Source organism: Enterovibrio norvegicus FF-33, assembly GCF_000286835.2.
Lineage (GTDB): Bacteria > Pseudomonadota > Gammaproteobacteria > Enterobacterales > Vibrionaceae > Enterovibrio > Enterovibrio norvegicus_A.
Genome location: NZ_AJYD02000031.1, coordinates 1 through 46,759, shown reverse-complemented (window position 1 = coordinate 46,759; position 46,759 = coordinate 1). Strand labels below are relative to the sequence as shown.

At 48.3% G+C, this 46,759-nt stretch carries 42 protein-coding genes and 1 pseudogene; 16 read left to right on the top strand and 27 right to left on the bottom strand.

The window, feature by feature from the left end:
• A pseudogene (locus A1OO_RS07360) lies at window positions 1-373 on the bottom strand (signal recognition particle-docking protein FtsY); the annotation flags it as partial.
• Window positions 374-626: 253 nt separating this feature from the next.
• Here A1OO_RS07360 and rsmD point away from each other — a divergent pair.
• Both rsmD and A1OO_RS07350 read left to right on the top strand, forming a co-directional pair.
• Window positions 627-1,262, top strand: coding sequence for a 16S rRNA (guanine(966)-N(2))-methyltransferase RsmD (gene rsmD / locus A1OO_RS07355; protein ID WP_016960611.1), 636 nt, complete (start codon window positions 627-629; stop codon window positions 1,260-1,262).
• Window positions 1,259-1,528: a DUF1145 domain-containing protein gene (locus A1OO_RS07350; RefSeq protein WP_016960610.1), complete on the top strand. Its 270-nt coding sequence runs from the start codon at window positions 1,259-1,261 to the stop codon at window positions 1,526-1,528. Before rsmD ends, A1OO_RS07350 begins: the two co-directional genes overlap by 4 nt.
• Before the next feature lie 106 nt (window positions 1,529-1,634).
• On the opposite strand, the gene A1OO_RS07345 is transcribed toward A1OO_RS07350, so the two are convergent.
• From A1OO_RS07345 to A1OO_RS07330, 4 genes are all read right to left on the bottom strand, one after another.
• On the bottom strand, window positions 1,635-1,871 hold the full coding sequence (locus A1OO_RS07345) for a YecH family metal-binding protein (protein WP_016960609.1): 237 nt from the start codon (window positions 1,869-1,871) through the stop codon (window positions 1,635-1,637).
• Between the two features lie 85 nt (window positions 1,872-1,956).
• Window positions 1,957-2,268, bottom strand: coding sequence for a DUF2007 domain-containing protein (locus A1OO_RS07340; RefSeq protein WP_016960608.1), 312 nt, complete (start codon window positions 2,266-2,268; stop codon window positions 1,957-1,959).
• A gap of 16 nt (window positions 2,269-2,284) precedes the next feature.
• A complete protein-coding gene (locus A1OO_RS07335) occupies window positions 2,285-2,908 on the bottom strand; it encodes a lysoplasmalogenase (protein ID WP_017002639.1) in 624 nt (207 codons plus the stop codon).
• Window positions 2,909-3,222: 314 nt separating this feature from the next.
• Window positions 3,223-3,585 (bottom strand): hypothetical protein, encoded by a 363-nt coding sequence (locus A1OO_RS07330; protein ID WP_017002638.1) that lies wholly within the window; start codon window positions 3,583-3,585, stop codon window positions 3,223-3,225.
• A 227-nt stretch (window positions 3,586-3,812) separates the two neighbouring features.
• Between A1OO_RS07330 and A1OO_RS07325 the strand changes: the two genes are divergently transcribed.
• Entirely contained in the window at window positions 3,813-4,151 is a 339-nt protein-coding gene (locus A1OO_RS07325) for a DUF2500 domain-containing protein (RefSeq protein WP_016960605.1), read from the top strand.
• Here A1OO_RS07325 and A1OO_RS07320 read toward each other — a convergent pair whose 3' ends face one another.
• On the bottom strand, window positions 4,152-5,153 hold the full coding sequence (locus A1OO_RS07320; RefSeq protein ID WP_017002637.1) for an acyltransferase: 1,002 nt from the start codon (window positions 5,151-5,153) through the stop codon (window positions 4,152-4,154).
• Between the two features lie 237 nt (window positions 5,154-5,390).
• On the opposite strand from A1OO_RS07320, the gene A1OO_RS07315 reads away from it, so the two are divergent.
• From A1OO_RS07315 to A1OO_RS07305, 3 genes are all read left to right on the top strand, one after another.
• Window positions 5,391-6,992: an AbgT family transporter gene (locus A1OO_RS07315; RefSeq protein WP_016960603.1), complete on the top strand. Its 1,602-nt coding sequence runs from the start codon at window positions 5,391-5,393 to the stop codon at window positions 6,990-6,992.
• A 207-nt stretch (window positions 6,993-7,199) separates the two neighbouring features.
• Entirely contained in the window at window positions 7,200-8,207 is a 1,008-nt protein-coding gene (locus A1OO_RS07310; RefSeq protein WP_017002636.1) for an alpha/beta fold hydrolase, read from the top strand.
• A gap of 158 nt (window positions 8,208-8,365) precedes the next feature.
• Complete coding sequence (locus tag A1OO_RS07305; protein ID WP_017002635.1) at window positions 8,366-9,163, top strand: Cof-type HAD-IIB family hydrolase; 798 nt, start codon at window positions 8,366-8,368, stop codon at window positions 9,161-9,163.
• 144 nt (window positions 9,164-9,307) lie between these two features.
• Here the strand turns inward: A1OO_RS07305 and A1OO_RS07300 are convergent, their stop codons facing one another.
• Window positions 9,308-9,772: an EVE domain-containing protein gene (locus A1OO_RS07300; protein WP_017002634.1), complete on the bottom strand. Its 465-nt coding sequence runs from the start codon at window positions 9,770-9,772 to the stop codon at window positions 9,308-9,310.
• Between the two features lie 74 nt (window positions 9,773-9,846).
• Here A1OO_RS07300 and A1OO_RS07295 point away from each other — a divergent pair, with 74 nt between their 5' ends.
• The 3 genes from A1OO_RS07295 to A1OO_RS07285 all read left to right on the top strand — a co-directional run bounded on the left by A1OO_RS07295 (window position 9,847) and on the right by A1OO_RS07285 (window position 13,554).
• Entirely contained in the window at window positions 9,847-11,391 is a 1,545-nt protein-coding gene (locus A1OO_RS07295) for a COG3650 family protein (protein WP_017002633.1), read from the top strand.
• A 21-nt stretch (window positions 11,392-11,412) separates the two neighbouring features.
• Complete coding sequence (locus tag A1OO_RS07290) at window positions 11,413-12,036, top strand: tRNA-uridine aminocarboxypropyltransferase (RefSeq protein ID WP_026023763.1); 624 nt, start codon at window positions 11,413-11,415, stop codon at window positions 12,034-12,036.
• Between the two features lie 75 nt (window positions 12,037-12,111).
• The gene (locus tag A1OO_RS07285; RefSeq protein ID WP_017002631.1) at window positions 12,112-13,554 is read left to right on the top strand and encodes a coniferyl aldehyde dehydrogenase; all 1,443 of its coding nucleotides are present in this window, start codon (window positions 12,112-12,114) and stop codon (window positions 13,552-13,554) included.
• 307 nt (window positions 13,555-13,861) lie between these two features.
• Here the strand turns inward: A1OO_RS07285 and cspE are convergent, their stop codons facing one another.
• The 5 genes from cspE to ftnA form a co-directional block, all read right to left on the bottom strand.
• Entirely contained in the window at window positions 13,862-14,074 is a 213-nt protein-coding gene (cspE, locus tag A1OO_RS07280) for a transcription antiterminator/RNA stability regulator CspE (RefSeq protein WP_016960596.1), read from the bottom strand.
• Window positions 14,075-14,402: 328 nt separating this feature from the next.
• The gene (locus A1OO_RS07275) at window positions 14,403-15,587 is read right to left on the bottom strand and encodes an NAD(P)/FAD-dependent oxidoreductase (protein ID WP_016960595.1); all 1,185 of its coding nucleotides are present in this window, start codon (window positions 15,585-15,587) and stop codon (window positions 14,403-14,405) included.
• 90 nt (window positions 15,588-15,677) lie between these two features.
• A complete protein-coding gene (locus A1OO_RS07270) occupies window positions 15,678-16,790 on the bottom strand; it encodes a mechanosensitive ion channel family protein (RefSeq protein WP_016960594.1) in 1,113 nt (370 codons plus the stop codon).
• Window positions 16,791-16,974: 184 nt separating this feature from the next.
• Entirely contained in the window at window positions 16,975-17,313 is a 339-nt protein-coding gene (uspB, locus tag A1OO_RS07265) for a universal stress protein UspB (protein WP_016960593.1), read from the bottom strand.
• Between the two features lie 56 nt (window positions 17,314-17,369).
• Window positions 17,370-17,897: a non-heme ferritin gene (ftnA, locus tag A1OO_RS07260; protein WP_016960592.1), complete on the bottom strand. Its 528-nt coding sequence runs from the start codon at window positions 17,895-17,897 to the stop codon at window positions 17,370-17,372.
• 288 nt (window positions 17,898-18,185) lie between these two features.
• On the opposite strand from ftnA, the gene A1OO_RS07255 reads away from it, so the two are divergent.
• Window positions 18,186-18,611: a universal stress protein gene (locus A1OO_RS07255; RefSeq protein ID WP_017002630.1), complete on the top strand. Its 426-nt coding sequence runs from the start codon at window positions 18,186-18,188 to the stop codon at window positions 18,609-18,611.
• Between the two features lie 103 nt (window positions 18,612-18,714).
• Entirely contained in the window at window positions 18,715-19,596 is an 882-nt protein-coding gene (locus A1OO_RS07250; protein ID WP_016960590.1) for a carboxylate/amino acid/amine transporter, read from the top strand.
• A gap of 51 nt (window positions 19,597-19,647) precedes the next feature.
• Here the strand turns inward: A1OO_RS07250 and fre are convergent, their stop codons facing one another.
• The 6 genes from fre to trxA all read right to left on the bottom strand — a co-directional run bounded on the left by fre (window position 19,648) and on the right by trxA (window position 25,580).
• Window positions 19,648-20,367, bottom strand: coding sequence for an NAD(P)H-flavin reductase (gene fre, locus A1OO_RS07245; protein ID WP_017002629.1), 720 nt, complete (start codon window positions 20,365-20,367; stop codon window positions 19,648-19,650).
• Window positions 20,357-20,635, bottom strand: coding sequence for a 2Fe-2S iron-sulfur cluster-binding protein (locus A1OO_RS07240; RefSeq protein ID WP_016960588.1), 279 nt, complete (start codon window positions 20,633-20,635; stop codon window positions 20,357-20,359). Before A1OO_RS07240 ends, fre begins: the two co-directional genes overlap by 11 nt.
• A gap of 3 nt (window positions 20,636-20,638) precedes the next feature.
• Window positions 20,639-22,543: a 4-hydroxy-3-polyprenylbenzoate decarboxylase gene (gene ubiD / locus A1OO_RS07235; protein ID WP_017002628.1), complete on the bottom strand. Its 1,905-nt coding sequence runs from the start codon at window positions 22,541-22,543 to the stop codon at window positions 20,639-20,641.
• Window positions 22,544-22,633: 90 nt separating this feature from the next.
• Window positions 22,634-23,632, bottom strand: a complete 999-nt coding sequence (locus A1OO_RS07230; RefSeq protein WP_017002627.1) for a hypothetical protein — start codon at window positions 23,630-23,632, stop codon at window positions 22,634-22,636.
• A gap of 169 nt (window positions 23,633-23,801) precedes the next feature.
• Window positions 23,802-25,067 carry a transcription termination factor Rho gene (rho, locus tag A1OO_RS07225; protein WP_016960585.1) on the bottom strand — a complete coding sequence of 422 codons (1,266 nt, stop codon included), beginning with the start codon at window positions 25,065-25,067 and terminating at the stop codon, window positions 23,802-23,804.
• A 186-nt stretch (window positions 25,068-25,253) separates the two neighbouring features.
• Complete coding sequence (gene trxA, locus A1OO_RS07220; protein WP_016960584.1) at window positions 25,254-25,580, bottom strand: thioredoxin TrxA; 327 nt, start codon at window positions 25,578-25,580, stop codon at window positions 25,254-25,256.
• A gap of 113 nt (window positions 25,581-25,693) precedes the next feature.
• On the opposite strand from trxA, the gene rhlB reads away from it, so the two are divergent.
• Together rhlB and gppA are read left to right on the top strand one after the other, a co-directional pair.
• A complete protein-coding gene (gene rhlB / locus A1OO_RS07215) occupies window positions 25,694-26,995 on the top strand; it encodes an ATP-dependent RNA helicase RhlB (RefSeq protein WP_026023762.1) in 1,302 nt (433 codons plus the stop codon).
• Window positions 26,996-27,016: 21 nt separating this feature from the next.
• On the top strand, window positions 27,017-28,498 hold the full coding sequence (gene gppA / locus A1OO_RS07210; protein WP_017002626.1) for a guanosine-5'-triphosphate,3'-diphosphate diphosphatase: 1,482 nt from the start codon (window positions 27,017-27,019) through the stop codon (window positions 28,496-28,498).
• A 65-nt stretch (window positions 28,499-28,563) separates the two neighbouring features.
• Here gppA and traF read toward each other — a convergent pair whose 3' ends face one another.
• Window positions 28,564-29,718 (bottom strand): conjugal transfer protein TraF, encoded by a 1,155-nt coding sequence (gene traF, locus A1OO_RS07205; protein ID WP_017002625.1) that lies wholly within the window; start codon window positions 29,716-29,718, stop codon window positions 28,564-28,566.
• 313 nt (window positions 29,719-30,031) lie between these two features.
• Here traF and A1OO_RS07200 point away from each other — a divergent pair, with 313 nt between their 5' ends.
• Window positions 30,032-33,232 (top strand): hypothetical protein, encoded by a 3,201-nt coding sequence (locus tag A1OO_RS07200; RefSeq protein ID WP_017002624.1) that lies wholly within the window; start codon window positions 30,032-30,034, stop codon window positions 33,230-33,232.
• Window positions 33,233-33,298: 66 nt separating this feature from the next.
• On the opposite strand, the gene A1OO_RS07195 is transcribed toward A1OO_RS07200, so the two are convergent.
• Both A1OO_RS07195 and prlC read right to left on the bottom strand, forming a co-directional pair.
• On the bottom strand, window positions 33,299-34,159 hold the full coding sequence (locus A1OO_RS07195; protein WP_017002623.1) for a hypothetical protein: 861 nt from the start codon (window positions 34,157-34,159) through the stop codon (window positions 33,299-33,301).
• A 140-nt stretch (window positions 34,160-34,299) separates the two neighbouring features.
• On the bottom strand, window positions 34,300-36,342 hold the full coding sequence (prlC, locus tag A1OO_RS07190; RefSeq protein WP_017002622.1) for an oligopeptidase A: 2,043 nt from the start codon (window positions 36,340-36,342) through the stop codon (window positions 34,300-34,302).
• 136 nt (window positions 36,343-36,478) lie between these two features.
• On the opposite strand from prlC, the gene A1OO_RS07185 reads away from it, so the two are divergent.
• Both A1OO_RS07185 and gorA read left to right on the top strand, forming a co-directional pair.
• Window positions 36,479-37,318 carry a 23S rRNA (adenine(2030)-N(6))-methyltransferase RlmJ gene (locus A1OO_RS07185; RefSeq protein WP_026023760.1) on the top strand — a complete coding sequence of 280 codons (840 nt, stop codon included), beginning with the start codon at window positions 36,479-36,481 and terminating at the stop codon, window positions 37,316-37,318.
• A gap of 89 nt (window positions 37,319-37,407) precedes the next feature.
• Window positions 37,408-38,763 carry a glutathione-disulfide reductase gene (gorA, locus tag A1OO_RS07180; RefSeq protein ID WP_017002620.1) on the top strand — a complete coding sequence of 452 codons (1,356 nt, stop codon included), beginning with the start codon at window positions 37,408-37,410 and terminating at the stop codon, window positions 38,761-38,763.
• Between the two features lie 71 nt (window positions 38,764-38,834).
• Here gorA and A1OO_RS07175 read toward each other — a convergent pair whose 3' ends face one another.
• The 6 genes from A1OO_RS07175 to A1OO_RS07150 form a co-directional block, all read right to left on the bottom strand.
• Complete coding sequence (locus A1OO_RS07175; protein WP_017002619.1) at window positions 38,835-39,617, bottom strand: SPOR domain-containing protein; 783 nt, start codon at window positions 39,615-39,617, stop codon at window positions 38,835-38,837.
• A 220-nt stretch (window positions 39,618-39,837) separates the two neighbouring features.
• On the bottom strand, window positions 39,838-40,650 hold the full coding sequence (locus tag A1OO_RS07170) for an SPOR domain-containing protein (protein WP_017002618.1): 813 nt from the start codon (window positions 40,648-40,650) through the stop codon (window positions 39,838-39,840).
• 194 nt (window positions 40,651-40,844) lie between these two features.
• Window positions 40,845-41,786 (bottom strand): ABC transporter permease, encoded by a 942-nt coding sequence (locus tag A1OO_RS07165; protein ID WP_016960575.1) that lies wholly within the window; start codon window positions 41,784-41,786, stop codon window positions 40,845-40,847.
• 2 nt (window positions 41,787-41,788) lie between these two features.
• Complete coding sequence (locus A1OO_RS07160) at window positions 41,789-42,766, bottom strand: ABC transporter permease (RefSeq protein ID WP_016960574.1); 978 nt, start codon at window positions 42,764-42,766, stop codon at window positions 41,789-41,791.
• Between the two features lie 66 nt (window positions 42,767-42,832).
• Window positions 42,833-44,392, bottom strand: coding sequence for an ABC transporter substrate-binding protein (locus tag A1OO_RS07155; protein ID WP_016960573.1), 1,560 nt, complete (start codon window positions 44,390-44,392; stop codon window positions 42,833-42,835).
• 118 nt (window positions 44,393-44,510) lie between these two features.
• Window positions 44,511-46,235, bottom strand: a complete 1,725-nt coding sequence (locus A1OO_RS07150; RefSeq protein WP_016960572.1) for a dipeptide ABC transporter ATP-binding protein — start codon at window positions 46,233-46,235, stop codon at window positions 44,511-44,513.
• Window positions 46,236-46,759 lie beyond the last annotated feature (524 nt).

Sequence of the window (46,759 nt, the reverse complement as noted above, 5' to 3'; positions counted from 1 at the left end):
CATCCGCTTCCGCTTGCAGGCGAACTTGTTCTTCAGCCTGTGCTTTCGCATCCGCTTCTGCTTGCAGGCACGCTTGCTCTTCGGCCTGTGCTTTCGCATCGGCTTCCGATTTCAAGCGGGCTTGTTCTTCAGCCTGTGCTTTTGCATCCGTTTCCGCTTGCAGGCGAACTTGTTCTTCAGCCTGTGCTTTCGCATCGGCTTGCGCTTGCAGGCGCGCTTGCTCTTCAGCCTGTGCTTTCGCATCGGCTTCCGCTTGCAGGCGAGCTTCTTCTTCAGCTTGTAAACGGGCTTGCTCAGCCTGTTGTTCTTGTTCGTCGTTCTTTCGGCCGAAACCCAGCCAGGACATAAATCCGCGTTTCTTTTTTTCTGCCATTGGCAAATCCTAAAGCATGATTGGTACAATCAGCACGATGACATCGCGCTAATCTTAAACTGTGAGCACTGCGCCTTATAAATGCAGTGAGGTAACGGCGATGTATTACATACATTGCGGCGCAGAAAATTCGGCGAAAGAGGCCAAAACCCTTACGTCGCTGATCATTTTAAAAAGGGCAAGTTGACCTTGAAAATGCTGAGCCGTTACCGAACCGACATATACTAACACCTTCTTGGCGGTCAAAAAATCTATGGTAAGACGTAACCCTAAAAACCCTGCGAAACAACCTAACGGCAGGGGTAATCATCCTTCATCGAATGCAGGAGGCGGTTCTGGTTTTGTCCGCATTATTTCTGGAAAATGGCGAGGTCGCAAATTGCCAGTTAAGAACGTCGAAGGCCTTCGCCCTACAACAGATCGCGTGAAAGAAACGGTATTCAACTGGCTAGCGGCAGATTTATATCAAGCTAAATGCCTTGATGTGTTCGCAGGTAGTGGCGGTTTAGGGCTTGAAGCTTTGTCTCGTCAGGCTGATCACGTCACGTTACTAGAGCTTGATAAAGGTGCGGCGGCGCAAATCAATCTCAATCTAGCCACCTTGAATGCAGACAACGCGACCGTCCATAACATCGATGCCTTGCAGTACTTATCGCAAACCGGACAGCCATTTGATGTGGTCTTTATCGATCCACCGTTTCGTAAAGACTTGTTGAGTGACGTGTTGAACAAACTCGAGCACAATGGCTGGCTTAATAAGAACGCGTTGATTTACATTGAGGCAGAAAAAGAGCTTGGTGTGCCCGACGTTCCCGCGCATTGGGACATGATTAAGGAAAAGCATGCCGGACAAGTGAGCTTCCGGCTGTATCTAAGAGAGGAAAAATGAAAGCACTCATCTTTTTAGCAAAAGCGGCCATTGGCTTTGTCTGGTTGGTATTGATCACGAATATCATCTCGCCGTTTCCGGGTGTAGCCGCGATGGCACTGTATATTATGACCGCCTTTCTGTTCTGCATGCATGGCTTGCAGATGCTGATCTTTATCGGTGCATTCGGCGATAAAGTCTCCATGACTCGCTGGGAAAAATGGTCCATCCTGATATTTGGGATCTTCGCTCTGCTTGATATCCGCCGCAAGTACATGGTTGGTTGATATACCCAGCACTTAGAAGTGACATTGATACAAAAGATAAACAGCAAAAAGGCCTCTTCTGAGGCCTTTTTCGTTTCACTGTGTCTTTCTGCTCAGTAGCACTCGTTTAGTGCTGACAAATCCGCGCGTCATTCACCACTAACGAGCCTGCTTGTTCAAGAATCTTCTTCCTACGGCGCAAGAACACGAGAACTTCACTAAATGACAGCCCATTTTGGCTGCAAGTATGAAAACGTGCAGATGCACCCCATTGCCCGCTTACCCAGTCAACCAATGCTTGTTCAGACAAAGTTTGGGATTTGAGGTGGTTTAAGACTTCATGAACATGAATTGACACAGGCATAGCAACTCCACAAACGCACAACGATTAATCGGTCGTTATGGAAACACAGTCTTTGCTAGGCTGTTTTGATATGTCGCAAGATTAATCAGAATTCATCACGCGGTGTGCTGCATTGCCAGCACATCTCAAAGCTACCGCCATTTTCTTCTTGGCAGGATGGGCAGAACCACACACTTTCTGCCTGTGCTTCATACTGATGCAATGCAGATCGCGCTTTTTCTTCACGTAAGGTATCCACCCACAAAGTCACAGCAACCACATCGGCAGGAAGCTCGCCGGTGGCACTGGCGAGTGAGTCGCCTTTAAGCAGGACATCCATTCCCATGGATTCAAGCATTCCTTTCAGACTATGTGCCTCGAGTGAATTACTTGCACTATACACTTGAATCCACGACATTAATGACTCCTCGCTACTACGACATCACAGACAAAGTAATCAATCCCTGTGCGCAAAAATACGTGCTCATCACCAGCAATACTGAGGCGCGAAAAGGCCCTTTAAATCGCTCAAAGGCAAGAACGGTATCAGATACCATGAACAACAGTGCCCCACCAAACGCATATGCCGCCGTTTGCGAGTGTGCATTCATCCAAAATTCGCCTGCACCCCATGCCATCTGGGCGATCACGGCAATATAAATTCCAACAGGGATCAGCAAAGGCCCAAGATTAGGCAATAAAAGTAAGAAAACAATGACACTTGCCGCACCAATCAACGAGGGAAGCCACCATATCATGGGGCCATCAAACTGCTGCCAGAACGCAACACTATATAAAATATGCGCAATCAGAAAGCTCAATAGCCCTGGTATGAATCGGTCTTTGGGTAGCATCAAGAACACATCACCAAACAACGAAAATAACAGGCCAACTAAGATCAAATAAGTGTAAACATTCGTCTCTCCGCCCACCAAGGCGATCAGCATCATCAATAAAATAGTCAACGGTTTAAACAGATAAAACTGCCAACGCGGACCTTTGTAAGCAGCATTGATGTGCAGCAATCCTGAACAACAAACAGCAAGCCAACTCAACATGATCTCTTCCCTTAAATTGCGAGCCAACCAAGTCTAGGGATGCAAGATGGAAAGTCCACCGCACATGTCTCAGAAAGCGAAGCTCGCATCAAAAGCAGGCACCATGACGATTTATATCCGAATAACGCCAGAGCCTGTTCGGCTTTCTCGATCTAAAGCCCTAACGTTACTCCGGTCTATCCCCTTAAAAAGGGTAAGCCTTAGAATATCAGGGGGCGTCTCGATTAAGAGATCAACGATGTATCTCTGTTGACTGTCGATACAATCAAAAAAAGCACCCAAATTGGATGCTCTATTGTTGTTTAGTGCCCGTCTTAGGTACCGATGATGTGACGCCAGTTTTCGATATAAAACCAAACCGCACCGACAGTGACAGCAAAAATCAGGAAGAGGGCAACGCGCCAGATCATGCGATTGCTACGAGGCTGTAGCTCTTTTTCGCATTGCTTGCAGGCCGATACAAAACCACGCATGTCGTCGACTTCATAGCCGTCTTCATGCACGGTTTTATTTCTGATGGTAGCCACAAAGCGCAATTTGGCGATCACATCATGTGGCAACCGCTCTTGGCAACTCGTCACCAATTCGTGAAGTCCTCGCCCTTGAGCGTGATAATGCTCTTTCAGCAAACGCTCCAGACGCCGACTTTGTCTCACAACAACAGCAATGTCATCCATGTAGGCCTCCTATAGGGCGGTGTCTTAGTACCCGCGATCGATGCTTTTCATTAGCTTACGTCATATCACCAAAAATGAGAAAACTCTTTAACTTCGTTTACATTCGCACCGATGCAAATACAGATAAGTGCGATCGATCACGAATTGTTTCTGGTGGCAGTATGTCTACTCCTTCTTCTGAAGTAGACTCTCGCTCGACATTTTACGGCCGGATTAAGGAGACAACCGTGCCCATTTCTCTGATTTTGCTCATGCTCGCCCTTGCGGTGGTTGCTGGTGTCTACTTTGTATTTACCTTCCAAAAGCATTCATTGGGACACGGCGCAGAAGATCGTGCGATCGACATCCGCATTCTTGATAAACAAGCCGTTTCTCTGCCAAGCCCAGATCAACACCAAGACCCAGAAGAATATTGGATCTATGTTGAGCCAATATCAGGCGGTCCGAAACGCGAATTCCAAGTGGGTATTCATTATTATCACGCCCTACAGCCCGGTGATTGTGGCACGCTAACATACCGCGGCGCTGACTTTGTTCACTTTGCTAAATTGCAAAGAATTAACTAATTAGGGCACTAACCACGCCGTCGCGCGCCACTTCGATAATCCGGCACTGGTCCAGTAAGACAACACAAAAACGACCAATGTCACCACCGGGATGGCTAACCATGCCATCCCAAGAATCACATCACTTTCCCTCAGCGGCCAAAGAAAAATGGGATGGATCAGGTAAATGCCTAATGAGTGGCGACTAACAACCGTCACCCGCCTTTGCCATTTATCAGACACGTTGTCTGCCCATCGCTTACAAAGCACAAACACCATGGTGGCGATGAGCACAGTATTAATCGTCTTATAAGAGAACCAGCCCGCACTTGTGTATGCACCCTTTGCGACACTTTGTGAGATCGCTGTGTACTCGGTCGCCACCAACGCTAACACGCCCAAAAAGAGTAACAAGCCAAAAGGCACTTCACGCCGATGCAGCGCATAGCCCAGTAACAGATAGCCACCGAAAAGCACCAACTCTTCGACAAAACCCAGATCCACCCCCATTAATCTTGCCACACACAGTCCCAGCCAAAGCGCCAATACGGTATTGAACATATCCGGCGCTTCTCGTTTCACTAAAGGACGGAGTACTGGAATCAGTAGATATAGCGGCAGGAAATAATAGAAAAACCCCAAGTGATAGTAAGTTTCTTTCACAGGAAATTGTGTCAATCGTTGTACGGTTTCCGACCAATTTACATTTTGTAACGATATTGCCGCGAGAATGGCATAAAAAACAGACCAGACCACAAAAGGCACAAACACTTTCATCACTCGCCGTTTAACAAAATACGAGGGTGAAAATGGCCGGGTGTCTGACAGCATCAATGCACCTGTAATCATAATGAATACGGGGACAGCCCAGCGACTTGCGCCGTTAATTCCAATGGCAGAAAGCCAGTCACTTTGTGGGATCTCGCCTGCGATGTAGCGATAAGGCCCCAAAACATGAATGGCGATCACTGCAATCGCAGCAACAACACGCAACAACTCGATATAAAAGACTTTTTTTTGCATTTCGGTTCCAGAAAGTGGGCGAAAATTCAATGGCGATGCCGTGATTGTAAACCCGTCGATAATTCCACCAAACAGAACAGAAAACAAACAACATATAATACCAAATGTTAATTTTATTTTAAATTATATGGCTGTATTGATGCTATTTAATAGCACTACATATTGCAATTGACCGTTTAAATGCCCTAGCATGCTTTTCAGATTAAAGATGGATAGTTACCCAACATGGAGGAACTGATGCAGACATCAGCTTCGCAACATCAAAACGGCGGGAAGCCAAAGAAATCCTTTTTTTCCCGTTTTCTCGATACTGTAGAATTTCTCGGTAACCTTCTCCCTCACCCGGTCACCCTGTTTGCCATTTTGTGTGTGGTCATTTTCTTTGCATCGGGCATTGCGGGTTACTTTGGCATGTCGGTCACCGACCCACGCCCAGAAGGCACGGCGGGTCGTGCTGCTGATGGCATGATTTACGTTAAAAGTCTGATGAACGCGGAAGGCGTGCAGCTTATCGTGATGAATCTCGTGAAGAACTTCACCGGATTCGCCCCTCTAGGCACCGTATTGGTCGCCATGATGGGTGTCGCCGTTGCCGAGCATTCAGGTCTACTTTCCGCCACCATGCGCTCTTTAGTGATGGGGGCGTCTCAACGTATGGTGACCTTAACCGTCGTTTTCGCGGGTATCATCTCAAACACAGCATCGGAGCTGGGTTACGTGGTACTTATCCCACTCGCAGCCATGATATTCCACTCTCTGGGTCGTCACCCATTGGCGGGTCTTGCGGCAGCTTTCGCCGGTGTCTCGGGCGGTTATTCTGCCAACTTGCTGCTAGGTACGGTTGACCCACTGTTGTCTGGTATCACTGAAACCGCCGCACAAATGATTGACCCTGTGTACACGGTTGGCCCAGAAGCGAACTGGTACTTTATGTTTGCATCGACCTTCCTGATCACCATTTTGGGTGCCTTGGTTACTGAGAAAATTGTTGAGCCAAAGCTCGGCAAATACGATCAGTCCATGGCGGCAGAAGATTTCGAAGCCAAAGAAGCAGGCAAAGTCACTGACATTGAGAAGCGCGGTATGCGCAATGCAGGCATCGCGGCGCTTATCGTATCAGCCTTACTGGCGATGACCATCGTGCCGGAATGGGGCATTCTGCGTAACCCTGAAACGGGCTTAGTGGCAGGCTCTCCGTTCTTAAAAGGTATTGTTGCCTTCATTTTGGTGTTCTTTGCTATTCCAGGTTACGTTTACGGTAAAACCGTCGGCACCATGAAGACTGATCGTGACGTGATTGATGCGATGGCAAAATCCATCAGCGCCATGGGTCTTTACATCGTGCTGGTCTTCTTTGCCGCGCAGTTCGTGGCACTGTTTAAATGGACCAACTTCGGTCAGGTTATTGCCGTTGGTGGTGCAGACTTCCTGCAAAACATCGGTCTAACTGGCCCAATGTTGTTCTTCGCCTTCATCATCATGTGCGGCATCATCAACCTGACACTCGGTTCAGCGTCTGCGCAGTGGGCAGTGACCGCGCCGATATTCGTGCCAATGCTGATGCTGGTTGGCTATGCGCCGGAAACCATTCAGGCGGCATACCGTATCGGTGATTCGGTGACAAACCTTATTACCCCGATGATGAGCTACTTCGGTCTTATTTTGGCGGTAGCCTCACGCTATAAGCGAGATTTAGGCATAGGGACACTGATCGCCACCATGCTGCCATACACGCTGGTATTCTTGTTAGGTTGGAGCATCTTCTTCTACTTGTGGGTATTCGTCGTGGGTATGCCAGTGGGTCCAGGCTCCGCCACGTACTTTAACTTCAGCCAGTAATGACTGCCGTGTAATGATGAAACAGCCAGCATTTGCTGGCTGTTTTTGTTTGTGACTATTTTTCCTTCGACAATGCCTAACCATGAACATAGATGCCTTAACATAGGCGCCCTGTTTTCGCTGACAACTGGCGATATTCCTAACACATACCCGAGCACTTCTCGTGTGTCGTGATATGCTAAATAGAAACCCCGAACCGGAATGTACATGTCAATTGAACGCCCTTTTTTATTTTCTCGTGAAGACGAGTTAGCCACCACCATGGCTGAACAAGTTGCGCCATTTTGGGCAACACGTCAGCAAGGGCAGATCATTGGCCAAGAAGGCCTGCGTCTGCATTGGTGCGCCTTCACCAAGCCTGAGCACACCCGCGCTATCGTGGTGGTCAATGGCCGAATTGAAGCGACTGAAAAATATAAGGAAGTGTTTTTAGATTTGTTCCGTCAAGGCTATGACGTTTACAGTTATGACCATCGTGGACAAGGTCAGAGTCAACGTCTCGTCACAGGCAGTGACATCGGCCATGTGGTGGACTTTGAGCATTACGTTGACGACCTTGAAACCTTTGTCGATGAAATCGTCACGCAAAAGCCCCACCAGCAACGCATGATACTGGCGCATTCGATGGGCGGCGCGATCACCACCCTCTATGCCGCAAGAAAGCCGGCCGCCATTGACGCATTAGCACTCAGTGCCCCGATGTTTGGCATCAATCTTTCACCAACACTGAGAAAAGTGGCTAAGCCGCTGTGCCGTGCATTGTCAACCATCCAACATCCCGCTGGTTATGCGCCAGGCCAGGTTCCGTATTGGCTCAAACCGTTTAAGCACAACTTGCTGACTCACTCAGAAACTCGCTACCAGTGGTTTCGCAAGCTGTATGAGGATAATGAGACACTCAAAGTTGGTGGCCCGAGCAGTCAATGGATTTGGCAAAGTATGTCTGCCTGTGAACGCACGATTGAGGCGGCACGAATGATCGATATGCCGATGCTGGTGATGCAGGCGGCACGCGATGAAGTCGTGTGTAACCACACCATGTTCCATTTTCACCGTGAACGTCAGGCGCTCAATCTGCCTATCAAATTTGATATCGTGCCAAACTCTCGTCATGAATTATTGTTCGAAAAAGACGTGACACGCGACACGGCTCTTAACCTGTCCCTCTCCTTCTTCGATGCGCAATCGGCCGCACCACTTGAGCAAACCGCGTAATCGCTAAATTGCCAGTGAGAAACGAGTCAACCAGCAAATTTGTCGGTTATTTCGCCTAAACGGGAAAAAATAACCGACGATTTGATCCCTTTTCTTTCTTTCGCGCTTGGATACACTGAAGGGGTATTGAACACTCTTCTCTTCGACTTGAGGTACATATGTACAGAATCGTTGCGTCCGATCTCGACGGCACCCTGCTGACACCAGACCATAGCATCGCTCCTTATACTCGTGACGTCTTACAACGCCTGCATCAAAAGGGCGAGCATTTTGTTTTCGCAACCGGTCGTCACCACATCGATGTGGCACACATTCGCCAGAGCGTGGGCATTCCAGCATTCATGATCACCTCAAACGGTGCGCGCGTTCACGACGCGGATGACAACTTGGTTTTCAGCCGCAATGTCGAACCAGAAGTCATCACAGAACTGGTCAACATGATGAAGGACGATGAAACCGTCACGATTCATATCTATCGTGAGAACGATTGGTTACTGAACCGCGTTGACGAAGATTTGGCGAAATACCACAAAGATTCAGGTTTCAGCTTTACGCTGTTTGACCCAGAAAATCCGCCGCTTGAAGACGTAGCGAAAATCTTCTTCATTCGTCATGATCATGATTACCTGACGGCTATTGAAAAGAAATTCATCGACACCTTCGGCGATAAAGTCAGCGTGGCTTTTTCTACGCCATTTTGTCTTGAAGTTATGGCTGCTGGTGTATCGAAAGGCGAAGCATTAAAAGCGGTTGCGGAAATCAAAGGCTTTAGCCTTGATGAATGTATCGCGTTTGGCGATGGCATGAATGACGTGGAAATGTTGAGTGCTGCGAAAAAAGGCTTGGTGATGGAAACCGCGCATCCACGCGTAAAAGCCACACTGCCTAACAACGAAGTGATCGGCAGTCATGCAGACGAAGCAGTGGCTCGCTATCTTGAAACACACCTGCTGTAACGCTGTGTTGGCTTGAAAAGCAATAATGTAAAGCGTGTGCTACAACAGATACATAAGATGCAGTACGGCAGCGATTCCCCCCGCTGCCGTTTTCTTTTTCAGTCACTTGACCTAATTCGCCAATTTAACTGATGCTACCCACAGCTACCTTTTGCGTGCTTCCGACATCGCAAGGATTTCGCTCCACTGCATCTCAGTGACGGGCATAATGCTGAGACGACTGCCTTTCTTGACCAGCGGCATCTCTTCCAACGCAGGGTTCGCTTTGATCCGCGCCAGCGACAAGTACGGCAGATGCTGACGATAGACCACATCTACCATTATCCAACGTGGATTTTCCGGTGAGCTTTTGGGATCAAAATAAGGGCTTTCAGGGTCAAACTGAAAATGATCGGGATACGCGGCCTTTACCACTTCAGCGATGCCCACCACACCCACATCTTTGCACGAGGAGTGGTAGATGAACGCAAGATCGCCAACTTTCATTCCATCACGCATCATATTTCGCGCCTGATAATTGCGCACACCTTCCCAGCACGAGACCTTTTGCTGTTTTAAGGTGTCTATAGAAAAAGTATCAGGCTCGGTTTTTAATAGCCAATACGCCATAATCTCCCCATTGGTGTGAATGCCATCATCATGGTTTTACCCTTTTAGCCCATGAAAGAGAAGAGGAATCTCCGTTGCCAATTCCAAATCACCGCCTTCCAAAACTGCTGAGCCTCGCTGTTATTATTAGCCTGCTTTCTGCCTGCAGCCAATCACCATCTGGGCCCGTTGAACTGGGAAACTCTGATGATTTACAAACACAATCATCGCCTCAATCGGCACCAACGCCAGTCCCGCAACGTTTTATGCTACGTGGTGAAGTCACCTTGAGCCATGAAGTGCGTGCTATCACGCCGTGCGGCAGTAACAGCCAATACTGGCTGCAACTCGACCCGTCACTTACACAGCAAGGCTTAGGCTTAAGCGCAAGCCCTTATCGCTCCATCTATGGAGAAGTCGTTGGCGAGTTGGTTGCGCCATCATCAGACGGGTTTGGAGCCGACTACCCTGCCACGTTCAAAGTCACGCAACTCAACCTGATGTCAGCAGAAATTGACGGCTGCCAACAACCCCGTGACCGCACAGTCGCTTCGGGCACGGAGCCTTTCTGGGGAGTGTCTGTTGAAAGCAATACACTGCAATTTAGTCGCTTAGGGCATAACAGCGAAAACGTCACGCTCACTGCTCGAGACATCAGTCCAGAAGCACGAATTTATCAGGCCGATGGTGCAACACTGACGCTCCGTCCTGAGCTTTGTAGCGATGGCATGAGTGACAGCATCTATGGCTGGACATCCAATTTCACCAAGGGCAAGCAATCATGGCACGGCTGCGCAACGTTATCGGCAGATGACCCCACCCAAGAGTGGGTCGGTAATTATCAAGGAGTCACCACACTTGGTGATACCCGATTGACGACCACAGTCACCCTGAACTCAGATCATTCTGCCACCACGCATTATCAGCAAGCCAATGAGCCAGAACTCATCGAAACAGGCATTTGGCAGCAAGTGAACGCCAATGCCGTGCAAGTCATGATGACTCGCCATCAAGGCCAGTACCTGGTGAGTGAACGTCTGTTTGAGCGAAATGGACTGACCCTGACTGCTGACAAAGAAATCGTCAATGGCCGCGAATACAGTCTTGGTGCGCAAGGGTTAACCTTGTCTTTGATGGTCGGCAGCAAAACAGACGCGACCAAAATGTCACAGGGTGTGGAAGGTTCAGCGGAGTTCAACCCAAAGGTTGATGCGGCGTTGAAAGCTTATTTGGGTGAGGCTGCTACCGAAGTAGCAGGCACACGTTATCGTTGGTTGAGCGAAGATCTCAACAACGATGGCAACAACGAATTACTGGTATTGACCGACTGGTGCGGCAGCGGTGGCTGCACCTTGTTAGTGTTTGCTAACCAAAACGGCGATTGGCGCTTCAACAGCCGTATAAGCTTGGTTCATCTCCCGTTCCAAATGAGTAATACGACGCACAATGGCTGGCGTGATTTGATCATGCCTGTCGGTGGCGGTGGCGCCAAAGCCTCCACCCGCGTGCTTCACTTTGACGGCAACCGTTATCCCTCGAACCCTTCGGTTGCCCCCGAGGTTAATCTGCCTGACGCTGCCGATACCTACCTGTTCTCAGATGGCATTTATCCGCAACAGGAAGGCGTTACGCTTAACTAATTGAACGGCGAGGAATACACATTGCCAACCAAACCTGCGCCGTGTGAACATTGCGGCTTTCATTACAACTGCTTGTGCGACCACACTCCGTCGTTAAACAGCAATGTGCGTATTGAACTATTAATGCACGAAACAGAAGCCAACCGCGCCACCAATACCGGTCGGCTTTTGGAAGCTTCACTGCCGCTTTGTCGACGTCACATCTGGCACCGAAAAACACCACCAGCAGAATTGCTGACCTTACTGGCAGACCCTGCGGCTCAGCCATTTTTGGTATTTCCAAACGAAACGGCGACCCCGCTAGAGAGATTGACAGAATGTCACCCGTCATCATCAAACAGACAGCCATACGAAAAGCCTCTGCATTTCATCATCGTGGATGCAACGTGGCAGCAGGCGCACAAGATGCTGCGCCAGAGCCCTTGGCTGGAAGATATACCAACGGTGACCTTGCCCGAGGGGCTGACAACCGCCTATTCACTGCGCCGCAATCAACCCTCGGGGTCACTCTGCACCTGTGAAGTCGGCATTGAAATCTTAGCCGCGCTAGGTGAACAGGAGAACGCTCGCGCCATATCTGCATACTTTCATCAATTTATGCTCATGTTCGAAGCAGATCGGCAACATATTGCGTTATCACAATAGCGCACCTAAGACTTGCAAGCCGGCAAGTCTGACTTTACTGTTATGAAACAGATATCGCTCACAGGACGCACAAACATGACCGTGGTATCAATGGCGGCCAATACGCCGCTTGAACAGCAGATAAATGCCTTAGAAACACAGTTTTCTAAGCTGACCGAATTGGGTAAACAAATCCCTGACATTGACTATGCCGAGCGCATTGAAGACTTAACTCGCCTGCAGCGCGTACTGAAAATCCATACCGACGCGTTAGTTGACGCATTATCGCAAGATTATGGTCATCGCAGTCGCACCGACACCCTGATGGCAGACATCATGCCGTGCTTTCAGATGCTTCGTTATACCAAGCGCAAGCTCAAGCGCTGGATGAAACCTTCGCGCCGGTCCACCGGTCTTTTGCTCGCCCCCGCCAAGGTTGAAATTCATTATCAGCCACTTGGCGTTGTCGGCATCATCGTGCCATGGAACTTCCCGATCACCTTAAGCCTGATCCCTTTGATGACAGCTATCGCGGCGGGCAACCGCGTGATGCTCAAGATGAGTGAATTCACGCCACTCACCAATCAGGTTGTCAAAACCATGCTCAGAGAGGCGTTTTCTGAAGACAAAGTGAGTGTCATTGAAGGCGATGTCGCGGTGGCAACCGCATTCACCAAGCTGCCTTTCGATCACCTGCTGTTTACTGGCTCGACCGAAGTGGGCAAAAAAGTGATGGAAGCCGCTTCCGCAAACCTCACACCTGTCACGCTAGAGTTAGGCGGGAAATCCCCCGTGATTATTGCCCCCGACATTGCTCCCGAGATCGCGGCGGAGCGTCTGTTGTTTGGCAAAAACCTCAATGCTGGGCAAATCTGCGTCGCCCCCGACCATCTTTATGTTCATGAAGATAAACTGGATGATGTCGTCGAAGCGCTTCGCGCTCAATGGAAGGCCGCCTACCCCGAGGGTATTCAAAGCGATGATCGCACGGCCATTATCAATGACCGCCAATTCGCCAGACTGGAGTCTTTGATTGATGATGCACAAAAGCATGGCGTCACAGTTATCCCGCTGAGTGAAGAAGCCATACTGCCTGCAACACGAAAAATGGCGCTTCACCTGGTGATCAACCCGCCCGCAGACAGCGTCATCATGCAGCAAGAAATCTTCGGCCCCTTGCTGCCCATTATCACATATCACGATGTGCAGGATGTGCTCACGATCATTCGAAACATGCCGCGACCATTAGCCCTGTATTTGATGTCCTTTGATGAAGATTTCAAGCGTCATGTCATCCGACACACGCACTCAGGCTCTATCGCCGTTAATGACACCATTACCCAGGTTGCCGTCGATGACGCACCTTTTGGCGGCGTAGGTCCATCTGGTTTAGGTCACTACCACGGCATCGAAGGCTTCCGCACTTTCAGCCATGCCAAAACCGTGCTCAGCCGAGGCAAGTTCAACCCCGGCAAGCTGATGACACCGCCGTATGGAAAATGGTGGCAAAAGATCATGTTCACGTTGTTTTTGCGATAAAAAAAGGCGCTGCTATTACGTGGCGCCTTTTTCAAAATCTACAAAATTTAAAAATAACAAATCGCGCCACATGAAACATGTGTGATTTATTTTTTAAAATATATTCAAGAATGTGAAATAAAACGTAAATGTAACGTCATGCAGGCATCATTAAGCACGGGATGTGATGATAAATTGCAGTGCTGATATTTTTGGAGAGTGATTGTAATCTAGAAAAGAGTTGTAAATAGAAGGCTTAGAGCGAGAACGATTTATTGCAGGCGAAAAAAAACGCAGATGGATAACCACCTGCGCTCTTCTTTCGAAATTACAGAGCTACTACGTTAGCAGCTTGTGGGCCTTTTTGGCCTTGCTCAACTTCGAAAGATACTTTTTGGCCTTCAGCCAGAGTTTTGAAGCCTTCAGAAGCGATAGCACGGAAGTGAACGAATACGTCAGCACCGCCGTTGTCTTGAGTAATAAAACCAAAACCTTTCTCTTCGTTAAACCATTTTACTAGACCAGTTGTTTTGTTAGACATAATGTGTCCCTTAATATTAATTCATAAAAAATTTCGCAAAAATGCGATGCACTGAAAGCTTGAATTATTGAATGTTACGATGAAGCTAAGGGAAACACAGAGGGCACAACAATTGGAAGGCAAACTGAATTTTTACTTTTACTTTTACGTCTTTCATTAATAACCCTGTTCAACAGAGCGAGGTGAATAATACTCGAACGCCTATTTTTGTAAAGGTTTATTTTTATCGTTTAGAGAATAAATTTTGCGCACTAAGCCCGAGGTCAGCCTCCCCCTAAAAGTGGAAGCGCCAGACCTCGATTCAAGTCTTTCATTTACTTACTGCTAATCACACATTCTGCCCTGCAACCCAGCCGGAACTCCATGCCCACTGGAAGTTGTACCCCCCCAGCCAGCCAGACACATCCATCACTTCGCCGACAAAATATAGCCCTGAGACCTTTTTCGTTTCCATGGTTTTTGAAGAAAGTTCATCAGTATCCACGCCGCCCAGCGTGACTTCCGCCGTGCGATAGCCTTCTGTGCCGTTCGGGGCGATATTCCACTGGTGCAGATAATCCGCCAGCGACGCAATCTCTTTGGGGTTGAGCTGCTTGAGCGGCTTATCTTCGATATCACCGCGTGTGATCATGGCTTCGACCAAACGCTTTGGAAGCAATCGTGACAAGCTGTTTTTCAGGCTCTGCGCCGGATGTTTGTCACGCATCGCGTTGATGGTGTCAGCCAGATCTAAATCCGGCAACAAGTTCACCGTGACTTTCTCGCCGGGCACCCAGTATGAACTTATCTGCAACACCACAGGGCCAGACAAACCACGATGGGTAAACAGTAGGTTCTCTTTAAAGGTCACATCATTTTCTGACGTGATGGTGACCGGAATGGCAATACCAGACAAATCAGCAAACGCAGCCTTGTCTTTGTCGTGCAAAGTGAATGGCACTAGGCCTGCGGTGGTCGGTATGCGCTTCAAGCCAAACTGCTCTGCAATGTGGTAACCGAATGGGGTTGCGCCGAGCTTGGGCATCGATAGCCCACCGGTTGCCACCACCAATGACTGGCACGCTACCGTGTCGGTATCGAGTTTTAATGTGAAGCCGTCTTCGTTTTTCTCAATGCTATGCACATCGCAACGATAGCGTTGTTCGACATTGGGCATATCGCACTCTTTTAGCAGCATTTCGACGATATCTTTCGCCGAGTCGATGCAAAATAGCTGGCCGTGCTCACGCTCTTCCCATGCAATGCCGTACTCGTTAATCATGGAAAAGAAATCCCACTGGCTGTATTGCGCCAGGGCGGACTTAGCAAAATGCGGATTGCCACAGACGAAGTTAGATGCCGTTACGTCGTAGTTAGTGAAGTTGCAACGACCACCGCCGGAGATCAGAATCTTCCGTCCTGGTTTTTTGCCGTTATCGACCACCAGCACGGAACGACCGCGCTTACCCGCTTGCGCGGCACACATCAAGCCTGCTGCACCTGCGCCAATGATCACTACATCAACTTGCTTCATCTCTTCACTCTACTGCTTTAACAACGATCTGCATTAAATAGGGCGGCATTGTAGCCGCCCAGATCCGCTTGAGCCAGTGTGTTGTCTGATTCAGTGCTTGTTCGATGCTGCTTGGATAGCCTCAGGCACGGGAATGGCAGCTTCAGTCATCTCGTCTTTATCAAAGCTGATGGTGCGCGATGGGAACGCGAAGTCTGCACCATGTGCATGAACAATATCGACAATTTTCAGCATTACATCCTGCTTCACTTCGTGATAGCGGGACCAATTGATGGTTTTGGTGAAGGCATAAATAAAGAAGTTAAGCGACGAGCCTGCAAAGGCATCAAAATTCACCATCAAGGTCGACCGCTGTTCAATGTCGGGATGGGTCTCGAGCATCGCTTTCACATCCGTCACAATGGCCGCCATTTTGTCGGCGTCTTTATAGCGAAGGCCAATGGTTTCGTTGATGCGGCGATGTTGCATGCGCGAAGGATTCAACACCACAATGCTGCTAAATACCGAGTTCGGCACATACAAAGGGCGGCTTTCAAAGCTACGGATCATGGTCATTCGCATACCGATGCGCTCTACCGTGCCTTCGATGTTGCGATCAGGAGAGCTAATCCAATCGCCCACACTGAAAGGCCGATCGAAATAAATCATCAGCCCCCCGAAGAAGTTAGACAATAAATCTTTGGCTGCTAAACCCACGATAAGGCCACCAACACCACCAAAGGTGAGAAGACCTGTCAGGCTAATACCAAATGCTTGTAGCGCCGTTAATACGCCCACGACGGCTAATAACAAGCGCAGTATATGCCCCATCGCAGACACCGTGGTTTGGTCGCGCGTATCGGATTTCATCAAATACGCTTCTATGCGATTAACTAAACGCAGCAATATCCAAAGGATGACTGCAAAAACAAGCACCCGACGCGACACCACCAGCCAGCTTTCACTCACTTTCGCCGTGGCTGCTAACAGGCTGTCGAGCACATAACTCGATGGCCATAGCCATATCAACACGCTAATAGGCGTGCTCACTGTTTGCAGTAAAATGGTGTCCCACTCGGTTTTGGTCTTTTGAGAAATCGCGACCAAACGTCCAAAGACGACGTGCCACACTAACCAGGCAAATGCTGCCATCGCCAACAACACGGCAATGTGTTCTACCCATTCTAAATTGATGCTTTGAGAACTCGAATGCCACCACGCCATGAATCGATCCACGTCGCTCACCCCTTATCGTCAGGTATTTTGGTTTTAGGTCTTTGAATTATTGGTGTCGAGGGTAACAAAAAAAACGCTGACAACTGCCAGCGTTTTTTGATTTTTGCTAAGAGCCTTCGTTAGGCCAGCGCTTCGACTTTGTTAGTCGCTTCAGTGTTTACAAAGAAAAAACTTAAAGACCTGCGAACGCCACAAAAAAGAGTGAAACAACCAAAGCGAGTACAAGGGCGGTCGATAAAATAAACAAGTGTCTGACTTTGTTGCACTTGGCAATAAAAGCCGTGTCGTGGTGATGAAGATATTCTTGGCTTCGAATGTAATGATATAACCGCTTTTGTCGGCTGATATCTCCTTGGGAAGAAAAGAAATTATTGCCACGCGTCATTTGCTGGTACAGCAGTGGGTTGGCTTCTCGCATCATCACGAGTAAAACACGAAGTGAACTCACATAACGCAGGATGTTCGCCAGCGTAACAAAGAAAATCGCGATAATTAAGGCGTCTCCGCTCATGGTCTCATCTCCCATTGTTGCCTAAGGGAAGCCCGAGCGAAGACGTAGTATGCGTCTTAAGCCACAGGGCTATCCATCACAGAAGTGGGTGCTTGTTTGGCCATTTCTGCCAAATCTTTATCAATGAAGAAAAGGGCTTTTCCGTCTTCCCCTACCAGTTCAATCTTGTCAATCACACTCTTGAAGATCTTTTCTTCTTCGTGTTGTTCAGCGACATACCACTGCAAGAAACTAAATGTAGAATAGTCCTGCGTAGTGAACGCGACGTGTGCCAAATGATTAATTTTCTCAGTAATGAGCTGCTCATGTTTGTACGTTTCACGAAACACTTCACCAAGCGATTCAAAATGGTGGCGAGGCGCTTCAATCGTGCCCAATATCGGCATCGCACCGGTCTCACTCACGTAGGTGAATAGACGCTGCATGTGCTCCATTTCTTCTTGCGCATGCTTACGCATAAACTGCGCTGCACCCTCAAATCCTTTGTCTTCACACCATGCACTCATTTGTAAGTATAGGTTTGATGAAAAAAACTCCAAATTAATCTGCGCATTCAGTTGCTCAATCATGGGTTTTGCTAGCATGCTATTGTTTCCCTTCTATTCAATCTGAGAGTCATTTTGTCTGTCGGTGAACGTTAATTCAACCCCGTCAGTCGATCTGTAGTAACACGTTCACCAAGCACACATCGGCATTGGGATCTCTGCAACAGTCTTGTTTTGGAGACAATGCTAGTTTTTGATTGATGTTCATGACGAATATATCCAAAAGTCCCCATCAGCTGAGCAAACGACGCCATACATTGCGAAGGAAACTCCACTAATATTGATGAGGATTGGGTATCGTTTTACGGTTTATTCAGGAGTCAGGCTATGGGTTATAAACACATTCTGGTGGCGGTCGATCTTTCTGCCGACAGCGAAGCACTGGTTCAAAAAGGCGCTGATCTGGCTAAACCCCTCGGAGCAAAACTGTCACTGATCCACATCGACGTCAACTACGCGCAACTCTACACAGGCCTGATAGACGTCAATCTGGTGGAAACGCGCAACCACATTATTGATGAAGCGCAGGCGCAACTGAACACGCTGGCAAAACACGTGGATATTCCCGTCACTCATACGTTGGTCGCCAGTGGTGACTTAGCTGAGGAGATCACCGAATCTATCGGCCATTTCGGCATTGATCTCGTCATTTGTGGTCATCATCAAGATTTTTGGAGTGCGTTAATTTCGTCCGCCAAACAACTGATCAATAAAACCCCTGTCGACATGCTGATGGTGCCGCTACCAAGCTGATCGCACACGCCAAGTACGCTGATCTGTCCAGAGTCTCGACCCCTACCTATTGACGCAATTTCCGGTACACTCTGCGGCAGTTTCTTACCAAATATGGATCGTTATGGGATACCTCGCGTTTATTACCCTCTTATGGGCTTTTTCTTTCAGCTTAATTGGCGTTTACCTTGCCGGACAGGTCGATGCTTGGTTTTCAGTCGTTACCCGGGTGGCGTTGGCGGCGGTGGTTTTTCTGCCATTTTTACGCCTCAAAGGTGTACCTCGTCCGCTCATGCTCAAGTTAATGGCCATTGGTGGCATTCAGCTTGGCCTCATGTATTGCTTCTACTACCAATCCTTTTTATATCTCTCTGTACCAGAAGTACTCCTTTTCACGGTATTCACGCCCGTCTATGTCACGCTGACGTATGATTTACTGCATCGCCGTTTCTCTCCCTGGTATCTGATGACAGCTGCACTGGCCGTGCTTGGCGCGGTAATGATCAAGTTCGCGTCGGTGAATCCAAACTTTATGCTGGGTTTCTTGATTGTTCAGGGTGCAAACCTCTGTTTTGCCATTGGCCAGGTCAGTTATAAATTCTTGATGGAACGCACAGAGACAGACGTGCCGCAACACACGGTGTTTGGCCTGTTTTATCTTGGCGCATTGTGTGTGGCTTTGCCTGCATTTCTACTGCTCGGCAACACAGACAAGCTGCCCACCACATCGCTGCAATGGGGGATTTTGATTTACCTTGGTACTGTGGCATCAGGCTTGGGCTATTTCTTGTGGAACAAGGGAGCGACACTCGTCAATGCTGGCGCACTGGCAGTGATGAACAATGTGCTGGTACCAGCAGGTATTGTGGTCAATGTGCTCATCTGGAACCGCGATGCGGATCTGGGGACACTTACGATGGGGGGCGCAGTGATTTTGGCCTCGCTCTGGCTCAATGAAACTTGGGTGAAAAAGAAAATATTGGCGTCTAACCACACTCACGCATAAATAAAAAAACCGCCAGATTGGCGGTTTTTTTATCGGCTTAGCGAAGCTACGTTATAGAAATGCAAACGCATCGCCAAACAAGTGGTCACGCTCTGCGCCACGTTCGGTGCAGAACATTTCGCGTGCCGCACCCGCCATTTCAAAGCGACCCGCGATATACACGTCATAGGCTGACAACGACACGAAGTCTTCCATCACGGCTTGCAACACATTGCCTTCTTTGCCAACCCAACCTTGCGGTGTGTTTTCCACCACAGGAATGTAAGTCAGTAGGCTATTTTTCAGTGCCAACGCTTCCATTTCATCATTGGCATAAAGCTGACTGATATCACGTCCGCCCCAATAAAGGAAAATCGGCTGCTTGAAGCCTTGGCTCAGACAATGATCCAACATGCTACGCACGTAAGAAAAACCTGTACCACCCGCAATCAAAACTAATGGGCGTTGGCGTTCTTGACGAAGCCAAGCTTCACCGTGCGGCGCTTCAATCAAAAAGGAGTCATCCCCTTTTTCTAGCGCAGCTTGAGCCGCTTTCACCACATCCATAGCATAGGCATTTTCTTCTGCTGCACCAATGTGCAATTCAAGCTCATGGCCATTTTGACGGCATGGGCTGCTGGCAATCGAGAATGGACGCTTGTCTTTCTCACCCATCACCGCTAGCAGGTATTGACCCGCTTTGTAGCTCACAGGCTGCTCAGGCTTTAATAAAATTCGATAGGTGTTATTGGTCAGTGACGACACTGACGTTACTTCACATTTAATAGTCATCGCTTTCCTCAAAACTAACCACCAGATCACTGCTGGGAATGGCCTGACAGGCAAATATCCAGCCGTGCTCTTTTTCTTGTTCGGTGAGCATAGGCTCCAGGTGATAATGCACATCACCTTCTATCAACCTGCAAAGACAGGTTGCACAAGCACCGATCTGACAACGGTTAGGAAATGGTATTCCTGCGCTGAGCGCGCCTTGCAATAGTGTTTGGTGCGCAGCAACCTCAAACTGGGCTCCTGCTGGCATCAGGTTTACTTTATACATGGATTAAATACCCAACATGCCCCACATTTCGTCTACTTTCGCAACAATTTGCGGATCTTTGGCAATGGGTGTTCCCCATTCACGGGTCGATTCTCCCGGCCATTTATTGGTGGCATCTAACCCCATTCTAGACCCGCACTCGCTAACTGGCGATGCATCACCGCGAGCGTCTTCTCGATAATCATCCGTAGGCGACTTCGCGAACAGGGTATCACGAGCCGGATCCATGCGGGTGGTTATTGCCCAAATTACATCGTTCCAGTCGCGTACATTGACGTCACCATCATCAAATACCATGACGAATTTGAGGTCTATAATTTGCCCCAATGATGCCCAAATGCTTTCCATCACACGAGGAGCATGGCCCACAGAATCTTTCTTAATGGTCACCAATGCCATGCGACTCGCATGGGCTTCAGACGGCAGGTAGAGATCAATAATTTCTGGCAACTGTGCACGCACAGCAAGCATTGCTTCTTTAAGCTTTTCCAGATCAGGCTGCGCATCATTTGGCGAAGGGTAATTGACGGTTTCCGCTTCCCATTTAACGGTGGCGTCGATGCCCATTTTGGAGCCCAACCCCACAACTGGTGATGCAAAGTCGAGAGAATCAATTGGGGTGTTTTCGATAAGCAGCGTGTCACGCATCGGATCCATGCGAGTCGTCATTGCTTGAATAACACTGTGCCAGTCACGGGTATCAACGTCTTCATCAACCACGATGACATACTTGGTGTACATAAATTGGCGTAAGAAAGACCACACACCCATCATCACGCGCTTGGCGTGCCCGGGGTATTGTTTCTTCATGCTCACTACCGCCATGCGATACGAACAGCCTTCCGGCGGCAGATAGAAATCCACAATCTCGGGAAATTGCTTTTGCAAAATAGGCACGAATACTTCGTTCAATGCGACGCCAAGCACTGCTGGTTCATCCGGTGGACGGCCTGTATAGGTGCTGTGATAAATCGGCTTTTGACGCATGGTAATGTGCGTCACGGTGAACACATGATGACGTTCTACTTCGTTGTAATAGCCTGTGTGATCGCCATATGGCCCTTCGTCAGCAAACTCATTCGGATCAATGTAGCCTTCCATCACAATTTCTGCGCTGGCAGGTACATCTAAATCATTGCTGATGCTTTTCACAACTTCGGTCTTACTGCCTCGAAGCAAACCCGCAAACGCGTACTCTGACAAGGTATCCGGCACTGGCGTGACCGCACCAAGAATCGTCGCAGGATCAGCGCCATAGGCGACAGACACCGGAAAGGGTTCGCCTGGGTTTGTTTCCATCCATTCACGTAAATCCAGCGCACCGCCTCGGTGTGCTAACCAACGCATGATGACTTTGTTTTTACCGATTTTCTGCTGACGATAAATACCGAGGTTCTGGCGTTTTTTATTCGGCCCACGGGTGATGGTTAATCCCCATGTCAGCAGCGGTGCCACGTCATCCGGCCAACAGCTCATCACAGGAATTTTATCCAGATCGACATCGTCACCTTGCCACACGATGTCCTGACACGGTGCTTTGCGCAGTTTTTTGGCTGGCATGTTTAACACTTGTCGAAACACAGGCAGCTTGTCTAACGCATCTTTAAAGCCCTTTGGCGGCTCAGGCTCTTTGAGGTATGCCAGCAATTTACCGACTTCTCGCAGCGCGGTGACGTCATCACGCCCCATGCCCATAGCGACACGTTTTGGTGTTCCAAACAGGTTTGCTAGCACGGGAATATCGTAACCGACCGGGTTTTCAAACAATAACGCTGGGCCACCGTCACGCAAGACGCGATCCGCGATTTCTGTCATTTCTTGATTTGGGTCGACAGGATGAGAGATGCGTTTTAACTCACCGACAGATTCCAAATAGTCGATAAACACGCGTAAATCAGTAAATTTCATAGCCTTCCCGGATGAGATGTAAGGATTCGATTATAACGGGATGTGTCGCGGGTAACACGTTTGTAAAAATGAAAACAAAAGGTCTATCTGTCAGCTTTTGACGCTATCTAGTCCATTCTCGATATTACGACGAGTGACACCCGAGACTTGTTGCAGCAATTGCTCCAACCAAACACGGTGACCCTGTTCAGCCAACAGCATTGCAATAGATTTACCGCGCTGACGATCACCAATCTGCTTAAGCAAAAACATTTTCACATCGTCAGGAAGAGGATGTAAACCTGCCAGCTGTCTGATTGCCATCTCCGCCAATGCGGGGTTAACCGTGGCGGCGATCATCTGATCAATATGTTGTTGGCTAACAGGAGGGGTATCCATCTTCCGCAATACCTCCAAACTGGCGCTATCAGTGCGTCGCAGCCAAAGTAAGCTATACAGCGCGTTACTGCGGGTTTGGGTGGCTAACGCTGCCAAAACCGTGTTGTCAGGGCACCAATTCATGTTTTTGTCATCAAGATACAACACCTCAAGTTTACTGAGCGCTTGCGGTGAAAGATGAGAGATGAGGCTGACTAACGCTTCTCGTCGCAATGTGTAATCGTTTGAGGAGAACGACAGCCATTTTGCCAAAGACAATTGGTCATAATTGAGCAACCTGTTGGCTTCATCTCCCAGCAATTTAATTTCCCAGCGATTGAGTACCCATTTCGCTTCACCTGCATAATTAAAAGCAGGCATGGTCACCCAGTAGCCATTGCCCTGACTTCTCACTAAGTACTTAGGTTGTTGATGGCTAATGGTGACAAGAAACTTTTCGATTTCTGGCGTCATTTTAGAAAAATTCAACGCACGACGCGTCACGACGGTCAGTGCTTCTTCGCGCAACAATTCCGGCAAGGCGGCAAGATAGGTGTCGAGTTGTGAAATCTGATTGGCATCAAACAAGGTGGTCGCATGAAGAATAGCTGACACCGTATTGGGATCGGCAATATGCGATGCCAAGTCATCTGGCGATATCGTGATGGCACGCGACACACCGCCAAAGAGGGTGAATATAAATATGATTAGTAAAACAAGTGAACGTTTCATCCCAGAAATCCTGCGCCAGTACATCCCAATCGACTGGCTGAATAATATGCCAGCTCAATTCTGAGGCTCATTCTCATATTTAGCAACTGATAAGCGCCTGACTCTGTCTTTCTTCAAGCAAAAAAAAAGCACCGCTAGGCGGTGCTTTTTTAATTCAGCATGGTGCGCGTTATGATTTCTGACGACGCATTGCTTCAAAGAATTCTTCGTTAGTCTTGGTCATCGAGAGCTTATCAAGCAGGAATTCCATCGCATCGCTTTCGCCCATTGGGTGAACAATCTTGCGCAGGATCCACATTTTCTGCAGCTCATCAGACTTCGTCAGAAGCTCTTCACGACGCGTACCTGAACGCGTGAAGTCGATAGCGGGGAAGACACGCTTCTCGGCAATCTTACGAGACAGGTGCAGTTCCATGTTACCTGTACCCTTAAACTCTTCGTAGATAACTTCATCCATCTTAGAGCCAGTATCAACCAGCGCTGTTGCGATGATGGTCAGGCTTCCGCCCTCTTCGACGTTACGTGCAGCACCGAAGAAACGCTTTGGACGATGCAATGCATTCGCATCAACACCACCAGTCAGAACTTTGCCTGAGCTTGGTACCACGGTGTTATAAGCACGTGCCAGACGTGTGATTGAATCCAACAGGATAACCACGTCTTTCTTGTGCTCAACAAGGCGTTTGGCCTTTTCGATAACCATTTCAGCTACCTGAACGTGGCGGCTTGCAGGCTCATCAAAGGTAGAAGCAATCACTTCACCTTTTACCAAACGCTGCATTTCGGTCACTTCTTCTGGACGTTCGTCAATCAGAAGTACCATTAGCTCACACTCAGGGTGGTTGTGGGCAATGCTCTGAGCAATGTTCTGCAGCAAAATGGTTTTACCCGCTTTTGGCGGAGCAACAATCAAACCACGTTGACCTTTACCGATTGGCGATGCCAGATCCAGCACACGTGCTGTGATGTCTTCGGTAGAGCCATTACCACGCTCCATCACCATACGCTCGTTTGCGTGCAGTGGCGTCAGGTTTTCAAACAGGATCTTGTTGCGGGCATTATCAGGTCGGTCGTGGTTAACTTCATTCACTTTTAACAGTGCGAAGTAACGCTCGCCATCTTTTGGCGGACGGATTTTGCCAGAGATGGTATCACCAGTTCGCAGGTTAAAACGGCGAATTTGGCTTGGTGAAACATAGATATCATCTGGGCCAGCAAGGTAAGAGCAGTCTGCACTGCGCAGGAAGCCGAAGCCGTCCTGAAGGATCTCCAGCACGCCGTTTCCAAAAATATCTTCGCCGCTTTTCGCGTGTTGCTTCAAGATCGCGAAGATGATGTCTTGTTTACGAAGGCGGGCAAGGTTTTCAAGGCCCATGCTTTCGCCTAAGGCGACCAGCTCAGAAACGGCCTGATTCTTCAGTTCGGTAAGATTCATAGTGGTAGGTGTCTTGTCAGTCAAATTTGAGGTCTGATTAGTTTGGGTTTGGGAATCACAGGGTGTGATCGAGAGATGAACAGATGTACACTTTACGTGCAATAAGTTAGCACCTGATCGGGGAACTGTCTAGCTGATAGAGACAAATAAGCCGCGACCTGGGCGGTTCACGGCTTACAAGTCACATTATAGGTTTGCGTCTAGGAACTCTTTCAGTTGAGTTTTAGACAGTGCGCCAACCTTCGTTGCCGCCACACCGCCGTCTTTAAACAGCAGCAATGTTGGGATACCGCGAATACCAAACTTAGGCGGTGTACCCGCATTCTGGTCGATATTCAGCTTACCAATAGTGACTTTCCCTTCGTACTCTTCAGCGATCTCGTCAAGAATCGGCGCGATCATTTTACAAGGACCACACCACTCCGCCCAGAAATCGACCAGTACAGGGCCTTTAGCATTGATAACATCTGCGTCGAAGCTGTCGTCTGTCAGCTGCAAAATCTTGTCGCTCATCTTTCACTCCAATGATTACTTTTTGTCACTGGTGATATACCAACCAGTAAATCATCACACTATTTGAATGTATTCACTATCGTATTGCAAGCCTAAGCTGATATTCTATGCGGATGAAAATGACGCATCTCACAGAGCAAAAATTTGCCGACTTCGGACTTCATGCCGATGTCATCAAAGGTTTGGAAGAAAAAGGGTTTCATAATTGTACCCCTATCCAAGCTTTGGCATTGCCGGTCCTGCTCACCGGCCGAGACATTGCAGGACAGGCCCAAACGGGCACAGGTAAGACACTGGCATTCCTGACTGCGACTTTCCATCACTTGCTGACAACGGAGGCTCCTGCCGACCGCAAGAAAAACTGCCCGCGAGCCATTATTATGGCACCGACGCGCGAACTTGCGATCCAGATCTATAATGATGCTGCCCCGTTACTGGCCTCAACCTCACTGACCGCAGGCCTTGCTTACGGTGGTGAAGCGTACGACAAGCAGAAAGAAGTACTGGAAAATGGCGTTGATATTCTTATCGGCACCTGTGGTCGTATTATCGACTTCTACAAACAGCACGTGATTGATCTGCGCAGCATTCAAGCCGTTGTACTGGATGAAGCTGACCGCATGTTTGACCTTGGCTTTATCAAGGACATCCGTTTCTTGTTCCGTCGCATGCCGGCTCCTTCAGAGCGTCAAAACATGCTGTTCTCTGCCACCCTGTCTTATCGTGTACAGGAACTGGCGTTTGAGCACATGACAAACCCTGAGCATGTTGTGGTAGAACCGGACCAAAAAACCGGACATCGCATCCAAGAAGAGCTCTTCTACCCGTCAAACACTGACAAAATGCGCCTGCTGCAAACGCTGATTGAAGAAGATTGGCCAGAGCGCGCCATTATCTTTGCCAACACCAAGCACCGCTGCGAGCAAATCTGGGGCCACTTGGCTGCGGATGATCTGCGTGCTGGTTTGCTAACCGGTGATGTGCCGCAGAAAAAGCGCATGAAGATCTTAGAAGACTTCACGAAAGGTGATATCGACTTCCTGGTTGCAACCGACGTTGCCGCCCGTGGTCTGCATATTCCTCAGGTAACACACGTATTCAACTACGATCTACCTGACGATAGCGAAGATTATGTTCACCGTATTGGTCGAACTGGTCGTGCGGGTGCAAGCGGTCACTCTATCAGTTTCGCGTGTGAAGAATACGCCGTGAACCTGCCAGGTATCGAAGAGTATATCGATCACGCTATCCCAGTGTCTGAATACAATGAAGACGCTTTGATGACTGATTTACCTGCCCCGATACGCCTACAGCGCCCGCGTCAAGTCAACGGCCGCCGTAACACGTCAAGCAGCAAGCCAGGTTCACAACCTCGCGGCCGCGGTCGTCGTCGTCCGCCACAGAATAAAGCGTAAAGCACTCAGGGGTAACACAGCATGGATCACGCGCGTTCGCCCCTGTACGCTGCCATTGACCTCGGTTCAAACAGCTTTCATATGCTGGTTGTCCGCGAAGTTCAAGGCAGCGTGCAAACGCTGGCAAAAATCAAACGCAAAGTCTGCCTCGCCGCAGGCTTGGACAAACAACTCAATCTCAGCGAAGACGCGATGCAGCGTGGTTGGGACTGCCTTTCCCTTTTTGCAGAACGCCTGCAAGATATTGACACCTCCAACATCCGTATTGTTGCCACCGCCGCTTTGCGCAGTGCAAAAAACGCCGATGTGTTCATCACCAAAGCCAATCAAATCCTCGATCATCCCATCACAGTGATTACCGGTGAAGAGGAAGCCTGCACCATTTATCAAGGTGTGGCGCATACCTCGGGTGGCAAAGGCAAGCGACTGGTGGTCGATATAGGTGGTGCGAGCACAGAGCTTATTATCGGTGAAGGCTTTGATGCCGCTGCCTTAACCAGCCTCGACATGGGCTGCGTGACTTGGCTTGAACAGCACTTCAAAGACCGCACATTGACCGAAGCCAGCTTTACTCGCGCCATTGACGGCGCAAAACAGGTGTTGGCACCGATTGTTGAGCGTTATCGTTCACTCGGCTGGGATATATGCGTCGGGGCAAGTGGAACGGTTCAAGCGCTGCAAGAAATCATGATTGCGCAAGGTATGGATGAGGTGATCACCCTCGCCAAACTACACCGATTACGTAAACAAGCCATCGGCTTTGGTCAGGTTGAAGAACTCGACATTGATGGTTTGACGCTAGAACGCGCCTTGGTCTTCCCAAGCGGCCTATCAATTCTGATTGCGGTTTTTGAACAATTCGACATTGATTCGATGACACTAGCAGGCGGCGCACTGCGTGAAGGCTTGGTGTATGGCATGATGGATACGATGCGCCAACAAGATATTCGCACGCGTACCATTCAAAGCATACAGTCTCGCTATCAGTTAGATCGCGCACAAGCCGACAACGTCGCCAACATGGCACTGAATCTACTCAGCCAATGTGGTGATGAATGGATAGCAGAGCCTATTGCGGAAGAGATGCTGAGATCTGCCAGCGAACTCTATGAGATTGGCATGAGTATCGGTTTCAAAAAAGATGGCGTACATGCTGCCTATTTGATTAAAAACCTCGACCTACCTGGCTTTACTCAAGCGCAGAAACAGCTTCTAGCAGAATTACTGCGCCAGTACCGCGAACAACTGCATCCTGTCGGTATACAAAGCGCCGTGTCTGCAATCAGTGCTAACCGCATTTTGCGACTATTGCGACTGGCCATTATTCTCTGCCACCGCCGTGACAGCAATGTCTTACCGCCAGTGACGTTGAATACCAACAGTGACGAGCTAACACTGACGCTGCCCACTACTTGGCTTGCCAACAATCCGCTGATGGCGGCAGAACTGGCACTAGAAGCGCAGCGCCAAAGCGACCAACATTGGCCTCTGAGCATTTCGTAAGATTATGTTCAGATACAAAAAAGCACGGCGATTTGCCGTGCTTTTTTGTGCGACATTGAGTGTGATTACAGAGTCAAAACAATCTGCGCCGACACACCATAGTTATTGTCTTCACCGTAGTACGCGCCTAGGTCAAAACCAAATGCGCCAAATGGTTTAAAGCCAACACCCGCCGTCACGGTATCTTGCGCATAATCAGTCAAGCTATGGCTGTAACCTGCGCGCACCTGCGCCCAATCCCATGCATTGAGTTCAGCACCGACGCGAGCAAACTGAGTCTCATGTTCTACTTCTTTGAAATAGCGCGTTGCAGAAATATCGTAATCCGCCGCCACAGTCAGTAGTCGCGAGTTAAACGCAATACCTGCAGTGTACTTTGGTTCAACCAAGAACGTAGCCTGAGTGCCATAGCTCACATTGGTTTCAAGCTCTTGCGCAAAAATATTCTTCGCAGCCAAGCCCAATGTTAAGTGCTGAGTTGGCATATAGCTGATGCCCATGTCAGCGTTAAACACGGTTGCCTCTTGGTACTCAGAGCCCAAATCGACGTCATCTTCTTCAAAGCCAGAAACGGTATTCTTATAGTTCAGTGCCACGATATGCTGCGCTTTCGGTGTAACACCTACTGACAATCGCTGTCCTTGGAAAGGCAGGTCGAATGCGCGAGCCATCGCAATACCAACATCAACCGTCCCGCCGATCAAACCATGCACTGTTGACTGCATGTTTTCACTATCCGGAGTGCCGACCAAATCACTATCAACAACATCAGTCATCGCGATCGTAGCCACGTTTGCTTTAGCAAACATGTTCATACTCAGATACTTGTTTGGAATGGCAACAGCAATGCCAACGCTAGTATCGACACTCAATGAGCCGTTATCCAGTTCGCGAAGTGCCGCACGCCATTCGTCTTGCAGGTTTTGATCCTGATTGTTGTATTCCAACTCTTCATCAATTTGTTGGAAATGATCAATCTTGTTATACAAATCATCACTGTCATGTGCGCCCAAATTAACACCCAACAGCAGGCCAAAGTCATCTGAGCCCGTAAAGTTCACCGTCTGAGCAGGGTTATGGAAAGCCGCCATCAAATAGTTTGAAGACGCTACGCCTGTCCCGCCCATTGCTGTTGAGCGAGCATCAGCAGCGCCAAAAGCCAGCGCTTGGGAAGATACGGATGCCATAAGTACTGCCAGTGATACATTTGTCATTTTCATTTATTTTATTTCTCTATATTCTCTAAATACAACATTTAATACTTTTTCAATCCGCCATTAGGCCTGTTGTTTTTTTTATACACAACATTAATTTTCGGACAGTAAAATATTTTTATGAGTTATAAAATGGTGATGCATAAGTCGCGTTAATGGCAGAAATACAAACGATAAATGAATCAATATCACTAAATTCAATAATATTTCATAAACAAAACAGGGATCACGTATACATAAAAATATGCATTTACAGCGCTCAATCTTAAAAGCATAATCTGCCGACTTTTTGCTCTAAAAAAAATTAAATAAATTAGATATGTCTATATTTCAAACTAAGAAAGCAGCACTGGCTGTAGCAATTTCTTCTGCGCTGATCCTTTCAGCGTGTGGTGGCGGTGATGATAGCGGCGCACCAGGCGGCGGCAATATTGGTGGTGGTGGCGGTGACGGCGGTGGCGTAACTCAGCCAGGCGGCGTGATCATTACTGCAATGGATGGTTACATTCACAAAGCCTTACTTTGTGCTGATGACAACAGTAATGGTGTTTGTGAGCCAAGTGAAGTCATCAAAGACATTGACGGAAAAGTTCTGCTGACCGATGAAAGCGGCCATATTAATGCCGAAATTAGCCAAGCAGATGAGAAGCGTCTTAAAACTTCAGCTCGCCTTATTGCAACAGTCCAATCTCTAGATGCTCATTCAGAAGTCATTACTGAAGACATGGACTTACAAGGTCAGGCAATGAAAGCCGTCACTCTTCGAGCGCCTGCAGGTTCTGAAATTGCCAGCCCAATTACAGACTTGGTTGTATCTAAGATGCAATCAACTGACACTGCTGAAGGCCTTTCAAAAGAAGATGCAGAGAAAGCGGTGATCGAATCTCTAGGTGGCCTAAACACCGAGGGAGAGCTTAGCCAAGACATTCTTTACAGTGACTACATTCTTGCGAAAGAAACGGGTGACGATGCAAGCAAAGAGTTGGCTGCGAAAATCCACAAAACAGCTCAAATCCTAACTGAAACGAAAGCAAACGCATCGTCTGACGAAGCGTTTGACGCACAATTAGACCAAGTCGTTGAAGCAACGGTTGACGCAACCGCGACGATGAAGCCTGAAGATCTAGAAGACGAAACGTATAAGCCATACGTTCCTGTTGTTGAAGAGCCAACCGAGCCACCCGTTATCGTTACCAACTACGCGGTTCAGTTTAACGCGGACAACGTTACTGCACTGAAAAGCCAAGTTGAGGCTCTGGAAGGTATTTTTGGCGACGTAGAAATGTGGGGAGACGACAAAGTCATCTCTGTTGTTGTGGCCGATCTGATCATCGATAAAGACGGCAAAGGCAACACTGTTTCTATCGCTAACGATAAAGCGCTTCGTGAAGCGAATCTTTCTGTAACACTTGCTAGCGACACGCTGACTATTTCTCGCGTGAATCCTGAAGCACATGTTGCAAAAGGCACCTACAAGATTCAACTGGCTACCAACGACCTGAACAGCAATGGCGAAGTGGTTTCAGAGCAAGTGATCTCAACGACCACGCTTGATCTGAATGTGAATAGCTACAACTACGCGCCGACACTGAACCAAGTCATTGCCGATGCAGTTGCGAAAGCAGTTAAAGCAGTAGAGCTTGAGCAACATACTGAAGTTAACGCATCATTTAACATCTCAGATCTATTTGATGATAAAAATGGCGATGTGTTGGTATACGCGGCTAAAACTAATATTCCAGGGCTAGTCGCCGAAGTTAATGGTACGGATATCACTTTAACAGGCGCTCCAACAACTGCACCAAAAGACGGCCAACTCGTCATTTCAGTAACTGATGGTGCAAACAAAATTGACAAATCTTTTGCGTTCGCTGAAGTCGCACCATCTATCACCAATCACCTGCGAGACCTGCTGGTTGGAGAAAACAAAACTTGGTATCGCTGGAACGGCGAGCAAGACTTCGATGAGACAAATCAAACTGCTTACAACTATGCAAACTGCATGGCAATAAAGTTTGTCGAAGGTGAAAACAAGAACTCAGGTATCGCCCTGCTTGCAGAAGGTGAGCAATGCCCTACAGAATCAAGTGCCTTTGAGCCAGATGGTACTTGGGAAGCCAATGCTGAAGGCCACCTTATTTGGGCAATCCCAGGTGAAGGTGACGTTACTCTGACTAGCTTTGTAGATACTCACGAAAATGATGAACGTCAGCCACGTATTACCGTATTTGAACGAGAAAAACTCGTTGAAGTTACAAAAGCGAGTAACGGTAAAGCTGCACTGACGACTTCAACCTTCGAAAGCGGTTTTACTCTGTTTAAAGGTCAAGTATCTGCAAACACCTACTGGAATGATGCGAGTGGTAGTATTTGGGTAAACGGTAAAGACGTAGCCATCGACCTGTCTGCACAACATGGTCAATTCACCGCTAACGAGCAATTTGACTACATTGACGTAGATCTGTACTTCAATGGTATGCAGTGTTCAGAGCTAGGACTCGTAGCAAACGAACACGGTACTTTTGAACCAACATTCCCTGGTTCTCGTTACGAGTGGTTCCGTATCACTGGCGAAGCACTGAACGGCAATGCGTTCTACTTCAATGCTTCAGATAAGGGCTTCAAAGCATTCCAATCTGGTAGTGATTGTGCAGTAAATCTTGATATCACCGAAGCGATGGCAACATCAGCGGGTGCAAACTTCAAGGCAGGTCAAGCACTGACAGTTTACGGCTCAGAAGCGTCAAACATTGGTGATGAAGAGTTCATTATCAACACCTTTATCGACCGTGATTTCTCTATCCAGCCTAAAGAAGACCTGATTATTTCTGAAACGGGAATCTTCTTTGTTGATGGTATGTCAGTGAGCAATGTTTACCGTTCTGAACAAGGTGGTAAAACTGTCTTCCTAGAACGAGCAATGGATTACGAAAACGGTGCGTGGAGCGAGTGGTGGCCGTTTGGTGACTCTCAACTAATTACTCAATACGTAACAGCAAATGGCCGCCACGCTTACCAGTTCTTTAATGAGGGTGATCATTACAACTCTGATGAGTCTTTCACAATCTGGGCTGACACTGCTGGCACGATGAGCATGAAAGATGCAGACAGCGATGAGGTATGGACACAGAAGTACTTCACTAGCGAAGCTGAAGCTAAAAAAGCAGTTGAAGCTGTCGTCACTCAATCGATCAACTTTGTGGGATCTACGTGGCGCGAAACCTTTGTAACAGGTGGCGAATCTTCTGAATACTCTGATTACGCATATGTAGCGGAGGGTTACACAATCACCTCATCACCAGCCGCAGAGTATGATGGCTTCTACGCATGGGAAAAATCGCCACTGAATGATCTTCCTTGTATGTATGAAGTCAACCATACCTGTACGTATGAAGAACTTAACAAGAGCTACCCTTGGGAAGGCGCCTGGGTGAAATGGGAGTGGGACCCAGTTACCGACGCAAACAAAATGTGGCGTCACAAAGACAACCACGAATCTGAATGGGTTCGTCTGAAGTAATTTCAAACGTCCAGATACACAAAAGGCGACCAATCGGTCGCCTTTCTTCTTTCTAAACGCGAACGCTTAGAAGCTCCAAAGCAGCTGAACACCCGCGCTGTAGTGCATGGTATCACCCTCTGGAACCACTGCGTGGTAACGCTTGTCATCAATAGTTACGATCACACCATCACTTTCTTTACGGTTCTCATAGGTCGCAGTCACAAAGCCACCGATACTCACTCCAGGATACACGCGGTAAGCCACCGCCGCTTCTAGTGCTCCACGGTACCCCGTATCATAGAAAGTTTGTTCTTCTAATCCTGGTGCGGTGTTGGTGGTATAGCTCCAGACAGGAACACCTAAGATTGCACTGAACTTGTAATGCCATGGGCTTTCGTTATGTAGAGTGCCCGTGTCGTACATCACGCCCATATCCAAAAAGATATCCGTTGAGGTTTCTTCCCATGTACTGGTGAAGAACTCATGCTGACCTTCTGGCAAAGCTTGGAAGCTCTTTTTTCCGTAACGCTTGTGCGTCTGGTAGCTAAACGCAGGGCCACCAACCAAGCGCCATTCTGGCGTCATCTTGTAGTGCAGCAACGCGTTGGTTGAAGCGCGCAAATATTGATACTTGTTGGTCTGCATCAGGCCGTTGGCGTCATACCAATCTTCCTGAGCATCACCCGGTGAAAATGTTGCCAATGCTTCCAACGAGAAATCAAATGTGTCGTTCACATAATAAAGGCCACCTGTATTAACAACAGGGCTCATTACACTGACTGATGAGCTGATACCCGGATGTTTTTCGTCGTAAGTTACATGCTCAAAACCACCACGAAAATAAGAGTATCCACCCTTTGTTTCTTTCTCACCTGCCACTGCTGCAGGAGCTATCATACCGGTCGCAACAAGCGCCAACGCGGACGCCAATACCGTCTTTTTCATTGTTGTATAATCCAACTGTCGTTTTATTTATATAAATGGAATTTTTAAAAGCGCGGCATTATACAAACTTGCATGGATTTAGATTTAGCAGGCACAAAAAAAGCACGCAAATTGCGTGCTTTTCATTACTGTTTGAACAGTTAAGCGCCAATACCACTGTGGCGCAGCAGCGCATCAGGCGATGGCTCGCGGCCGCGGAAGCGTTTGAACAGCTCCATTGGCTCTTCACTGCCGCCGCGCTCTAGAATATTTTCCAGGAACGACGCGCCCGTTTCGGTGTTGAAAATGCCTTCTTCTTCAAAGCGGCTGAACGCATCTGATGACAACACTTCTGCCCACAGGTAGCTGTAATAGCCCGCGCTGTAACCACCCGCGAAGATATGGCTGAATGAATGCGGGAAGCGATTCCACTCTGGTGATGGCACCACTGAGACTCGGCTTTTCACCTCGGCGAGCGTTTCCAGCACTTTCGCGCCCTCTTCTGGGTCGAAGCGGGTAAACAAGGTGAAATCGAACAATGCAAATTCTAGCTGGCGCAAAATGAACATCGCTGATTGGAAGTTCTTCGCGGCTAACATTTTATCGAGCATGTCTTTTGGCAGTGGCTCTCCGGTTTCAAAGTGACCTGAAATGAACGCTAGCGCTTCTTCTTGCCAGCACCAGTTTTCTAGAAACTGACTTGGCAGCTCTACCGCATCCCAAGGTACGCCGTTAATGCCGGATACTGATGATTCATCCACTTGGGTGAGCATGTGGTGAATGCCATGACCAAACTCATGGAACAAAGTGACCACTTCATCATGCGTGAACAATGCAGGCTTGCCACCGATAGGCTTGTTGAAGTTACACGTTAGGTATGCGACAGGAGTTTGAAGCTCACCTGATTGGGTAATGCGGCGACCGCGGCAATCGTCCATCCATGCACCGCCACGTTTATGTTCACGCGCATACAAGTCCAAATAGAAGCTACCACGCAGCTCGCCTTTGCCATCGAAGATATCGTAAAACGATACCGACTCATGCCAAACGTCCACACCGTCACGGTGTTTCACGTCCATACCGAATACACGCTTAAGCACTTCGAATAGTCCGGCGACCACTTTGTTTTCAGGGAAGTAAGGGCGAAGCTCTTCGTCTGAAATGCTGTATTGGTGCTGCTTGAGTTTCTCGGAATAGTAAGCCACATCCCAAGGCTCGAGTGCGTCAACATCAAAGCTTTCTTTGGCGAATTGTGCCAACGCTTGGAAATCTTGCTCGCCTTGTGGGCGCGCTTTGTCGACAAGCTCATTAAGGAAGGTCAGTACCTGATCGGTTGACGCTGCCATTTTGGTGGCCAACGACAGCTCACTATAGCTAGCAAAACCAAGCAGGCGAGATATCTCGCTTTTCAGCAGCAAGGTTTCGCTGATGAGATCGGTGTTGTCCCACTTACCCGCAGTCGGTCCGCGATCTGATGCACGCGTGGTGTAGGCTTGGTACATCTCTGCGCGAAGTTCACGATTATCACAGTACGTCATCACAGGCAGGTAAGACGGAATATCCAGCGTTAGCAGGTAGCCTTCTTGCTCTTTCGCCTCAGCTTGCGCTTGTGCAGCTGCCAATGCTGATTCAGGCATGCCCGCAAGCTCGTTCACATCCGTGACTTGCTTGCTCCAGCCCATCGTGGCATCAAGCACATTGTTTGAGAAATTAGAAGAAAGCTCAGACAGGCGCTTGCTGATCTCGCCAAATCGATGCTGCTCTTTTTGTGGCAATGCAATGCCTGACAATTCGAAATCACGAAGCGCATCGGTAATGGTCTTTTGCTGCGCTGGCGTCAGAGAATCAAAATCATCACGCGCCTTAATGGCTTTGTACGCATCATATAAAGGCTTGTTTTGACCGACCCATGTTGAGTAATCAGACAACTCCGGCAGACATGCTTCATAAGCGTCTCGAAGCTCAGGGCTGTTCACCACACCATTCATGTGTCCGATAGGTGACCAAATACGGCTGAGCCTGTCGTCACTCTCGGCAAGCGGCACACAAATGTTGTCCCAGCTTGGATCTGTGTTGTTTTCCAACACCGCTTCTATCGCGGAGCGGCAATCAGCGATAGCTTGCTCAACGGCTGGTTGAACATGCTCTGGCTTAATGGCAGAAAAGGGAGGCAAATCGGTAAACGATACCAACGGGTTGGACATGATCAGTTCCTTTATTTCTTTCTCTAATGCATTAGTTATGATGGCAAATGAACGGGTTTTCAATGCCAATGCTGCATCCGATCTCGCAATAAGCGATAATGCTCGCTACTTTTGTCCGTTTTCATTCAGGTCTATCATGCTCAGTTATCGCCACAGCTTCCACGCAGGCAACCATGCCGATGTGGTTAAACACATTGTTCAGAGCCTTATCATTGAATCACTCAAACAAAAAGATAAAGCCTTTGTGTATCACGATACCCACAGTGGTGCCGGTCGTTACGACCTCGCCGACGAGCATGCTGAAAAGACTGGCGAATACAAAGAAGGTATCGGCCTGCTTTGGGATTGCCAAGACATACCAGACGCCATTGCACCGTACATTGATGCAATCCGTAATGTGAATGATGGTGATGAGCTGCGCTTCTACCCTGGCTCACCAAAGGTAGGCAGAACATTAATGCGCGACCAAGACCGCGCAATGTTTACTGAACTTCACCCGACGGACTTCCCACTGCTGCTACAAGAGTTTCGTGGCGACCGTCAGGTGAAAATGTTCAAAGAGGATGGCTACGCACGTTTGAAAGCCAGCCTTCCGCCAAAAGAGCGTCGTGGCGTGGTGTTAATTGACCCGCCTTATGAGCTAAAACACGAATACCAAGACGTGGTTGATGCCATTGAAGAAAGCGTTGCACGCTGGGCGACTGGCACTTATGCAATTTGGTATCCGGTGGTGTATCGTAAAAATATCGACTTGATCACCCGTGGCTTGGAAAAGCTCGGCATTCGTAAAATTCTTCAAATCGAATTGGGCGTTGCACCCGATTCCGAAGAGCGCGGCATGACGGCGTCAGGCATGATTGTGATCAACCCGCCTTGGACGCTTGAAGCGCAGATGAAAGAAATTCTACCGTGGCTGCAAAGTAAAATTGCACCCGCGACAGGTCATCAATTTGTAGAATGGATTGTACCTGAGTAACAATCAGCCCCCATCGGGTCTGTTAATATTGGGAAATATTGGATTGCCGCTATCAGTGCGGAAATAAGAATAATCACATGGAGAATAAAATGGCCAAGCATTTTGATTACATCTGTATCGGTGGTGGTAGTGGTGGTATTGCATCGGCTAACCGAGCGGCAATGTATGGTGCAAAGGTAGCAATTGTTGAAGCGCGCCACTTGGGCGGCACTTGCGTAAACGTAGGCTGTGTACCTAAAAAAGTGATGTGGCATGGCGCTCAAGTTGCTGAAGCGATCAAACTGTACGGCCCTGACTATGGTTTCGATACCACGGTGAACAAATTCGACTGGGGAAAACTGGTCGAAAACCGTGAAGCCTACATTGGACGTATTCACACTTCTTACGAAAACGTATTGGGCAAAAACAACATTGAAGTCATCAACGGCTTCGCTAAATTTGTTGACGCAAAAACCGTAGAAGTGAATGGCGAGCACTACACCGCAGACAATATCTTGATTGCTGTAGGTGGAGAACCAACCATTCCGAACGTACCAGGTGCTGAGCACGGTATCGATTCAAACGGTTTCTTTGAACTGACTGAGCAGCCAAAGCGCGTTGCCGTTGTCGGTGCCGGTTACATCGCAGTTGAAATCGCGGGTGTTTTGAATGCACTGGGTACTGAAACCCACCTGTTCGTTCGCAAAGAATCACCGCTTCGTACCTTCGATCCGATGATTATCGATACCTTGGTGGAAGTGATGGAAGCAGAAGGTCCAAGCCTTCATACGCAGTCCACGCCGAAAGAAGTCGTGAAAGAAGCGGATGGCTCTGTGACACTGCATTTTGAAAATGGCACCTCACACAACACCGATATGCTGATCTGGGCGATTGGTCGTCACCCAACCACCAGCAAAATCAATCTGGAAGCGACTGGCGTTGAAACCAATGCACGCGGTTACATCAAAGTGGATGAGTTCCAGAACACCAATGTGTCTGGTATCTACTGTGTTGGCGACATCATGGAAGGCGGCGTAGAGTTAACACCAGTTGCTGTTAAAGCAGGTCGTCAACTTTCTGAGCGCCTGTTCAATGGCAAAACTAACGCCAAGATGGATTACGCCCTGATCCCAACCGTGGTATTCAGTCATCCACCTATTGGCACGATTGGTCTGACTGAGCAAGAAGCCAAAGCGCAGTGCGGCGAAGAGAACGTGAAAGTTTACACGTCTGGTTTTACCGCCATGTACACCGCCGTGACTCAACACCGTCAGCCTTGCAAAATGAAACTGGTTTGCGCGGGTGAAGAAGAAACCGTGGTTGGCCTACACGGCATCGGTTTCGCGGTCGATGAAATGATCCAAGGCTTTGGCGTCGCCATGAAAATGGGCGCAACGAAAGCCGATTTCGACAGCGTGGTCGCAATCCACCCAACAGGGTCAGAAGAGTTCGTTACCATGCGATAAGAGTCTGTTTTACATAAAAAAGCGACTTAACAGTCGCTTTTTTTGTTTCTGCACTCAGTAATATCCGTCCATCACTCACACAGCACATTCAACGTTAGCGTGTCTGAAATGGCCACAAACGCCATGTCCAATTTAATATCGTAAACGTTACCGCTGCTTAACCAGTACGGAATGGTCGCTGGGAACTGCTCTCTAGCACCTTGTCGCGAGACAGCGCGGCGAATGGCTGACTCTGATACCAACCTCTTTCCCGATTGCGTACAGGCCTTTTTAGCGTCCAAGTAGGTAGCCCGCCACCAATCTCGTTGGTGGATGGAGTAACGCGCGTCATTACCTTTGGGCTTTGGCGTCCAAAGCCCGACAACAGGGTCGAGTTTCCGCACTGTCGCTCCCTTGCTCAGGGTTTGCCTTGGCTTTTTGGTTGAGTGCTGGGCTTTGGTAGACTGAGAAGAAGACTTCTCTGGGTAATCTATTTGACGGATAAAGGCATCAGACGTCACAGGCTCTTGGCGAATTTTATCGCGAATGGCAACGGCATCGTTGAATGCTTGATAAGGACCAAGCAGGCATCGAAAGCCTTTCTCTTCTGGCTTTAAAACCCAATCCGCGTTGTTGGCTATATGCTTTTCAATGCGTTGTCGAAAAGCTACGCTTGGCAGGTTATCCAAAATGCCGCATTGCACCCAAAAAGCACCGCCTTGTGGTGATGGCTTCTTGCTCCACAGCCCTTCACCTATGGGACACTGAGCAGAGACAATCCCTATGCCTTGCTCAACCTTCAGCGTCTGGCACGCCTTCGTGGCAAAGGTGCTACTGGAGAAAAATAGACCCATCAAGAATAAGGTACGCGTCATTCCTCTCACTGCCTCATCAACCTCAATCGCAGATCTGTTTGTCTTACACCCATGCATACCTTCATACCGCTCGTGTCATTACACGTTATTGATTCAACGGCACATTGTAGAGAGCGAAGTGTAAAATGAGGGATTTGTTGATAGTTTCTACAGCAGATTTCACAACATGTGCAAAAGGGCGTGGAACAAACGTGGACATGTCATGACGGTAAATGCGTTTTTATTCGCACAGTACCAATAGCACGGATTCTTTTGACAGCGGCATGGGTACCATCATTATCGAATCAAAAGCATATTGCTCCGCAACCCAAAAAGGTAAACGGGAGGGCAATTGGGATTTGTACTCTGCACTCCTTGAAATTGATCTGAGTGTTGATTCGGACACCAGTTTCATTCCATCGTTTTCGCAAGTGGATGTAGCCTCTTTCAAAGAGGCTCGCCACCAAACAAACTTGTCATCGGTGTAACGCTTTTCGCCATCTCGAGGTTTCGGACTTCTTAAACCCAACAAATCAAAATAATCACGCTTAAGAGCGGCTTTAGTCGCTGATACGTTCCCACTAGCCTTACCGTTGATATTCATTTTGGTAGAAGAGTTACCTATAACTTTTTCTGCGCCATTTTCCACCATAAGGGCATTCCGAATAAAAGCACGCGACAGCGCTGGCTGTTTTCTCAGTTCGTCACGCGCGCTCACAGCTGTTGAATATTGTACAAACGGTCCAACAAGACAGCGATACTGACTTCCTTCTTGGCGAAAAACCAAGGCTTCTTTGTTAGGAAGACCATTCAGTTTTTGGGCAAACCCAGACTCAGGTAGGCTGCTTAGCAACCCACATTGCACCCAAAATATTCCCGATAGGTTTTCTGGTGCTCTCCCCCACAAACCTTGTCCAATAGGACACGTTTCCTGCACAATATTCCAATTACCCTGTCGCGAAGAGTCACAATCTGCCTCTGCAGACTGAACCATCTTTGATGTTGATAGCAGTAGTAACAACACACCCAATAAGTGAAACAAACGTCTACGCATCGCCCTTCTCCATTGAGGAGTGTTTTTATTGTTCAGTTAGTTAGCGTAGCTCGAAATTGCTATACCGACGAATAGAAAAGCAATGACTCAATAAGCATGAGATCAAAAAGCCCCAGCCAAATGACCGGGGCTTTTGCTAGCAAACTGAAGCGAGCCAAGGGAAGCGACAATAGCCACTTCCGAATTTACATGGCTTACCCTTTGTAGATTTTCGGGTTGAAGACATCTCTTAACCAGTCGCCGAGTAAGTTTATCACCAGCACCAACATAACAAGGACGATGCCAGGGAATGCGGTGATCCACCAAGAACCCGAGAAGATATAGTTGAAGCCAATGCTGATCAACGAACCCAATGATGGCTTATCAACCGGCATGCCTAACCCCAAGAATGAGAGCGCAGCTTCGGACATGATCGCATTGGCAACCTGCACGGTAGAAATGACTAGAATCGGCGATAAGCAGTTTGGCAAAATATGCCTAAACATAATGCGCGGTGCTCTAAAGCCCATGACTTGCGCCGCTTCAACATACTCTTTTTTCTTTTCCGCAAGCACACTAGCCCGCACAGTCCGTGCGTATTGAGGCCATTCAGCGAAACCAATGATGACAACCAACATCAAAATGGCGTATTCACTGTAAAAGTCGCTACCAAAGCTGGCTTTAAAAATCGCCGAGACGATGATGGCAACCATCATGGTAGAAAACGACAACTGCACGTCAGCGATGCGCATTAGCAGGCTATCAATACGTCCACCAAAATAGCCCGCACTGAGTCCTATCACGATACCCAAGAATAACTGCAGTGCAACAGCACCCAAGCCAATCAGCAACGAGATACGCAGGCCATACATGATGGTCGAAAGAATATCTCGGCCTTGATTATCCGTGCCTAATGCAAAACGCTCATCTCCAAACTCCATCCACGTGGGCGGTAACTCCGAGTCCATAATATCGATAGACGACAAATCATATGGATCGGCCGGTGACAGGACAGGGGCAAAAACAGCCACCAGCATAAACAACATGAATGCCGTAAAACTGGTAATGGCGACTTTGTCACGCTTGAAGTGGTAAAAGAAATCCGAGGCTAAAAACTGTTGCCAGCGAGAAGGCGCTTTCGGGGTCACAGTGCTCATACTTACGCTCCTTTGCCGGTTAAGTTAACGGTTGGATTGATTAAGCCATACAGCAAATCAACCAAGGTATTGGTGACGACAAATAGCAAACCAACAAAAATGACATACGCGGTAATAAGCGGCGTATCGACACGGTTAATGGCTTCAAGAAATAAAAAGCCTGTACCCGGCCACTGGAACACGGTTTCAGTCAAAATGGTGTAGGCCACCATGGTTCCTATCTGTACACCACCGACGGTGACAACAGGCAGCATGGTATTTTTCAGCGCATGTTGATATTGCACTTTGCGCTCTGGCATCCCTTTCGCTCTAGCAAATTTCACGTACTCGGTACTGAGCGCCTCGAGCATTTCAGAGCGTACAAGGCGAATAAACAGGGGAAGCATAATTGAAGACAATGAAACAGCAGGCAACACCAAGTGTGCTAAACCATCCACCGTGAAAAAGCCTGATTCCCAGCCAAACCAGTTAGCTGTGTCTCCTCGCCCGTATGAGGGCAGCCAATTTAATTCAATCGCAAACACGTACATCAACATGATTGCGGTCAGGAACACCGGCACAGAAATACCAATGATACTAAAGCCCATAATGAGCTTGGTCAGAAAACTATTAGGGTGAATCGCGGAATAAACCCCGAGAGGGATCGACACCAAAACGATAATAATGGCAGCAGCGATAACCAGCTCTAACGTTGCCACCAGTTTGTCGAGAATTACATCAACGACTGGACGCTTATAAAAATAGGAAGTGCCTAAGTCTCCTTCGACGGCGCTCGATATAAAACGGCCATACTTAACAAAAAAAGGATCATTGAGGCCGAGTTCATCGCGTAACTCGTTTCGCTCTGCTTCAGAGACAGACTGCCCAACCAGCTCCCGAAGAGGGTCACCTAGATTGTCCTGGATGGAAAACGCCACCAGGCTGATCACAAACATCACTACCAGTGCCTGAACCAGGCGCTTAACCAAAAACGTAAACATTCATCGCCCCGCAAACAACAAACTGGCTCCGGAAAAGCCCGGAGCCAAAAACACTACGATTACCGCTTACTTTTCAGAGACGACCAATTCGCCGAAGTAAGGGAAGTTCATCGCATTGACGATAGGCTGAATATCGACGTTAGACTTCGCAGCCCACGCTAGGTTTTGCCAATGTAGAGGTACAAACGCAGCCTCGTTATACAAGGTGGTTTCTACTGCTTTCAGCATTTCAGCGCGTTTCGTCGGGTCAGTTTCTACGTTTGCTGCTTCCACCAGCTTATCCACTTCGCTGTTAGAATAGTGACCACAGTTGTACTGGCCTTTACCCGTGTCTGCATTACGCGTCATTGTCAAGAACTCAGTAAAATTCGCGGAGTCTTCTGTGTCAGAGTGCCAGCCGATCATTTGCATGCCCGCTTCACACTTGTCAAACTCAGGCCAGTACTGCGCTTTTGGCATGGTTTGAAGATCCACTTTGATGTCGATCTTTGACAACATTGCCGCCACTGCCTGTGCAATTTTCTCGTCGTTCACGTAACGGTTGTTTGGCGCAATCATGGTGATGGTGAAACCATCGCCGTAGCCTGCTTCTTTCATCAAAGATTTGGCTTTTTTCAGATCATAGCGAGGCTTAAGATCAGGATTATGACCCACATAACCTGCTGGACTTTGCTGTCCAGCGGTCGTTGCGAAACCTTTCATGATCTTTTGTGCAATGCCTTCGTTATTAACGGCATAGGCAATGGCCTGACGAACACGTGGGTCACGTAACGGTTCAGACACATTTTGGTTCAATTGGAACGTGATGATACGCGTGCCCGGTAGTGTCACCAGATCAATGCCTTTCGCTTTCTCAACACGTTTATGATCGTTTGGAGAAACCGGTGCAATCATATCAACATCGCCAGATAGCAGCGCTGCAACGCGGGTTGCGTCTTCTTTGATTGGCACGAGCGTTAGTTTGTCGACATTGCCTGGGCTTTCTTTATCCCAATAGTCGCCAAAGCGATCAAATTCGACCTTCACGCCCTGCTCGCGAGATGACACGACAAAAGGACCGGTACCTGAAACATTGGTAGAAGCAAAAGTAGAACCGCTTTTTTGGATTTGCGATTTGTCTGCACCAGCGTCGGTTTTACCTGAGTAGAAATCGGCATCCATCGGGAACACGTACGTCATGGTTTGCAGCACAAGTGGATATGGGCCATCAGTGATAAAATCGACGGTGTAGTCATCCACTTTCTGCACTTCCGCGATTGGCGTGAAGATGCCTTTGAAATCAGGTGATGATTGCAAACGCTCAACCGTCCAAATCACATCATCGGCAGTAAAATCATTGCCAGAATGGAATTTCACCCCTTCGCGCAGCTTGAATCGTACGGTTTTGTCGTCGATACGCTCCCAGCTTGATGCCAAACGCGGCTCAAATTGCAGGTCTTGCGTCCAGCGAACGAGAGGATCAAAGACCATGTGTGACAGCTGCAGGGTACCGCCTGACAGTTGCTCATGGGGATCTAAGGATACAGGATCTGCATCATAAGCAACGGTAATGTCTGCGGCTGATGCAGCAAAGCTCAAGCCCGCTGCCATCAACGCAATAGCGATTTTGCTCTTCATGGTTTTCATTGCATGACTCCTTATGCTGGGAGCGAACTCCCGATCTGTTGTGTATTTGCAAAGCGCTAGGTCTCGCAAAATTAAACCGATAACGGACACAACCATCCTTTCCACTATCGGCATTAAATTATTGTGGTGCGGCAGCAGCCTCTAACGCACTCATCCCCTTAAATTCGGGCATAAGAGATATCAGCTTCTTGCTGTACGGGTGCTGGGGTGACGTAAACAAGTCTTCCGTCTTGGCAACTTCGAGCAAGGTGCCTTTTTGCATGACACCGATGCGATCGCACATTTGACGGATCACAGGTAAATCATGGCTGATGAACAACATGGTCAAATTCAGCTCTTGCTGGAGATCTTTCAGCAAATTCAATATCTGAGCTTGAACAGACACATCCAATGCAGACGTTGGTTCGTCACAAATCAGCAGACGTGGGCGCGTTGCCAGTGCACGAGCGATAGAGATACGCTGGCGCTGACCGCCGGAGAATTCATGTGGGTACTTAATGCCGCTTGCGCGACCAAGACCGACATGGTCGAGCAAGTCACCCACAATCATTCGGATTTGGCTTTCGTTCTCAGCAAGACGGTGAAAACGAATTGGCTCCGCAATGATGTCTTGCACTTTCATACGGGGGTTCATGGATGAATACGGGTTTTGAAACACCATTTGCATCTGACGGCGTATGGGACGGCGCTGAGCTTCACTTTTCAGCGCAGTAAGGTCGATACCTTCGAAAGTGACCTTACCGGAGTTAGGTGGGTACAAACCGGCGATAACTCGCGCAATGGTCGACTTCCCTGAACCAGACTCACCGACAAGACCAAATGTCTCGCCCTCATGCACATCAAAGCTAACGTCATCCGACGCTTGCACATATTCACGGCGGCTTTCAAAGAAAGAGTCTTTGGTGACAAAGCGAAGGTTCACGTTTTCAACGCTAAGCAACGGCCCAGTGTACGAGCGCTGATCCTGACTTTGACCCAGCCAATGGGTTTTCACGTCCAGCGGCTTCATGTCGACCGCTTCTTCGATGTAGCTGACCAATGGAAAGCGATCGAGCTTAATGTCTGATCGAGGCACAGCGGAAATCAAGCTTCTGGTATACGGGTGCTCAGGAGTATTCAACACCTTGGCGGTTTCGCCAAATTCGACCAAGTCCCCGCGATACATGACTGCGATTTTGTCCGTCACATTAGAAACAACACCCATGTCATGGGTGACGAGCATGCAACCTACGTTCTTTTTCACGCAAAGTTCACGGATCAGATTAAGGATTTGATCTTGAATCGACACATCTAAAGCCGTTGTCGGTTCATCTGCAATGATTAAGTCCGGCTCTCCAGCAAGCGCAATGGCAATAACCACACGCTGACGCATCCCACCTGAGAATTGGTGCGGATACTGTTTAATCCGCACATTGGCATCAGGGATCCCGACCTGTTCCATCAGAGAAACAGCACGTTCTTTCGCTTCATCAACGCTCAAACCAAGGTTAGTGGTAATCGTTTCTACAAGCTGTCTTTCAACCGTGAAGAGTGGGTTCAATGAAGTCATCGGATCTTGAAAAATAAATCCAATTCGCGCGCCGCGATAATGGCGCATTTTTTCCGGCGAAAGACCAGAGATCAACTCACCTTCGAGATATACCTCACCACTGGCAACATGCCCGGGTGGGCTTAAAAGATCGATAACTGCATTACCGACCGTCGATTTTCCTGCGCCAGACTCACCCACAACGCCAACAATTTCGCCACGTTCGATAGAAAAGGAGAGATTTTTAACTGCGGCAAAGATGCCGTGACGAGACGGATACTCAATACGAAGATTTTTTACTTCAAGCAATGCCATTGACCAGACCCTTGATACTGCACAATTCCGTGCCTGTCTGAAAACAATCCCTGTTTACATCAACAAAACAAGACCAATTTAACGCCCTACAATCTGTCAAATGTTTCACGAAAAATCAACAAACTAACACTTATTACTGAAAATATGACACTTAATCGAATAAATATTCATCAATACACTAATTAGCAGCATCGACATGCTTGGTCAATGTCGGAGAATAACGCGTAAAACCAATGTGTATCAGATACAAAACCGCAATGCTTGCTGAAATTTGGGATCGTCTAAGTATTCAACCAAGAGCAATATAGCTGTAACAAAAGGTAGGGAATTCTCACCTCACGCGCGTTTATTTGGTGAGATCTGTGAGGACACGCAGTCAAAGATAAGGCAAACGAGAAGGATTTCTTGAAGATGTGTTATCAAAAGTTATATCGCAGATACGAAAAAGCCCGCTCTATTGAGCGGGCTTTCTCTGAATGTGGTCGGTGAAGAGGGATTCGAACCCCCGACCCTCTGGTCCCAAA

Bases quoted from the DNA above. Each gene is read 5' to 3' on its own strand.
- rsmD (WP_016960611.1), top strand. From the start codon at position 627: ATGGTAAGACGTAACCCTAAAAACCCTGCGAAACAACCTAACGGCAGG.
- A1OO_RS07350 (WP_016960610.1), top strand. From the start codon at position 1,259: ATGAAAGCACTCATCTTTTTAGCAAAAGCGGCCATTGGCTTTGTCTGG.
- A1OO_RS07345 (WP_016960609.1), bottom strand. From the start codon at position 1,871: ATGCCTGTGTCAATTCATGTTCATGAAGTCTTAAACCACCTCAAATCC.
- A1OO_RS07340 (WP_016960608.1), bottom strand. From the start codon at position 2,268: ATGTCGTGGATTCAAGTGTATAGTGCAAGTAATTCACTCGAGGCACAT.
- A1OO_RS07335 (WP_017002639.1), bottom strand. From the start codon at position 2,908: ATGTTGAGTTGGCTTGCTGTTTGTTGTTCAGGATTGCTGCACATCAAT.
- A1OO_RS07330 (WP_017002638.1), bottom strand. From the start codon at position 3,585: ATGGATGACATTGCTGTTGTTGTGAGACAAAGTCGGCGTCTGGAGCGT.
- A1OO_RS07320 (WP_017002637.1), bottom strand. From the start codon at position 5,153: ATGCAAAAAAAAGTCTTTTATATCGAGTTGTTGCGTGTTGTTGCTGCG.
- A1OO_RS07315 (WP_016960603.1), top strand. From the start codon at position 5,391: ATGCAGACATCAGCTTCGCAACATCAAAACGGCGGGAAGCCAAAGAAA.
- A1OO_RS07310 (WP_017002636.1), top strand. From the start codon at position 7,200: ATGTCAATTGAACGCCCTTTTTTATTTTCTCGTGAAGACGAGTTAGCC.
- A1OO_RS07305 (WP_017002635.1), top strand. From the start codon at position 8,366: ATGTACAGAATCGTTGCGTCCGATCTCGACGGCACCCTGCTGACACCA.
- A1OO_RS07300 (WP_017002634.1), bottom strand. From the start codon at position 9,772: ATGGCGTATTGGCTATTAAAAACCGAGCCTGATACTTTTTCTATAGAC.
- A1OO_RS07285 (WP_017002631.1), top strand. From the start codon at position 12,112: ATGACCGTGGTATCAATGGCGGCCAATACGCCGCTTGAACAGCAGATA.
- cspE (WP_016960596.1), bottom strand. From the start codon at position 14,074: ATGTCTAACAAAACAACTGGTCTAGTAAAATGGTTTAACGAAGAGAAA.
- A1OO_RS07275 (WP_016960595.1), bottom strand. From the start codon at position 15,587: ATGAAGCAAGTTGATGTAGTGATCATTGGCGCAGGTGCAGCAGGCTTG.
- A1OO_RS07270 (WP_016960594.1), bottom strand. From the start codon at position 16,790: ATGGCGTGGTGGCATTCGAGTTCTCAAAGCATCAATTTAGAATGGGTA.
- uspB (WP_016960593.1), bottom strand. From the start codon at position 17,313: ATGAGCGGAGACGCCTTAATTATCGCGATTTTCTTTGTTACGCTGGCG.
- ftnA (WP_016960592.1), bottom strand. From the start codon at position 17,897: ATGCTAGCAAAACCCATGATTGAGCAACTGAATGCGCAGATTAATTTG.
- A1OO_RS07255 (WP_017002630.1), top strand. From the start codon at position 18,186: ATGGGTTATAAACACATTCTGGTGGCGGTCGATCTTTCTGCCGACAGC.
- A1OO_RS07250 (WP_016960590.1), top strand. From the start codon at position 18,715: ATGGGATACCTCGCGTTTATTACCCTCTTATGGGCTTTTTCTTTCAGC.
- fre (WP_017002629.1), bottom strand. From the start codon at position 20,367: ATGACTATTAAATGTGAAGTAACGTCAGTGTCGTCACTGACCAATAAC.
- A1OO_RS07240 (WP_016960588.1), bottom strand. From the start codon at position 20,635: ATGTATAAAGTAAACCTGATGCCAGCAGGAGCCCAGTTTGAGGTTGCT.
- ubiD (WP_017002628.1), bottom strand. From the start codon at position 22,543: ATGAAATTTACTGATTTACGCGTGTTTATCGACTATTTGGAATCTGTC.
- A1OO_RS07230 (WP_017002627.1), bottom strand. From the start codon at position 23,632: ATGAAACGTTCACTTGTTTTACTAATCATATTTATATTCACCCTCTTT.
- rho (WP_016960585.1), bottom strand. From the start codon at position 25,067: ATGAATCTTACCGAACTGAAGAATCAGGCCGTTTCTGAGCTGGTCGCC.
- trxA (WP_016960584.1), bottom strand. From the start codon at position 25,580: ATGAGCGACAAGATTTTGCAGCTGACAGACGACAGCTTCGACGCAGAT.
- rhlB (WP_026023762.1), top strand. From the start codon at position 25,694: ATGAAAATGACGCATCTCACAGAGCAAAAATTTGCCGACTTCGGACTT.
- gppA (WP_017002626.1), top strand. From the start codon at position 27,017: ATGGATCACGCGCGTTCGCCCCTGTACGCTGCCATTGACCTCGGTTCA.
- traF (WP_017002625.1), bottom strand. From the start codon at position 29,718: ATGAAAATGACAAATGTATCACTGGCAGTACTTATGGCATCCGTATCT.
- A1OO_RS07200 (WP_017002624.1), top strand. From the start codon at position 30,032: ATGTCTATATTTCAAACTAAGAAAGCAGCACTGGCTGTAGCAATTTCT.
- A1OO_RS07195 (WP_017002623.1), bottom strand. From the start codon at position 34,159: ATGAAAAAGACGGTATTGGCGTCCGCGTTGGCGCTTGTTGCGACCGGT.
- prlC (WP_017002622.1), bottom strand. From the start codon at position 36,342: ATGTCCAACCCGTTGGTATCGTTTACCGATTTGCCTCCCTTTTCTGCC.
- A1OO_RS07185 (WP_026023760.1), top strand. From the start codon at position 36,479: ATGCTCAGTTATCGCCACAGCTTCCACGCAGGCAACCATGCCGATGTG.
- gorA (WP_017002620.1), top strand. From the start codon at position 37,408: ATGGCCAAGCATTTTGATTACATCTGTATCGGTGGTGGTAGTGGTGGT.
- A1OO_RS07175 (WP_017002619.1), bottom strand. From the start codon at position 39,617: ATGACGCGTACCTTATTCTTGATGGGTCTATTTTTCTCCAGTAGCACC.
- A1OO_RS07170 (WP_017002618.1), bottom strand. From the start codon at position 40,650: ATGCGTAGACGTTTGTTTCACTTATTGGGTGTGTTGTTACTACTGCTA.
- A1OO_RS07165 (WP_016960575.1), bottom strand. From the start codon at position 41,786: ATGAGCACTGTGACCCCGAAAGCGCCTTCTCGCTGGCAACAGTTTTTA.
- A1OO_RS07160 (WP_016960574.1), bottom strand. From the start codon at position 42,766: ATGTTTACGTTTTTGGTTAAGCGCCTGGTTCAGGCACTGGTAGTGATG.
- A1OO_RS07155 (WP_016960573.1), bottom strand. From the start codon at position 44,392: ATGAAAACCATGAAGAGCAAAATCGCTATTGCGTTGATGGCAGCGGGC.
- A1OO_RS07150 (WP_016960572.1), bottom strand. From the start codon at position 46,235: ATGGCATTGCTTGAAGTAAAAAATCTTCGTATTGAGTATCCGTCTCGT.